This window comes from Rhizobium lentis (assembly GCF_017352135.1).
GTDB lineage: Bacteria > Pseudomonadota > Alphaproteobacteria > Rhizobiales > Rhizobiaceae > Rhizobium > Rhizobium lentis.
The window spans coordinates 4,143,508-4,199,208 of sequence record NZ_CP071454.1 but is presented as its reverse complement, the minus strand read 5'-3'; the positions used below and the strand labels follow the sequence as shown (position 1 = coordinate 4,199,208).

Here is a 55,701-nt window from a genome sequence, read left to right as displayed (position 1 = left end):
TCGAGGATTTGCGCGAATGGGTGGCGGAGCGCTCGCTGCGCGCCATTGCCGCCGGGCTTGAGCCGCATTCGGTGCACACGACCCGCATGGTGCCCAAACGCATGGAGGAGCTACTTGACGGCGGCTCGCTTTACTGGGTGATCAAGGGGCAGGTGCAGGCGCGACAGAGGCTGCTCGACATCGAGACCTTCACCGACGATGAAGGGATTTCGCGCTGCCGCCTGATGCTCGGCCCCGAGGTGATCGAAACCGCGGTCCAGCCGAAGCGGCCCTTCCAGGGCTGGCGCTATTATACGCAGGATGACGTGCCGCCCGATCTGACGAGCCTGGGCGCCGGGATTGCCGAAATGCCCGCGGACCTGCGCCGCGAGCTTACAGAGCTCGGCCTGCTCTAATTTCAATCGCCCAAAACACCAGTTCCGGATGACGGCATCCGGAATTCAGCGCAGACGCAGTTGCACCGGCGCGCTGCCGTCCGGCGACGTTACATGCAGATGAATGCGGGCTTCCGGCTGGGAATAGCGCCAGGCGCGGGCGCCATGGCAGAGCAGCAGATTGATGAGATCCCGGGTCTTGGCGGACTTGGCTCGCGGCCGTTGCAGGCCGAGCTCGGCAAGCCGCAGAGCCGCTTCGTGCAGTGGATGCAAGGGTGAACGTCCCTTGGCCCCGATGCGGCGCTCGCCTGGCATTCCCGGAACATTCTCATTGATCGCCATTGTTTTCACCGTACGCATTACTGATCGAGTTCAAGAATGGTGGCCGGAAACGCAAACACCGATTCCAGCCGTTACGAATGCCGCCAGCAAAGTCGCAAGCAGCATCGAATACCTCATTGTGCGGCCGCCCAGCACTTGATCCCGGCCTTCTTCAAGGCCTTGCAGGCGTTGACCGCATCGCGCTGATCGTCGAAGCCACCGAAGCGAGCGCGATAGACTTGTTCATTGCCCGTGCCATAGGCGACGGCGAAGGGCTTTGCCGAGGCGAGCGCCTTGCCGCCCTTGGTCTTGGCACCCTCCAGGAGATCCATGGCCATCTGCCGGCTCGGCGAGACGCCGACCTGTACGACCCAGCCCGCAGGCGCGGCACTTGCCGAAGTGGCACTGGTCGAAGCGGTCGTGACGTGATCGACGGCGGCGCCATCCTGTTCTGCAGGTGCGGCGACGGGAGCCTGCTGCTTGAAGCTCGTGGTCTTGACCTTGGTCGGCGCCGGCATGGTTTGGGCAACCAGCGGGTTGTCGGACTTCGGCGCCGATGTTTCCGTATAGGCGACTTCGGCCTCGGCCACCTGATAGCGCGCGTCCGGCAAAGGCCCCTTATGCGGCAGGCTCAGATCGGCGGCAGCGGCGGAAACCGGAGGCTGCGCCGCGGTGATCATCTTTGCAACCTTTTGCTGGGCGACCTGCTGCGGAGCCATCTGCTGTGTCGCGATCTGCTGCCGGGCCTTCTGAGGCAGAACAGGGGCAGGTGTTTCGATGATCGCCGGGGCCGGGGCGGCCTGGGCCATCAGCGCTGACGATCCGCCGCGGCTCGATGCCTTCGGCAGATAAGTAGCGATCAGATTGCGCATCTGGGCATCGCGCGCCGACCCGGAAGTGCCGCCGAGCACGACGCTGACGATCGACTTGCCGTCGACTTGCACCGAACTCACGAGATTGAAGCCGGCGGCGCGCGTATAACCGGTCTTGATGCCGTCGACGCCGCGCACAGAGCCGACCAGCCGGTTATGGCTGCGGATGGTGCGGTTGCCGAACTTGAAGGCGCGGGTTGAGAAATAACCGTAATATTGCGGGAAATGCTGGCGAAGAGCGATGCCGAGGCGGGCCTGGTCGCGGGCCGTCGTCATCTGCGCGGTGTTCGGCAGGCCGTTGGCGTTGCGATAGGTGGTGCGCGTCATGCCGAGAGCATGCGCCTTGGCAGTCATCAGCTGGGCGAAACGATCCTCGCTGCCGGCCAGCAGTTCGCCAAGGGCGGTCGAGGCGTCGTTGGCCGACAGGGTGACGAGACCGAGAATGCCCTGTTCGACCGTAATCGTGCCGCCGGCGCGCACGCCAAGTTTCGTCGGTGCCTGCGCCGCTGCATGAGCGGAGAAGGGAACCGGCGTGTCGAGACGGATGCGACCCTTCTCCAATGCTTCGAAGACCATGTAGAGGGTCATCATCTTGGTAAGCGAGGCGGGATATTGCAGCCGATCGGCATTCTCGCTGTAGAGAACGTTGCCGGTCTTGGCGTCGACGACGATGCCTGCATATTTTGGATTGGCCGCCTCCGCGTCGGCATTGACCGAATCAACCAGGACGACCGTGAGAGCCACCGAAAGGATCGCCAGGAGCTTTGCGAAAAAGCTGCCGGACCGGGACGATGATACGGAGGAGACTGACCTTGACACTATTCCACTCTTCGCTTGCATTTCAGATATTGGGCAGGAACCGCACACCCCCTGCCGCACAGCTCGTCTTTTGAAATTACCGATTCAGCGTTACCAATCCGTTTATGATGAATCGTTTCACTCGTTGTTCTGAGGCATTTTAAGGACGTGTCGCAGAACGGTTCACGAGGCGCGCCTCCACAAAGGTGCGTATCGCGGCATCAATATGTTCCCAATCGTCGAGGTGGCTGCTGGAGAAGCGATAGAGGACGCTGAGATCCTTGCCGACCTTGATGTCACGCTGGCAATCTCCGCTTGCGGCCTTGTCCGGGGCTGACGGCAAGATGCAGCGCACGACGTAGTCAGGCCCGCCCCCGACAGGCGCCGTCAGCAGCACTTCGTCACCGTAACCGGCGTCGGCGCGGAGTCGATGCAGCGTCAATCCGTCCCGGAAGGGCTCGGCTGCTCCTTCGATCAGATGCGAATAAATCGGCTCCAGCCGACCGGACATATCGCGGGACATGGTGCTCTGGGCGATCTGCAGGAAGATCAGGCCGGAGGATCGGGCGATATCGTCGAATTGCAGATGGGTGTCCTTGCTGTAACCCTGCATGGCAGGCCAGGCGAGGTAGAGATCGATGCGCTCGGCGGCCCCGTCATGCCTCTGGCTCGGGAAGCGGATGGCATTTTCGGGAAATTTCACGGTGTCGCGGCCGATGGTCAGGGTGATTTCGGCCGTGCTGTCTGTGTTGCCGGCAAGGGAGATGTGGCGGCCGAACCAACGGCCGCCAATGCTGATGGCGACGGTCAGGACCGCCAGGACTGATATCACCACCATCGTGCGGAGGAGAAAACCCATGGAAAGAAGCGGCTGCTCGTCGGATGCGCTTTGCGCGGCGTGGCTCATGGCGGTTCTTCGCGTTTCGGTCCGCCGCAGGAAGAACATGAGCCGCCGGTGCCGATGATGAATCTCATCGTGATGATCAGACCGGCAGGGTTAATAATTCGCTAAGATTTCCCGCTCGCAAGCCGTCGCCTCTGTCCCAGAATAAAGCGAGCCGTTCCCGGGACAGCGGGAACGGCTCTTGGGCACCGGTCGGGGACGGGATGCGGGGACTGACCGGGCCGAAGCCTGCGCCGGCTTGGCCGGCGGCCATGCTTACTTGACGCTGCCGACTGCGACAGCGCGGCCGTCCTGAAGCTTCGACCAGCGGGCCGGATCGTTGGCGGACTGGCGTTTCAGATAGGTGTATTCGGTGTCCGACCACAGCAGCACCTTGTTGCGCATGTTGTCGAGAATGAAGTCGCCGTGATCGGTGCGGACCGTCAGCACGGCATGGCCTTCGCCGTTCGGCTGCAGCACGACCGTGATCAGCGTGTCCGAGGGCGAGAAACCGTCCTCGATCAGCATCTTGCGCTTCAGCAGGGCATAATCCTCGCAGTCGCCGACGGTCGTCGGATAGGCCCAGCGCTCCTCGACGCCGTAGATCTGTTCATCGGTCTCCGGCTGGATCGTCGAATTGACAGTATAATTGACCTTGAGAATTTCCTTCCAGCGGTCCTCGGTGAGAATGGCCGGGCCGGCGTCGCCGCCGACTTCGACACATTCGGTCGGGTTCGCCTTGCAGAATTCATAATGCCCGATCGGCGGGCTGGCATTGCCTGCCAGTGCCATGCTGGCGGGTGTCGCCTGTGCCGAGCCTGCCATCGCCATCATGATGGCACCGGCCAGAAGGCCGCCCTTCAGGATATTCGCAGTCGTCATTGCCGTCTCCCCTAAGTTGAGGCGACAATGACACAGACGTTTTTATCTCACGCAAAATTACGCAATAGAATTAAAGGCTTAGTTGAATCAAATGCTGATAAAACTTGGCTAAAAACAGATTCGAATGCGCATAAAATTCGAGACGTATTTGTCTTGAAGTCGATTAAAATTGTAATTTCCGCAGCAAGGCTTTGGCGCTCGAACAGGTTGTGTTGCCGTCCGGCAGTTAAGGATTTTCGCTGATCCGAAGAAACGCCTGTCGGGCGTCGGCGCCGGGCGATGGCGTGTGGTGCGCGGGGTAGGAGAGGCGGAAAGGTACGAATCGCCCGGTCCGCGACTGGAGAATCGCAGGCCTCATCGACTTCACCGGCAAAATTATTTTTGAGGAAATTCGCGAAATTGGTCGGTAGCGGCGACGATCGCCGCGCTCATGTCGGGATGTCCGGTGGAATAGGCGGCGCGCGGTAGTATCCTGAGTTCACTTTGCGGCCAGGCGGACCTTATCCATCATATCCATAGCGAAGGGAAGACGGACGACCGGCGGGAACTTGCGGGCGAAGGATCGTCACCCAATTCTGCGCGACCTGCTTCCGTGTCGCAGGTTGTTCCACTCATAAGAGTGCGTATCTACTGGTTGGAACCACTTGCGACAGGATTTCGCGCCAGCTTTCCAAAGCCGGATTCATTGCCGCTTGCGGATTGCTTGCCGTGGGGACAGGGATTTCAACACGACCTGACCCGGTGCGCGTAGCCTGCGCAAACGCTTTCGAAGCGGTCGATACGAATTGACGCGCACGATGGTTGCGGCAAAGGCAGCGCGATATTTCAGGCTGTCAGAGGAATTCCCGCAGCGTTTCGCGCGACTGGATCGACAGGAATTCGATCGCCACACCTTCGACGAAGTGACGCACGACTCGGCCGCGCATGTTTCCGAGGCGCACTGCCGTGCCGATCGAGGGACGCATCTCGACGTCGATCGCGGCACCCGACAGCGAAAGATCCATGATGCGGCAGGTATACCGTGTGCCGTCCTCCAGCGTGAGCTCGGTCTTCACGTCACGCGGCGTCAGGCGGTCGTGGCGACGATCTTCCGGCAGGCCGAGCTCGTGCTTATTGGCAAGCCAGGTGAGCTGGGCGGCGAGTTTCTCGCGTTTGCGCTCGGTGGCATTGATCGACATGGTGAAGCCGCGGCCGTCGAGCGTCTGGACATAACCTTCGACGCGCCCGAGGTGGTCGATGTAGGCGACAACGCGTTCATTGGCACGCGGCCGGCCGGAGCAGGTGACGTACATATCGCCGGGCGACATGTCGATCACCATGCATTCGAATTCCTCGTAATTCGCAAGCATCAGCCGGCCCTGCATATTGATCGGCACGCGCTGGAAAACGCCTTGTTCAGGGCGCGGCGCAGGTCGTTGCGTCTGAGCTGGCTGGAACGAGTGCATCAAAAGGCTTCTTCATGAAAATCGGAGAGACCAATCTTTACCCCCAATCCATTAACAGAAGGTTGTTTCGCCCGAATGCAACATAGCCGAAAACGAGTATGCGCCTTGGCCTGAAACGGGACGCTCAGCGCGCCTCGGCACTCAGCAGCTGTGACACCATGCGGCGCATGACCTGGCCGAAGCCGATGGTTTTTCCCGCAACGATCTCGTTGATCGGGCGCTGATCAGCCGGCGCGGCCTTGCCGAATTTTTCCGGCAGCAGACGGCTGCGGTCGAGCGCCAGGAATTCCAGCGGCACGATCTCCAGCCAGCTCGCAGCCGCCGTCGGGGCGATCGCGCCGAGCAGCCGGTCGCAGGCGCCGTCGGACGAGCGCAGCGGCATCATGATGATCTCGAAGGTGGCCTGATGACCGACGGTGCTGTAGCCGGTGGCGTTGAACAGGGCCGGCAAGGCATGGTCCATCACGCCCATCGCCGTGCGTTCGATATCCGCGTGCTGGCCATGCGCCCAGAGGGATGAAAAACGTTCACCGCGCAGGTCACGCCCAAAGAAATCGCAGATGCGGGTGCCGGCGAGCCGGAAGCCGATGTCTCCAACCCCGCGGGCCTCCAGGATGAAGAGACTTTGCAGAAGATGGGGAACGGCAGAAGGTTCGACCTGTGATTTCAGCGGCGCGTCGGCAGCGCCGCGGATACGGTTCCAATAGTCAAAAATTTCGATGGTCGTTTGCACACGCATTTCACACCAGCCTGTCCCATTCCGGATCATTTTCGGGCAGTCATTGCCCGTACAGTTCCTACCCTGCGGATTTCATGCCAAATCCGGGCCGTTAAGGTTAAGAAAGGGTTTCGGTTGAGGCGCGGCGTCTGCCGTGACACTGTCTCGCCATCGCTTCGACTTTCGGAGTTCTGCACAACCTGCCCGTCCGGGGTCTTTCCGGGAATACGGGCTACGCCGTCCGGCACTACGGGCGGCTTTTTTTTTGACAGGCGCTCCTGTATGGCTGAGGCCTCAACGAGGCGATAGAGATGAACGAGCAGACTGCCGAGCCAGACAAGGCGCCCGAACCTTCCGAGGTCCAGCCGCCGGCACGGCCGCCGCGCGTACCGGTCTTCAACCTTCCACCGGCACTGTTCTTCAGCCTTTGTCTGCTCATCGTCATCTACGCTGTGCAGGCCCTCGTGCTCACCGACGATGCGGTGAGCTGGCTGCTGTTCACCTTTGGTTTTGTCCCCGCCCGCTACGTGATTCCGCTGTCGCAGCAGGGGCTGGAGCTGTTCTGGACGCCCGTCACCTATTCGCTGCTGCACGGCAGCGTCCAGCATATCGTCTTCAACGCCTTCTGGCTGATGGCCTTCGGCGCACCAGTCGTGCGCCGCATCGGGACGTTGCTGTTCCTGTTCTTCTGGATCTTCTCTGCAGCCGCCTCCGCCGCCCTGCACGCGATCCTCAACTGGGGAGATGTGTCGCTGCTGATCGGCGCGTCCGGCGTCATTTCCGGGCTAATGGGGGCAGCGTGCCGATTCGCCTTTCCGGCCGAGCGGCGACCGATGGCGGTGGCGCATCTCAACGCACGGCTTTCGATCATCGACGCGCTGAAGAGCCGGACCGTCGTCATCTTCATGCTGCTCTGGCTGGTCGGCAACGCGCTGATCGCCGTCGGCATCCCGCTTGTCGGCGACAGCGATCAAGAGATCGCCTGGGATGCGCATATCGGCGGCTTCGTCTTCGGCTTCTTTTTGTTTTCGCTGTTCGACCAGGCGCCGCGGCCACCTGCGGAACCGACCGTAACCGAGAAGGATATGTTGCAATCCTGAGCCGGGCAGTGCACCATCGAACGATCCGTGATTGGGGGGAAACCGCCGCGGGTGCCTGTGACACGTGTCGCAGTTTCGATATAGGAGGTTCGAATGACCAGTTCAGTCAAAGCAATCCTCGACCTGAAGGGCAGGGACGTCGTTACCGCCGGGCCGAACACCACCGTTGCCGAGGCAGCCGTTATCCTCAGCAAGAAGAAGATCGGCGCCATTGTCGTCGTCGGTATGGAGAATCGGATTTCCGGCATGTTCACCGAGCGCGATCTCGTGCATGCCATCGCCAAACACGGCAAGGAAGGCCTCGACCAGTCGCTCGCCCAGGTCATGACCGCCAAGGTCTACCGCTGCCATGAGGAGACGACCGTCAACGAGCTGATGGAACTGATGACCAGCCGCCGCTTCCGCCACGTTCCGGTGGAAAGCAACGGCAAGCTTGCCGGCATCATCTCGATCGGCGACGTGGTGAAATCGCGGATCGCCGAAGTCGAGCGCGAGGCCGAGGACATCAAGGCCTATATCGCCGGCTGAGATATCGCCTGTTTGTTCAAACGACGCCGTCGTCGCCCCAGAGCTTGTTGCGGGACGGCGCTCACGCAGGGCTGGCGTAGACTTCCTGCATGCGCTTGATCTCGGGGAGCCGGGCTCTCGCCTCCTCGTAGCCGCGCTCGATCGCCTCACCGGCCCGATGAAATTCAGAAAGACCGATATAGCTGAGGCGCGGCTGCAGCGAAATGTCAGGCGGATCGCCGGCAAGGCGGGCGCGGGCGATCCTGTCCTGGATGATGTTGAAGGCTTGCACCATGACGCCGGTCATGCCGAGGCGAGCATAGGGGGCCTCTTCCTGTTTCTGCACTTCCTGCGGCGAGAGGCTGGCATTGTGCCGGACGACGGCCGAGCGGCCATAGAGGTCGTAATTGAGATTGACGGCGACGACCAGCGGCTGCTCATAGGCGCGGCAGACGGAAACGGGAACCGGATTGACCAGCGCGCCGTCGACCAGCGTGCGGTGATTGCTGCGGACCGGCTCGAAGATGCCGGGCAGGGCATAAGAAGCGCGCAGCGCCGTGATCAACGAACCATTGGCGATCCAGACTTCGTGACCGGTATTGACCTCGGCCGCAACCGCGACGAACGGCCGGTCCAGATCCTCGACATTCAGGCCTTCGAGATGCTCCTGCATGCGCTTGGTCAGCCGCATGCCGCCGAACAGGCCGCTGCCGCCGATGGTCAGATCGAGCAGGCTCGCGATGCGGCGCATGGTCAGCGAGCGCGCGAAGCTTTCGAGTTCATCGAGTTTGCCGGCGAGATAGCAGCCGCCGACCAGCGCGCCGATCGATGTGCCGGCAATCATGCCGATCTCGATCCCGGCCTCGTCAAGGGCGCGCAATACGCCGATATGGGCCCAGCCGCGGGCCGCTCCGCCGCCAAGTGCGAGCGCGATCTTGATTCTCTTGACAGGCGCGGGCGAAGGGATTGTCTCGAGTATGGTCGACATGCCGGAACCGGAACCTTCGCCTTCAGCGCTTTGACGGTGCAGACTCCAGTTCAGCATTGCGCTCTCCCCTCCCAGCAGAACACGTATGTCACGATAGTGTGTGATCAGTTGTCAAATGGTATATAGAACCGGTTTCTGGCACAATAAGGGGCAAAAGCCGGGACGTTCGGTCTATTTTCCGTAGACGTCCTGCGGATCGAAATGCCGCTCGTCGTCGACGATATCGAGCATTGGCTTTCCGTCGCGCAGCGTGACCGTCCGGTAGAAGCAGGAACGGCGGCCGGTGTGACAGGTGGCGTCATGGCCGGCGACTTCGACCTTCAGCCAGATGGCGTCCTGATCGCAATCCGTGCGAATTTCCTTCACCGTCTGAAGGTTGCCCGAGGTTTCGCCCTTCTTCCAGATCTTGCCACGCGACCGGCTGAAATAATGGGCCGTGCCCGTCTGGATGGTCAGCGCCAAGGCCTGGGCATTCATATGCGCCACCATCAGCAGTTCGTCATCGCGGGCGTCGGTGACGATCGCCGTGATCAGGCCGCGGTCGTCGAAACGCGGCGTGAAATCGCCGGCGTCTTCCAACGCCGACTTGTCCTCGGATGGTTGATTGAAGATCAGTTGGTTCATCGCGGCCCTCCTGAGGGAGCCGGTATCAGCGGCTCCGCACCATGCTCATGAAACGGGCCTGATCGGCCGGTTCGGTCTTGAACGTTCCCGTAAACGTGGTCGTCAACGTGGTCGAACCCTGCTTCTGAACGCCACGCATCGCCATGCACATATGTTCGGCCTCGATCATCACGGCGACGCCTCGCGGATTGAGCGTATCGTCGATGGCCCGGGCGATCTGCGCGGTCATCGTTTCCTGCGTCTGCAGCCGGCGGCCGTAGATCTCGACGACGCGGGCAATCTTCGACAGGCCGAGCACGCGACCATCAGGCATGTAAGCGACATGCGCCTTGCCGATGATCGGCACCATATGGTGTTCGCAATGCGAGTAGAACGGAATGTCCTTGACGAGGACCATGTCATCGTAGCCGGCGACTTCTTCGAAGGTGCGGCCAAGCACGTCTTCCGGCGCCATGTCGTAGCCGGCAAAAAGCTCGCGGTAAGCCTTGGCGACACGGGCCGGCGTTTCGATAAGGCCTTCGCGCGTCGGATCGTCACCGGCCCAGCGCAGCAGAACGCGAACGGCTTCCTCCGCCTCCTGCTGGGAGGGGCGGTCCGAGTCACGGTTCGGCTGCGGAAAGTTCTTTACGATGGCGTCCATGATCAATGGTCTCCTGGCCCGCATCGCGGGCCCATCTGTCGGAATTGCCACTGGTCAGTCCCATGCGGGAATTCATGCACCTTTGGCAGGCTCCGGGGCTTTCAGGGCAAATTCAAACGCCCGTCCGGCACGGTTTCCCAATCAAACTTACATAAGGCCATTGCATTTTCATGGCCTTCGAACGACATACATATAGGAAGACGGCCATTGTATGTAAGTATCCTCGGGCGACACGGTGTGTTTTTTGTTTCAATAACAATAACAGCCCTTAGGGAGGCCGATCCGCAGCGATTTTGGAGCGGAAATCCAGCATGGACGACATCTACAACAGCAAAATCCTCGAATTCGCCGGCAATATTCCGTTGACGGGCACGCTTGATGATGCCGATGCTACCGCCCAGGCGCATTCCAAGCTTTGCGGCTCCAAGGTTCGGATCTGGCTGAAGATGGATGGCGATATCGTCACGGCTTTTTCCCATGACGTGAAGGCCTGTGCACTCGGTCAGGCCTCGTCCTCGATCATGGCCCGCCATGTCATTGGCGCCACGTCGGGTGAATTGCGGCAGGCGCGCCTCGACATGCTCGCCATGCTGAAGGCGGACGGGGCCGGGCCCACCGGACGGTTCGAGGACATGCGTTACCTGTTGCCCGTGCGGGATTACAAGGCCCGTCACGCTTCGACGATGCTGACCTTCGACGCGGTCGTCGATGCGCTCGGGCAGATCGAGGCGAAACGGGCGGAAGTTGTCGAGGCGTAACTGACATGTGCGAGTTCTGCGTCCGGCAGGCTGACGATGAGGATGACGGCGGCGCGGCCGCATCCAGCCCGCGGCGCGAAAAGACCGCATCCTACTCCCGCAACTATTCCGGGCCGTTCCGCAAGACCCCTGACCGCCTGTTCGGCATGGGGCTAATCCGCCTCTATCAGTTGACGTTGTCCGGCTTTGTCGGCAATTCCTGCCGCCATATCCCGACCTGCTCCGAATATGGTTACGAGTCGATCGCCCGCCACGGTCTCTGGGCCGGCGGCTGGATGACGCTGTTTCGCGTCGGTCGCTGCGGCCCGGGCGGAACCAGCGGCCTCGACCCGGTTCCGGAAATGCTCGGCGACGGCTTCCGCTGGTGGGCACCGTGGCGCTATGTATCCCTCGGACGCAAGAGAGCGTAAGTGCGATGACGATATCAAGCGATGGAGGAGAGGACTTCTGGCGGCCATGAGCACCTTTATTGCCCTCCTGCACAGCATCGTCCTCACGCCCGACCGCCGGGTGATCATGGAAGACTTGCGCGCGCTTGCGACAGAGCTCGGCTATCGCGAACCGCGCACGCTGGTTTCAACAGGCAATCTCGTTTTCGAAGCTGACGAACTGCGCCCGCATGAACTCGAGGTCGCGCTGGAAGAGGGCTTCGAACAGAAGTTCGGCAAACATGTCGATATCATCGTGCGCAGCGACTGCACCTGGATGGCGCTTTGCAGCACCAATCCCTTCAGGGACGGCAGCGGTGATCAGGTAATCGTCCGGGTGATGCGCCTGCCGGTCGACCCGCAGAAGGTGGAGGCATTGAAGCCGCTGATGACGGAAGGGCAACGCATCGCCATCGTCGGCGGCGATCTCTGGATCGATTTCGCCGGCAAACCGAGCCAGTCGAAACTGCTTTCGGCGCTGACGACCAAGCGGATAGGCATCGGTACGATGCGCAACTGGAACACGGTCTGCGGCCTCGCTCAGATGATCATGTAGGCCGGCTCCTTCTTTACTCTCGGGCGAAATCTGGGTATCAGGCGGCCAGCGTATCCAGGCAATGGAGGCGCTGTCGTTGCAACCACCCGCATTCGTTGGCGGGACTGGACAAGGAGAATTTCGATGTCCCAATCTGTTTCCCTGACATTTCCTGATGGTTCCGTGCGCAGCTTCCCGGCCGGCGCAACGGGCAAGGATGTCGCCGAATCCATTTCCAAGTCGCTCGCCAAGAGCGCCGTCGCCATTGCGCTTGACGGCGCCGTGCAGGACCTGTCCGATGCCGTCACCGACGGCAAGATCGAGATTGTGACGCGCAAGGACCCGCGCGCGCTGGAGCTCATCCGGCATGACGCTGCGCATGTGATGGCCGAGGCCGTGCAGGAACTCTGGCCCGGCACTCAGGTGACGATCGGGCCGGTAATCGAAAACGGCTTTTACTACGACTTCGCCAAGAACGAGCCCTTCACGCCCGACGATCTGCCGAAGATCGAAAAGAAGATGCGGGAAATCATTGCCCGCAACGCGCCCTTCACCAAGCAGGTCTGGTCGCGCGAGAAGGCCAGGGAAGTCTTTGCCGCCAAGGGCGAGCAGTACAAGGTCGAGCTCGTCGACGCGATCCCGGCAGGGCAGGACCTGAAGATCTATCATCAGGGCGACTGGTTCGACCTCTGCCGCGGCCCGCATATGGCCTCCACCGGTCAGGTCGGCACCGCCTTCAAGCTGATGAAAGTCGCCGGCGCCTATTGGCGCGGCGACAGCAACAATGCCATGCTGTCGCGCATCTATGGCACGGCATGGGCTGACCAGGCCGATCTCGACAATTACCTGCACGTGCTGGCGGAAGCCGAAAAGCGCGATCATCGCAAGCTCGGCCGCGAAATGGACCTGTTCCATTTCCAGGAAGAAGGCCCGGGCGTCGTCTTCTGGCACGGCAAGGGCTGGCGCATCTTCCAGACGCTCGTCGCCTATATGCGCCGCCGTCTTGCCGCCGACTATCAGGAAGTCAACGCACCGCAGGTGCTCGACACTGCGCTCTGGGAGACCTCGGGGCACTGGGGCTGGTATCAGGAAAACATGTTCGCCGTGAAATCGGCGCATGCGATGACGCATCCCGACGACAAGGAAGCGGATAATCGCGTCTTCGCGCTGAAGCCGATGAACTGCCCCGGCCATGTGCAGATCTTCAAGCACGGCCTGAAGTCCTATCGCGAGCTGCCGATCCGCCTGGCCGAATTCGGCCTGGTGCATCGCTACGAGCCTTCGGGTGCGCTGCACGGCTTGATGCGCGTGCGCGGTTTCACGCAGGACGACGCGCATATCTTCTGCACCGACGAGCAGATGGCCGCCGAATGCCTGAAGATCAACGATCTGATCCTCTCGGTCTACGAAGACTTCGGCTTCAAGGAAATCGTCGTCAAGCTTTCCACCCGCCCGGAAAAACGCGTCGGTTCCGACGCGCTCTGGGATCGTGCCGAAGCCGTCATGACCGACGTGCTGAAGACGATCGAGGCGCAGTCCGAGGGCCGCATCAAGACCGGCATCCTGCCGGGCGAGGGCGCTTTCTACGGTCCGAAGTTCGAATATACGCTGAAGGATGCGATCGGCCGCGAATGGCAGTGCGGCACGACGCAGGTCGACTTCAACCTGCCGGAACGCTTCGGCGCCTTCTATATCGACAGCAACTCCGAAAAGACGCAGCCGGTGATGATTCACCGCGCCATCTGCGGCTCGATGGAGCGCTTCCTCGGCATCCTGATCGAGAACTTCGCCGGCCATATGCCGCTCTGGGTATCGCCGCTGCAGGTGGTGGTCGCAACGATCACGTCGGAAGCCGATGCCTACGGGCTTGAAGTGGCCGAGGCGCTACGCGAGGCCGGTCTCAACGTCGAGACCGACTTCCGCAACGAGAAGATCAACTACAAGATCCGCGAACATTCGGTCACCAAGGTGCCCGTGATCATCGTCTGCGGCAGGAAGGAGGCCGAGGAACGCACGGTCAACATCCGCCGCCTCGGCAGCCAGGACCAGGTGTCGATGGGACTCGACGCTGCGGTCGAGAGCCTGGCCCTCGAGGCGACACCGCCGGACGTGCGTCGCAAGGCCGAAGCAAAGAAAGCCAGGGCGGCCTGAAATCCGCCTGGATCCGACAGCGCCGAACCTGGCGCTGTCGGAAATCTGATATGAAGCCGCAATATTCTCGTCGCAAACGGGGAGCGGGGTTCATCCCGATGCCGGATTGCGCTTCAAAGAATTATCCTATGCCAATGACGCAGACCCGCGCCTGAAGCGCTGGCTGATCCGCTCGATCGAGGGACTTTCGGGCCGTGACCACTATGTCAGGCTCTACGACATCTGGCGCAGCGACATCATCGGCAAGAGCGATCGCGTGTTCGGCAGGCTGCTAGAACTCATCGATGTCGAACTCGACGTCAGGGGTAACTGGCCGCTCCAGCTCGTTCCCGCCGAGCCGATCGTCGTCGTCGCCAACCACCCGTTCGGCATCGGTGACGGCGTGGCGGTGCTGGCGCTTGCCGAACAGCTCGGGCGGCCCTTCAAGGTGCTGATCCACAACGACCTCCTGAAAGTACCGGAGATGGAAGCCTATTCGCTGCCGATCTCCTTCGAGGAAAGCAGACAAGCGGCGGCGATGAACATGAGGAGCCGGAACGAGGCGGTGCGGCTGCTCCGGGAAGGCACCACCATCATTGTCTTTCCGGCCGGCGGCGTGGCGACGGCCAGGAGAGGCTTCGGCCGCGCCGAGGACCTGCCTTGGAAGATGTTTCCGGCAAAACTCATCCAGGCGACGCGGGCAAGCGTGCTGCCGGTCTATTTCGAGGGCCAGAACGGCCGGCTGTTCCATTTGGCGAGCCGTGTGTCGATGACCCTGCGGCTGGCGCTCCTGATCCGCGAATTCCGCCGGCTGTCCGGCAGTACGATGACGGCGCATGTCGGCCAGGTGCTGAGCTGGGAGTCGCTGAGCGATGGCGGTGATCGCAGGGATCTTCTGGCGCGTCTCCATGAGGCAGTCTTTTCGATGGCGCTGCCGCCGACGGACGCGGCCGGGACGTTCCGGATGGGTCGGAACCGCTGGCGGTGATCAGTCGAGGCTGGCGCCGTCGCCGCCCTGCGGCACGAGCTGTTCGTAGGAGGGCAGCGGCTCTGCCGGGGCCGACTGCTCGCCCGGTGGTGGCGGCGTGCCGGCCGGCACTTGTTGTACCGTGCGGGCTGCGCTTACCGGCTGCTGCGGCTGCTGATCCTTCATCAGAACCTCGACATCGGTATTCCTGCCGGCGACAACGGTGAAATCACGCTGATAGATCTTATCCTTGTTGCGGGCGACGGCGGAATATTCGCCTTCGGCAAGGACCATGGTCGGAAAGGCGCTGACGCTTTCGCCGACGCTGTCGCCGGCGGCCGTCAGGATCGACCAGGCCGTATCGGCGATCGCCTCGCCGCCGGTTTCCGAGACCAGCTTGAAGGTGATCTGGGCGGCGCGGTGCTGGATCGTCGCTTCCGTCAGCTTGCCGGCCTCGACCTGGATATCGGCGCGGATGACGGCGTTGACGCTGCCATATTCGGAAACGATGTGATAGGTGCCGGCATTAAGGCGCACGACGGTGTTCGGCGAGACATCGGCCACGACCAGGCCGCGTTCGCCATCCTCGCGCACTTCAGAGGAATAGATCGAGAAGCTCAGCTGGTCGGGGCGGATACGGGCATCGGCGCCGGAGACGGCATTGAGCAGCAGGCCGCCGGCGTCGAGCACCATCACCTGCCTGTCGACATCACCGTCGGCAGGCACGGTCAGCTTCTTGGTGACGCCGGCGCGGCCGAAAGAGACATTGACGAAATAATCGCCCGGAGCCAGCTGGAAGGCGGCCGGGCCGCCCTTGGCGCTGGCGATCAGCGGCAGCTTGCCGTCGGCTCCGGCGATCGGACTGAAGACATACCAGGACAGGCCGTCCTCGACCGGCGTGCCATCGGCCGTCAACTTGGCTTCCATCGTAACATCGCGCAGCTTGGTGCCTTCGGGCACGGTCCCGGGCGCGATGAAGGCATTGAGTTTCGGCATCTTCGACGTCGAGTCGAGCTGCTTGAAATCCTTGAAGGCATCCTGCGCGCCGGCGCCAAGCGGCGTCACCACCATCAGGGCGACGGCAAGGCCGATGCGTGCAAAAGGCGAAATGCCAAACATCTGTTTCGTGAACCGATTGACTTCTGAAATCGCAAAGGCCACTTCAAGACCAACGCGATGGCAAATTCAAGACCCACGCTTTGCAGCAGCATAAAAATGAAAGCTTCCCCGCATGAAATCCGATATCAAACTGATCGACTACCTCGCTGTGCGCCGTTCCATCCCCGCCTTTCAGATGTGTGAACCCGGCCCCGAGAAGGCGGAAATCGAGGAGATCCTGCGTCTTGCCTCGCGTGTTCCCGATCACGGCAAGATCGCGCCCTGGCGCTTCATCGTCTATCGCGGCCAGCAGCGCGCCCGACTCGGCGAAGAACTTCTCAAGCTCGCGCTGGAAAAGAACCCCGAGCTCTCCGAAGAGATGATCCAGGTCGAGCGCACCCGTTTCACCCGCGCGCCCGTGGTCGTCGCCGTGGTCAGCAAGGCGGGACCGCATATCAAGATCCCGGAATGGGAGCAGCTGATGTCGGCCGGCGCGCTCTGCCTTAACGTCATGCTCGCCGCCAATGCCCACGGTTACGTCGCCAACTGGCTGACGGAATGGTTCGCCTATGACGAACGCGCCTATCCGCTGCTCGGTATCGAACGCGGCGAGAAAGTGGCGGGCTTTATCCATATCGGATCCACCACATTCCCGGTGATCGAGCGGCCGCGGCCGGAGCTTGCTGAGACGGTAACGTGGGTCGGGGGAGAGGATTGATGTTCTACACCACCGACAGCAACCGGCACGGGCTTGCGCATGATCCCTTCAAGGCGATCGTCTCGCCGCGGCCGATCGGCTGGATCGGCAGCAAGGGCAGGGACGGTTCGATCAATCTTGCGCCCTATTCCTTTTTCAACGCCGTCGCCGACCGGCCGAAGCTGGTGATGTTTTCTTCCGCCGGGCGCAAACACAGCCAGCGCAATGCAGCGGAGACCGGCGTCTTCACCTGCAATTTCGTCAGCCGTGATCTCGCCGAGAAGATGAACCTCTCCTCGGCAACGCTGGCCTATGGAGACAGCGAATTCGACTTCGCCGGCCTGACGCCGAAGCAGGCGGAACTGATCGACGCGCCTTATGTCGGTGAGGCTTTCGCCGTTCTCGAATGCCAGGTGACCGAAATCATCGAGCCGAAGACGCTGTCGGGCGCGCCGTCTGAAAACGTCCTTGTCTTCGGCGAAGTGGTCGGCATCCGCATCGACGAGGCGATCGTCAGGGACGGCCGGCTCGACATGTCGATTGCCCGGCCTGTCGCGCGCATGGGCTACATGGATTACAGCGAAGGCAGCGATGTTTTCGAGATGTTCCGGCCGCAGGTACCGAAGGCGGAGGTCTGAGCGCAAGGCATACAAAGGCTTAAGAAATATGGTGAACCAATCTTAAACCTTTTGCCGTTACGGTCTCATCATTGAATGGAACGCGAAGGAATCGCGTTCAGGTGCTGAGGCGTCGCGTGATCGTAGAAGCTTTCCTTCGTTGGATCGAAACTGCCAAGACCGGCGACCGGGCTCGGGCCGCGAATGCGCTCGGGCGAGCCTATCTGCAGTCCGAGATGTCCGAAGACGAGCGGAAGGCAGCCGAGATGGCGATGACCTTCCTTCTCGACGACCCATCGCCGCGCGTGCGTCTCGCGCTTGCCGAGGCAATCGCCTGGTCGCCCGATGCGCCGCGCAGCTTGATCCTTTCGCTCGCTGAGGACCAGCCCGAAGTCGCCTGCCACGCCGTTACCTGTTCACCGCTTTTGAGCGATACCGATCTCGTCGATCTTGCCGCGCGCGGCAATGGCGCCACCCGCATGCTGATCGCAGCGAGAGCCCATGTCACGCGCCCGGTCTCTGCTGCCCTTGCGGAAGTCGGCGACGAGGAAGAAGTGCTCTGCCTGCTCGAAAACGACGGCGCGGCAATCTCGACGCAATCGCTGAAACGCATCGCTGAGAGGCTCGGCGACAGCTGCGACATCCGCAACCTGCTGCTAGATCGCAGCGATCTTCCAGCCGATGCCCGTCAGCTGCTCACCCAGCATGTCAGCAATGCGCTCGTCGGCCTGCCGCTGGCGCAGGCGGCGATCGGCCTGCAGCGGCTCCAGCGCATCAGCCGCGAAGCAACCGAGGCAGCCATTGTTTCGATCGCCGGCGACATCGCGCCTCGTGAAATACCCGACCTCGTCGAACACCTGCGTCTCAACGGCCGGCTGACACCGTGCTTCCTCATGCATGCGCTCTGTGCCGGCAAGGTGGATTTCTTCGCTGCCGCGATCGTTGATTTGACGGGCTGCGGCGAGCGCCGGGTGCGTTCGATTCTGGCGACCGGACGCATGCACGCGGTGCGCGCCCTTTATGAATCCGCCGGCCTGCCGAGGGATATCAGCGTCATCTTCGTCGAAGCGACCCTGCTCTGGCGGGATTGCGCCAGAAGAGCCCCAGGCAGCGTGCTCGGCAATATCTGCGGCCGCCTTCTCGAAAAATTCCGCCGCCACGACTCCCACGGTGCGGTCGGTGAATTGCTTGATATGGTGGAAAAGCTTGGGGTCGCCGAACAGCGTCAATCGGCCCGCGTCTATGCAGCGCTTGCGGCTGCTTAATCGTTCAGCCGCGTCACCACCCAGGAATAGCTGTCGGATACGAAATGCACGGGTTTGGAAAGCGTCTCCTTGACGTCTTTGCCCGATGGGAGATGGGCACGGACCTGGCTGGCTATGTTTTCAGCGAAGCCGGCAAGCCTTCCGAGCGGTTCTTCTGCGCGAGCGACAGGAGCGGTCTCAGCTGTAGCGGCAGGCAGAGGGGCCGGTTTCGGCGGTTCTGCTGCGAGTGCTTTCGGCGCCTCGCAGACCGCGATCACTGAGGGATAGCTCACATTGGCATAGGCTTTGAGCCGGCGTTCGGCGTCGGCATCGCAAGCGGCAACGGTTTCCCAGCGTTTGTCGACCGTCGCGACATATCTGCACTGGTTGACGGAATCGTCGCAACCGAGAATGGTCATCGCGATGAGCACCGCTTGCATATTCTGCTTCCTTGGTTATTGAACCTGATATCGCCTTAGACGGTGCAATTCCAACCGAAACAAGGCAAGGGTATTAACTCTTCGTCATGTCAGGCAAAAATTGCGTCACGCAAGATCCGGAGCCAAGATGTCCGTCACCATCGCGCGGGAGTCGCCACGTCAGGAGGGCGTCATGCGCCTCCTCGATCTCTCCGATGCCTATGCAGGGTCGCTCTATCCCGCGGAGAGTAACCATCTTGTCGACCTCGCCTCGCTGGAAAAGCCTTCGGTGAGCTTCCTCGTCGCGCGCAATGATGGGGCAATCGTCGGGTGCTGCGCGCTGCTCGAGGCCGGCGACGGCACGGCGGAGATCAAACGCATGTTCGTCGACCCGCAGGCGAGGGGACTGAGGATCGCCAGCGGTCTGATGAATGCGCTGGAGGCAATCGCAAGGGAAAAGCGGCTGACGGCGATCCGGCTCGAGACCGGCATCTATCAACCCGAGGCGATCGCTCTCTATCGCAAATACGGATATCGGGAGATCGAGCCCTTTGGCAGCTATCTGCCGGATCCGCTCAGCCTGTTCATGGAAAAGCAACTGGGATAACAGCCAGCGAAGCCTTTCAGCCCTCGGCGACGCGGGGGATTGGTTTGGATGGCGGAGCCTGTTCGTCGATGACGATTTGCGGCACCCCGTCGCTGGTCTCGGCGCTGCGGGCCTCATGGATCCATTCGCGCCAGATGGCGACGATCAGCGCCATCAGCACCGGACCGATGAAGAGGCCGAGGAAACCCATCGTCTTGACGCCGCCGACGAGGCCGAAAAAGGTCGGCAGGAAGGGCAGCTTGATCGGACCGCCGACAAGTTTCGGCCGCAGCGTCTTGTCGACGATGAAGAGTTCGACCGTGCCCCAGACGAAAAGACCGACGCCGGCGACGTGCGAGCCGCTCGCCAGGAGATAGATCGAGACCAGCGTGAACGAGAGCGGCGCACCGCCCGGTATCAGCGCCATCACGCCGGTGAGCACGCCGAGGGTGACCGGTGACGGCACGCCGGCGATCCAGTAAGCCACTCCGAGCACGATGCCTTCGCCGATCGCGATCAGCGTCATGCCCATGACGGTGGAACTGATCGTCGCCGGGACGACCCGGGAAATGCGCTCCCAGCGGTTCGGCAGGATGCGCTCGCCCAGCATGTCGATCTGCTTGGAAAAAGAGAAGCCGTCGCGATACACGAAGAACAGCGCGATCAGCATGAAGAGCAACGTCAAGAGGAGGTGGAAAGCGCCACCGCCGGCTGCAAGCACGGCGCGATAGATGTTGCCGATATGGGCGCCGCTGACCGCCTGGATAAGCTCTCCCAGAGCGCCGGGACTGCCGATATATTTCGTCCAGAGATCATCGAGATAGGGGCCCGCAAAGGGCAGCGCCACGATCCAGTTGGGTGTCGGTGCGCCGGCGCGGTTGGCATGGATCGCCCAGGTGACCCAGGTGCGCACTTCACCCGTCGTATAGGTGACCGCAAGCACGATCGGAATAACCAGAAAGGTGACGATCATGACAATCGCGATGGTCGCAGCGATCGTCGTATTGCCCCCGACGCGGGCAAGAAGCTTGCGATAGAGCGGCCAGCTGGCGAAGCCGATGACAAGGGCTGCCAGCACCGGCACGAGGAAGCCGTAGAAGAAATAGACGCCGGCCGCGACGATCAGCACCAGCAGCCAGCGCGCCGCCGAAATGGAGGGGATCAGCGGCGTGCGTGTCGGCGCCGACGGCCCCAGCCATCGCGGCTCATGATTGCTTTTCTGACGATCGAACACACCCACGCGCGCCTCTTCTTATTCTTGTACTCTGGTTATGGGCCATCAACCCGGCGGTTTCAAGGTCCGCGCCGTGAAAGCGTATACAAAGCGTGGCCATTCGACCAACACACATGGCGTCTTACTGCTGCGGGCGGCTGAGAAGCTTGAAGGCGTAGAATTGCGTCTTCTGGCTGGCCGAGAAATTATTGTCGGAGCCGAGGATGAGGACGTCGGCGCCGTCCTTGGCCTTGCCGAGCGACATGGCCTCGATATTGTCGGGGGCGAGGCCGATGGCTAGGAGATCGAGAACCTGGCTCTTGCGGGCAGGGACGACGCGCTGGTCGTTTTTGGCGAGCGACGCGATGGCGGATATATCGGTGGCGTCGGCGAGATCGATCATCATGATCTTGATGTTGTTGCCGAAGCCTTCGGCGTAGCTGCGCTCGACGGCGAGCAGGCGGTGATGGTCGAGGGCGAGAATTTCCGACATGCCGTTGTCATTGCCGCCGTCGGGTTTGGTGGCCGCCTGCGGGATCGGCGACACCGGATAGACGTACTGTGCCTTCGGCTCACCGATTGCGCCGTCGCAGCGGATGATACGCGACAGGCTGCCTGTCGTCAGCGACGGCTTCGGGCCGTCCTGGTAGAGGGCGGCTTCGACGCCGACGAAAACGTCGCCCGAGGGCGCAGCGGCGAGATCCTCGAAGGCGCGATTGTCGCGGATGCCGGTCGACTTGTCGGGAGTCGGCGCAAAGCCCTCCGGCTGGGAGAGCGAAATGCCGGCGGCGCAATCGCCGAAAGGGCAGGCGGTCTCGAAGGTGGCGCCGATCTCGGTGGCGCTGACCAAAACTGTGCTGGACAGAAGAAAAGCGGCAGTCGCGAGAAAACGCTTGGTCATGACTAAATCCGGCAAAAGGTTGAAAAAGCGGGACGAACCGGCGCAGCCGCTCTTCCCAGGGAAGGCCGCACACCGACCGCTTCATGCGCCGGTTGTTTGACGGAGTTGTTACGGTTCTTCGTCAGTTCCGTGAAATCGCAAATGCTAAAATGCGGCGCGCCGGACCGTGGCCGGCTGGCGCGCAGCGTAGCATCTGTTAAATATCGAGGTTCTCGGCGAAGGCCGCGCGCTCCTGGATGAAGCGGAAGCGGGCTTCCGGCTTGGTGCCCATCAGATCATCGACGGCGCTGCGGGTGCCTTCGAAATCGACCTCGTCGATCAGCACCCGGAGCAGCGTGCGCTTGGACGGATCCATCGTGGTTTCCTTGAGCTGGGCCGGCATCATCTCGCCGAGACCTTTGAAGCGGCTGACCTCGACCTTCGCCTTGCCCTTGAATTCCGTCTGCATCAGCTCGGCGCGATGATTGTCGTCGCGGGCGTAGGCGGATTTCGCCCCTTGCGTGATCTTGTAGAGCGGCGGCACGGCGAGGAAGAGATGGCCGCCGCGCACCAGTTCGGGCATTTCCTGATAGAAGAAGGTGATCAGCAACGAGGCGATGTGGGCACCGTCGACGTCGGCATCGGTCATGACGATGATGCGCTCGTAGCGCAGGTCTTCCTGGCGGTATTTCGAGCGCGTGCCGCAGCCGAGCGCCTGGATGAGATCGGCGAGCTGCTGGTTGGCACCGAACTTCTCGCGGCCGGCGCTGGCGACGTTCAGGATCTTGCCGCGCAGCGGAAGGATTGCCTGGTTGGCGCGGTTGCGCGCCTGCTTGGCCGAACCGCCTGCCGAATCGCCCTCGACGATGAAAAGTTCGGCGCCCTCGGCGGTGTTCTGCGAGCAGTCGGCGAGCTTGCCCGGCAGGCGCAGCTTGCGCACTGCCGTCTTGCGGTTGACTTCCTTTTCCTTGCGGCGACGCAGGCGCTCCTCGGCGCGCTCGATCACCCAGTCGAGCAGCTTGGCCGCTTCGTTCGGATTATCGGCGAGATAATGGTCGAACGGATCACGCAGCGCATTCTCGACGATGCGCTGGGCCTCGACGGTCGCCAGCTTGTCCTTGGTCTGGCCGACGAATTCCGGCTCGCGGATGAAGACCGACAGCATGCCGACGGCCGAGATCATCACGTCATCCGTGGTGATCTGCGCGGCGCGCTTGTTCTGCGTCAGCTCGGCATAGGCCTTGAGACCCTTGGTCAGCGCGATGCGCAAACCGGCCTCATGCGTGCCGCCTTCAGGGGTCGGAATGGTGTTGCAATAGGAATGCACTTGCGGATCGCCACCGTACCAGGTGATCGCCCATTCCATCGAGCCGTGGCCGCTGGCCTTCTCCGTCTTGCCGGCGAAGATTTCGCGGGTGACGGTGAATTCCTTGCCCATCGTCGCCTGGAGATAATCCTTGAGGCCGCCGGGGAAATGGAAGGTGGCCCTGTCAGGCACCTCCGACCCTTCGGGCAGTACGCCGGGCTCGCAGCTCCAGCGTATTTCGACGCCGCCGAAGAGGTAGGCCTTGGAGCGCGCCATGCGAAAGACGCGGGCGGCGTCGAACTTCATATGCTCCCCGAAGATCTGGGCGTCCGGATGGAAGCGCACGCGGGTGCCGCGGCGATTATGGACGTCGCCCAATTCTTCGAGGCCGCCCTGCGGCAGGCCGCGGGAGAAGCGCTGGCGGTAAAGCTTGCGGTTTCGCGCCACCTCGACTTCGAGGAAATCGGAAAGCGCGTTGACGACCGAAACGCCGACGCCGTGCAGGCCGCCCGACGTCTCGTAGGCCTTGCCGTCGAATTTGCCGCCGGCATGCAGCTTGGTCATGATGACTTCGAGCGTGGATTTGCCCGGAACTTGCGGATGGTTCTCGACGGGAATGCCGCGCCCGTTGTCGGAGACGGTGAGATAGCCCTGCAGATCGAGATGCACTTCGATGAAATTGGCGTGCCCGGCGACCGCTTCGTCCATCGCATTGTCGATGACTTCGGCGAAGAGGTGATGCAGCGCCTTTTCGTCGGTGCCGCCGATATACATACCCGGGCGCATGCGCACCGGCTCAAGACCTTCGAGGACACGGATCGACGAAGCACCATAATCATCCGGGTTCGAGGCGACGGGCGCCGGGCGCGCAGCAGCCGAAGGTTGGGTAGCGGTCACCGGAGCGGCCGCCGGCGGCCGTTCACTCGACGCGGCGGGCTTCTGCGCCTCCTCGCGTTTTTCGGAGAGGGGCAGGCCGGAAAAAAGGTCGTTGCTATCGTCCATGGAGCCGTTCAGATCTTCGTCCTGTCTTGGGTGGGCATGCGCCGCCGACCCAAAATCACCGCATTTCATGTCACGTTTGCGAATCAGGCAGATTTTGCCAGAAAGCACCTCTATACGCGACACCGCCTGATTTGGCGGCTTTGCCCAAATGATTTGCGTTGCCGGGCGCGGAATGGCAAGCGGCGGCAGGCTTCAGGAAACCATCTGCATGCAAATGTCCACAAGTCATTGCACCGTTATATCAGCAATTGCGGCCTTTTTCCTGTCCGCGGTCCTGATTGCCGCCGCGCCGGCGCGGGCGGCCGAGACGCTGGCGCCCTTCAAGGACGACTTGTTCTCGAAGCAGACGGTGCTGCAGACGGGCGACAGCGGCGCCTTCGAGGTCATCGACTACGACGAGATGCGCGATATCAACGGCCGCGACCAGATCCCGCAAAAACGCGTCCAGCAGAAATATGTGGCGCTCGGCATCCGCAAGGCGCAGGCGGAAGAAACGCTCTCCCTCGACGGCATCAAGCTCGATGTCACCAGGGTGGGACCGGCGCAGAATGCCGCCTTTACCGTCATCTTCATCCACGGCCGTGACGGCGACCGCCGGCTCGGGGCCAACGACTACAGCTTCGGTGGCAATTTCAACCGGCTGAAAAACCTCGTCGCCGGCAATGGCGGCGTCTATTATTCGCCGACGGTGAGGAGTTTCGACGGTAACGGCGTCGCCGCGATCGCCGGCCTGATCCGCTATGCCAGCGCCCAATCGCCCGGCCGGCCGATCATCCTTTCCTGCGCTTCGATGGGGAGCCAGGTCTGCTGGGGCATTGCGCGCGACGGAGACAGCGTCAAACGGCTGAAGGGCATGGTTGTTATGAGCGGGGTCACCGACCCCGACTTCACCAAAAGTGCCTTCTACAAGGCGAAGCTGCGGCTCTGGTTCGCTCATGGCAGCCGCGATCCGGTCTATGCCGCTGCCAACCAGCAGGCGCTGTTCGAAAGCTTGCTCAAGGCCAGATATCCGACGCGCTTCACGCTGTTTCAGACGGGAAATCACGGAACGCCGATCCGGATGATTGACTGGCGCCGCGTGTTGAACTGGATTTTCGCGGGCTGAAGTGTGCCGCCTGCGCCGTTCTGAGAGAAAATATGCGCGGCAGCGCCGAGATTCCCCCTTCGTCAAGGGCATGATGCTTTTCTTTGCCGCAAGCTTTTGATATTGCCGCCGGGGATATGAAGTTTGTGGAAGGCCGGCATGACACCTGACGTGCGCCCGCTCGTGGCGGGAAATTGGAAAATGAACGGCACGCGTGCCTCTTTGGATCAGATCAAGGCGATTGCCGAGGGCGTTCGCCCGCCGCTCGCCGCCAAGGTCGAGGCGCTGATCTGCCCGCCGACGACGCTGCTCTACGTGGCGACTGCCCTTTGCACCGACAGTCCGCTTTCGATCGGCGCACAGGATTGCCACCAGAAGGCTTCCGGCGCGCATACCGGCGATATCTCGGCCGAGATGATCGCCGATAGTTTCGGCACCTATGTGATCGTCGGCCATTCCGAACGGCGCACCGACCATGCCGAGACAGATCATCTGGTCCGCGCCAAGGCTGAAGCGGCGTTCGCCGCCGAATTGACGGCGATCATCTGCGTTGGCGAGACGGCCGACGAACGCCGCGCCGGACAGGAACTCGACGTCATCAAGCGCCAGCTCTCCGCCTCCGTTCCCGATAGCGCGACCGCCAAAAACACCGTTATCGCCTACGAGCCGATCTGGGCGATCGGCACCGGTGTAACGCCGACTTCAGGCGATGTCGAAAAGGCGCATGCCTTCATGCGCGCCGAGCTCGTGGCCCGCTTCGGCGATGAAGGCCGCAAGATGCGTCTTCTCTATGGCGGTTCGGTCAAGCCCGCCAACGCAGGAGAACTGCTTGGTATCGCCAATGTCGACGGTGCGCTGATCGGCGGGGCAAGCTTGAAAGCCGCCGACTTCCTCGCCATCTACCGCGCCTATGAGGCGTTGCTCGCCTGAGGCATTGTTCATAGCTCGGTTTATTCGGCTGTTTATTCCGGGCCGAAGGGCTTGGAATAGGCGAGAGCCTCATGTAAAGAGCCGCCAGAATTCTTACTTATGTCCGTCTCCAAGCGGGCAGGACTGGACCCATGCAGACAGTATTGATTGTCATCCATCTCATGATCGTGCTCGCCCTCGTCGGCGTTGTGCTCATCCAGCGCTCGGAAGGCGGCGGCCTTGGCATCGGCGGCGGTTCGGGCTTCATGTCGGCCCGCGGCACGGCCAATGCGCTGACGCGCACGACCGCGATCCTCGCGACCTTGTTCTTCCTGACCTCGCTCGGCCTCGGTATCCTGACGCGCTACGAGCGCCGTCCAGCCGACATTCTGGACCGTATTCCGGCAACGAGCGGTCAGGGCAACGGCATTCTCGATTCGCTCGGCGGCGGTGCGCAGGCTCCGGCAAACCCGCCGACCGGCAACGGCGTTCCAAGCAGCGGAGCCGCACCGCAGGCCCCGGCGGCTCCCGCTCCGGCTGCTCAGGCTCCTGCAGCCGAGGCCCCGGCCGCCACCGCCCCGGCAACGACGGCTCCGGCAACGCCCGCAGCTCCGGCCACGCCGGCGCCGGCTCAGCCCTCCGGCGTCCCGACGGGACAGTAAACCGGGCTTAGACATAAACCGCCGGCAGGCCTTCGGGTCTGCCGGTTTTCTTTTGTTCAGATTCCCGCGCCACTCTCCGAAAATTCCGGAAAAGAATTTTTGGGGCTGGCGGAATCGTTTTTGAAAAGGTATCCGGTGAAGCCCATGGCGCGATACGTATTCATCACTGGCGGCGTGGTTTCCTCCCTCGGAAAAGGAATTGCGGCCGCGGCTCTCGGAGCGTTGCTGCAGGCCCGTGGATATCGGGTGAGGCTTCGCAAGCTCGACCCCTATCTGAACGTGGACCCGGGCACTATGAGCCCGACCCAGCACGGCGAGGTCTTCGTCACCGACGACGGCGCGGAAACCGATCTCGATCTCGGCCACTACGAACGCTTCACGGGGCGTTCGGCGACCAAGACCGACAACATCACCACCGGCCGCATCTACAAGAACATCATCGACAAGGAACGGCGCGGCGACTATCTCGGCGCGACGGTGCAGGTCATCCCGCACGTCACCAACGAGATCAAGGATTTCGTCACCGAGGGCAATGGCGACTACGACTTCGTCATCTGCGAGATCGGCGGCACGGTCGGCGACATCGAGGCGATGCCGTTCATGGAGGCGATCCGCCAGCTCGGCAACGACCTGCCGCGCGGCACGGCCGTCTATGTCCATCTGACGCTGATGCCTTATATTCCGGCCGCCGGCGAGCTGAAGACCAAGCCGACGCAACATTCCGTCAAGGAGCTGCAGGCGCTCGGCATTCATCCCGATATCCTGCTGGTGCGCGCCGACCGGGAAATTCCGGAAGCGGAGCGGCGCAAGCTCTCGCTGTTCTGCAACGTGCGCCCGTCGGCCGTCATCCAGGCGCTCGACGTCGCCAACATTTACGACGTGCCGATGGCCTACCACAAGGAAGGCCTCGACGACGAAGTTCTTGCCGCCTTCGGCATCGAACCGGCGCCGAAGCCGCGCCTCGACCAGTGGGAAGAGGTCTGCAATCGCATCCGCACGCCCGAGGGCGAGGTGACGATCGCGATCGTAGGCAAATATACCGGCCTGAAGGATGCCTATAAGTCGCTGATCGAGGCGCTGCATCACGGCGGCATCGCCAATCGCGTCAAGGTCAAGCTGGAATGGATCGAGTCCGAGATCTTCGAGAAGGAAGATCCCGCACCCTACCTCGAAAAGGTGCACGGCATTCTCGTGCCCGGCGGCTTCGGCGAACGGGGCTCCGAGGGCAAGATCCACGCGGCGCGCTTCGCCCGCGAGCGCAAGGTGCCGTATTTCGGCATCTGCTTCGGCATGCAGATGGCCGTCATCGAGGCGGCCCGCAATCTGGCCGATGTGCCGGACGCTTCGTCGACCGAGTTCGGTCCTGCCAAGGAGCCGGTGGTCGGCCTGATGACCGAATGGGTCAAGGGCAACGAGTTGCAGAAGCGCACGGCGGCCGGCGATCTCGGCGGCACGATGCGTCTCGGTGCCTACAAGGCGGCGCTGAAAAAGGGCACGAAGATCTCCGAGATCTATGGCTCGACGGATATTTCCGAGCGCCACCGCCACCGTTACGAGGTCAATATCGATTACAAGGACCGGCTGGAAGGCTGCGGCCTCGTCTTCTCCGGCATGTCGCCGGACGGCGTGCTGCCGGAGACGATCGAATATCCGGATCATCCCTGGTTCATCGGCGTCCAGTACCATCCGGAACTGAAGAGCCGGCCGCTCGATCCGCACCCGCTGTTTGCAAGCTTCATCGAAGCGGCGACTGAACAGAGCCGCCTCGTGTAACAATTGCCGGATCGCGCTTTTCAGGCGTGATCCGGTCCGGTCTCAGGCAGCCGTCGGCAAAGGGCCGATATAGACCGAGCGCGGGCGGATCAGCCGGCCTTCGAGCGCCTGTTCGCGTGCGTGCGCCAGCCATCCGACGGTGCGGCCGATCGCAAAGACGCCGGTAAAAGCCTCGCGGGGAAAACCGAGCGCTTCGAGCAGCAGCGCGGTATAGAATTCGACATTGACGTCGAGCGGCCGGTCGGGCTTGCGGGTCGTCAGGGCCGCCAATGCAGCGGTTTCGACGGCCTCCGCCAGCGCCCCGCGGGCGCCGTTGACCTGACCCGACGCGATCAGCGGGGCGAGGGCACCTTTCAGGGCGTCGGCGCGCGGATCACGGACACGGTAGATGCGGTGGCCGAAGCCCATCAGCCTTTCGCCGCGATCAAGTGCATCTCTGATCCAACCATCGGCATTCTCGGGCGTTCCCACCGCATCCAGCATGTCGAGCACAGGGCCGGGCGCGCCGCCATGCAGCGGTCCCTTCAGGGCACTCAGCGCCGCCAGCACCGAAGATGTAAGTCCGGCCTTCGTCGACGCGATGACCCGCGATGCGAAGGTAGAAGCGTTGAGGCCATGGTCTGATATCGTCACAAGATAGGTGTCGAGTGCGGCCACCTGCTCGAGAGTCGGCTTTTCTCCGGTCAGCATGCGCAGGATATCGGCAGCGTGCGACAGGGAGGGGTCGGGGGCGATCGGGTCCTCGCCACGCCGCAGACGCAGAACTGCCGGCAGAAAAACTGCGGGCGCGGCCAGAAGGCTGAGCGCAGTATCGAAATCGTCGCCATCCGGCAGCCGGGCGATCAGCGCCCGCATCACGTCGACCGGGGGCAGCGCCAGCAGGGCGGCATCGGCGGCTGCTGCATGATTGAAAACCCTGATTCGCGCGCTCGCCAACCATTCGCGCAAGAGTGCTTCGTCGAAGCTTCTTTCCACCAAGCCGTCGAGCAGCAGCGCGGCCACAGCTTCATAACTGCTGTCCCTCACCAGGTGATCCAAGGACACGCCGCGGATGATCAGGCGTCCCGCTTCGCCATCGACATCGGAAAGCTGGGTTTCGGCGGCAATGACGTCTTCCAAGCCGTTTTTCATCTTGTTTCTCCTTTACGACAGGGATGATCAGACCTAGTCTCATTGACGTCAATCTTGATGCAATTGATCAATATGAGGCTTTCGATGTCGTGGCTGACTGCCGAGGAGGCGCTGCGCGCGCTGAAGACCAAGCCGCAAACGCTCTACGCCAATGTCAGCCGCGGACGCATTCGCGCCAAGCCCGATCCGGCCGACCCGCGCCGCAGCCTCTACCAGACTGCCGACGTGCAGCGGCTTGCCGAACGCCACGCCGGCCGCCGCAAGGCCGAAACGGTTGCCGCCGAGGCGATCAGATGGGGGGATCCGGTTCTCTCCTCAGCCATCTCCACCATCACAGGCGGGCGCCTGTCCTATCGCGGCAGGGACGCTGCCGATCTCGCCGAGGAGGCGACGCTGGAGCAGACCGCGGCATTGCTTTGGAACAGCGTGGAGACGCTTTGTTCCGGCAGCGGATCCGGCAAAGATCCTCCCTCACTTCAGGCTGCGTTCCTGGCGCTTGCCGGGCGGGTGACATCAGATCTGCCATCGCTCGGCCGATCGCAGGCGGCCCTTCGGCGCGAGGCGCATGGGGTTCTCTCCAGCCTCGCCGCCGCGCTGGCCGCCGGGCCGTCGGATGAGCTGCTGCATCTCAGGCTTGCGGCGAGTTGGGGGCGGCCGGATGCTGCCAATTGCCTGCGCCGGGCGCTGGTGCTGCTTGCCGATCATGAACTCAACGCCTCGACCTTTGCGGCACGGGTCACGGCCTCGGCGGGCGCCTCGCTTTCAGCTGCCGTGCTGTCGGGGCTGGCGACGCTGACGGGGCCGTTGCACGGCGCCGCCTGGCAGGGCGTTGAAGCCTTGACCGAGGCGGCTTCAGCACTTGGAGCGGAGCAGGCGATCCGCCGCACACTGGCCCAGGGCAATCATCTCGCGGCCTTCGGTCACCCGCTCTATCCGGATGGCGACATCAGGGCGCAGGCTCTGCTTTCGCAGTTTTCGCTGCCGTCGCCTTTTGCCGAGGTCCGCGCGGTCGGCGAGGACATGGTCGGCGAGAAGGTCAATGTCGACTTCGCGCTCGCCGCGATGGCCGCTGCCTTCGATCTGCCCAAGGAGGCGCCGATCATCGTCTTTTCGCTCTCCCGCTGTACCGGCTGGCTTGCCCATGCGATGGAGCAGATCGAAAGCGGCGAATTGATCCGGCCGCGGGCACGCTATGCCGGACCGGCGCCGGCGCCGATACCGAAGATCGGCGCCTAGAGCATCCGCGATCGCACGGTGCCCAATCGCCTTTGCCCTGACGAAAACCTGCTCCGGCAGAATGCTTCAATCTGACCAGGAAAAGCTCTATGGAAATAACCGAATTCGGCTATCATGACGGACATCGAACAAGATGGTTGGGAAGAAGACGGTGGGCGGGCGCTTTCGCAAAGCCGGGCCGCACGGTCACGGGGGCTTTCCATGAAGATGACGTTTTGCAACCTGTTTGTTGCCGCACTTGCTGGCGGCCTCATTCCGCATGGAGCGGCGCTCGCGCAATCAGCCGGTTGCGCGATGTCGCGCGATGCCGGCGGCCGGCAAGTTTTCAATTGTCCCGGCGGCGTCAAAGTGACGGCGGAGGCCGGCGCTTCTTTCCGCCTCGCGGATCGCAACGGCGACGGCAGCCCCGATTCGGCATCGCTCAGCCGCAAGGCCATTCTCGTCGATGTGGACGCTAGCCAGCATGCGGGTGGTTTCCAGGTGGTGACACCGCAAGCGATTGCTGCCGTGCGCGGCACCCAATGGGCTGTCGACGTCGCGGCTGGCAAAACTTCGGTGCTGGTCGTCAGGGGCAGCGTGGCTGTGCGCAGGCCGGCCGGTGAACCGGTGGTGCTGTCGCCGGGCGAGGGCGTTGACGTCGGGCGCGGAACCGAACCGCTCGTCGTCCGTCGCTGGCCGGCGGCACGCGTCTCGGCCCTTCTTGCCCGCCTCGGCCAATAGCCGCCATGAATCACCGCCAGCAGACCGTGATCGCGCTGCTGCTCGCCGGTCTTTGGGGCGCGACGCTCGGCTATCTCAATCTTAGCGGCGGAATCGGCCTTCTCGACCGGATGGAGGCCTCGCTCGCCGATATCCGCAGCGTCATAGTCGGGGCAAGAACGCCGCCACCTGTCGTTTCGATCGTGGCGATCGACGACCGCACCGCGGCGACCCACGGCTATCCGCTCGGCCGGGCGACACTTGCGCGTCTCGTCGATGCGATCACCGGCCTGAAGCCGAAGGCCCTGGCGCTCGACATTCTGCTCGTCGATCCGGGACCGGGGGAGGGCGATGCGGCGCTGACCTCGGCCCTTGGACGCGGGCCGAGCGTGATTGCGGCGGCGGCCACCTTTGCGCAGAGCCGGCAGCGGGTCGCCGACAGGGCTGACGATCCGCTTGCGGCGATCCCCGAAGCAGACCAACTGCTCATGCCGCTTCCCCGCTTTGCCGAGGCGGCAGCTGTCGGTATCGTCAACGTCGTCACCGATCAGACCGGCACCCCTCGTTTCATTCCGCTGATCTCGCGCGCCTCGAACCGGCTGGATCCGGCTTTTCCGCTGCGCGTCGCCTCCGTGGCGCTCGGTGTCGATCCCAGCATCGAACGCGATGCCGTTGTCCTCGGGGCGCTGCGCATTCCGACGGATCTCGGCCAGCGCCTGCCCGTGACTTTCTACGGCCGACACGGCAGCATCGCCACCTTCAGCGCCGTCGATGCGTTGGATGGCAGGCTTCAGGCCGATGCTGTCGCCGGCCGCATCGTCGTCATCGGCTCGACCGTCACCGGCGGCGGCGACGTCTTCCCGACGCCTTTCGATCCCGTCATGCCGGGCGTCGAGGTGATGTCGACCGCAATTACCCATCTCGTCACCGGCGACGGCATGGTGCGCGACTACAGGATAAGGCTGATCGATGCCGGCACCGCCGTGGTCCTGCCGCTCATCCTCGTCTCACTGATCGCCTGGCGGCGGAGTGCGGCGGGCTATCTCATCATCGTACTGACGCTGGTCGTCTGGGCAATTTTCAATCTCTCGGCCTTTGTGCATGGCTATTGGCTGAGTGCGGCGCTGCCGATTGCCGCGGCGCTGCCACCGGCGTTGATCTTCGGTGCGGCCGAGCTCTGGCGCGACCGCGGCCGCGCCAGCCATTTCGCCGAGCAGAGCGCGCTGCTGCAGCGCATCGAGGCACCAGGTCTGGGAGAATGGCTGGCGCGCGATCCGAATTTCCTCGCCGAACCGGTGCGCCAGAACGCCGCCGTCGTCTTCATCGATCTCTCAGGCTTTACCGGCCTCAGCGAAAAACTCGGACCGGCCAAGGTGAGCGAGGTGCTGAGCGGCTTCTTCGAATTGATCGACGAGGAGGCGCGCGCCCATCACGGTGCCATTACCAGCTTCATGGGCGACGGGGCGATGGTCCTCTTCGGACTGCCGCAGCCTGCTGACGACGACGCCACCCGGGCCGTTGCCTGCGCTGTCAGGCTCTGCGAGCGCACAAGGTCCTGGCTTCGAACGCAAGCGGGCTTTGCCGACAAGATCGGCTTCAAGGTCGGCGCTCATTGCGGACCGATCGTCGCCTCGCGGCTTGGCAGCGGCGAAAGGCAGCAGATCACAGCGGCAGGCGATACGGTCAATGTCGGGAGCCGCCTGATGGAGGTCGCTGCCAGTCACGGTGTCGAGCTGGCCCTCAGCGCTGAAATCGTCCGCGCCGCCGGGCCAGACAGCGTGCTCCTCAAGTCCGGCCGGATCGAGGGTCCGATGGAAACGGCGCTGCGCGGCCGGGCAAGCCATATCGACGCCTGGCTGTGGCGCAGCCGCACGCTTTGACAATCGCTGCGGGAGCGGCTAGGAACGGCGCAAATATCCCGCCGGCTGGCTCCGGCCATGGCGCATTTTGCGCCTGATAGCTCCGAAAGATCGAACTCATGACAGAATTCAACGGCGTCGTTCCGGCGATCGCCAAGGCGTTGCAGAAGCGCGGTTACGCCGAACTTACCCCGGTGCAGCAGGCGATGCTCGACCCGGCGCTCGCTGCTTCCGACGCGCTGGTCTCGGCCCAGACCGGCTCCGGCAAGACCGTCGCCTTCGGACTGGCGCTGGCGCCGACGCTGCTCGACGGCCGCGATCGTTTCGGTGCTGCCGGCGCTCCGCTGGCGCTCGTCATCGCCCCGACGCGCGAGCTTGCCCTGCAGGTGAAGCGCGAGCTCGAATGGCTCTATGAAATGACCGGCGCGGTGGTATCAAGCTGCGTCGGCGGCATGGACATCCGCAGCGAGCGCCGGTCGCTCGAACGCGGCGCCCATATCGTCGTCGGCACGCCCGGCCGTCTCTGCGACCATATCCGCCGCCATGCGCTCGACATGTCGGAGCTGAAGGCAACCGTGCTCGACGAGGCCGACGAGATGCTCGATCTCGGTTTCCGCGAGGACCTGGAATTCATTCTCGAATCGGCGCCGGACGAGCGCCGGACGCTGATGTTTTCGGCCACCGTGCCGGCGGCAATCGCCAAGCTCGCCAAAAGCTATCAGCGTGACGCGGTACGCATCAGCACCGCGGCCGAGGAGAAGCAGCATGTCGATATCGAATATCGCGCGCTCGTCGTTGCTCCGAGCGACCGCGAGAACGCGATTATCAACGTGCTGCGTTATTATGAGGCGACCAACGCCATCGTCTTCTGTTCGACGCGCGCCGCCGTCAATCACCTGACCGCGCGCTTCAACAACCGCAATTTCTCCGTGGTGGCGCTGTCCGGCGAGCTGACGCAGAACGAACGCAGCCATGCGCTGCAGGCGATGCGCGACGGGCGCGCCCGCGTCTGCATCGCGACCGACGTTGCCGCCCGCGGCATAGATCTGCCGGGTCTCGATCTCGTCATCCATGCCGACCTGCCGACCAATCCGGAAACGCTGCTGCACCGCAGCGGCCGCACCGGCAGAGCGGGCCGCAAAGGCATCAGTGCCCTGATCGTGCCGCTGAGCGCGCGGCGCAAAGCCGAACGGCTGCTGGAGAATGCCGGGATTTCGGCTGCCTGGGCGCGGCCGCCGTCGGCCGAGGAGGTGAACGAACGCGACGACGAGCGGCTGCTTGCCGATCCGATCTTCCACGAAGCACCGCAGGAGGAAGAACAGGGACTGGTCCAGCAGCTGCTCGAAAGCCATGGCGCCGAGAAGCTTGCCGCCGCCTTTCTGCGCCTTTACCGCACCAACCATGCGGCGCCGGAAGACCTGATCGAGGTTTCGGTCTACGAAGACCGCAGCCGCAAACGCCGCGACAACGCCGCGCCTTACGAGCCGGCGCAAAAGGGACCGCGCGAGGATTTCGGCCCCAGCGTCTGGTTTTCCGTTTCGGTCGGACGCAAGCAGAACGCCGAGCCGCGCTGGCTGATCCCCATGCTCTGCCGCAACGGCAATGTCACGAAACGCGAGATCGGCGCGATCAAGATGCAACCCGAGGAAACCTATGTGGAGATCGCGGCCGCGAGCGCCGACAGCTTCCTCAATGCGATCGGACCGAACAAGGCGCTCGAACGCGGGATCCGCGTGACGCGGCTTTCCGGCACGCCCGACTTCAGCCGGGCACCGGCGCCGAAGGCCTATACCGGCAAGGCATCCCGTGACGAACGGCCGGGCGATGCGTTCCGCGACGAGCGGCCGAAGAAGAAGTTCGGCAAGGGTTCGAGTGGCGGTTATGCGGCAGCCGAGAATGGTGGCGGGGAAAGACGCGATGCCAAGCCCTGGAGCAAGAAATCCGACAAGCCCAGATATGACAAGCCGAAATTCGAGGGCGGCAAATATGAGGGCAAGGGCGGCGCTGGACCGAAAGGCAAGTTCTCCAAGAAGAAGCCCAGCTGATTTCGTTTCAGCATGACTTGATGATCGGCAGGGTCAGATGACGATGAAACGCTCCGGCATGCCAGATCTTGATCCGGTGACTTTCATCGAGGCCAATCTGCCGATCTCACCGGTCCCCTCCATCCCGGAGATCCTGTTGCACACCGCAGGGCCGGCGAGCGGGCTCTGGCGGCTGGCCGGCCGGGAAGAAGTCGATCCGCCGCCTTACTGGGCCTATCCCTGGGCCGGCGGCGCCGTGCTTGCCCGCCATCTGCTCGACCGGCCGGAAACGGTTTCCGGCCGTCGCGTTGTCGATCTCGGTGCCGGATCCGGTCTGGTTGCCATCGCAGCGGCGAGAGCCGGAGCACGCGCGGTCACCGCGGTCGATATTGATGCCAATGCCATTGCCGCGATCGGCCTGAATGCGGCGATCAATGGGGTCACTATTGCGGTCATCGCCGCCGATATCATCGAGGCATCCCCGCCGGAGACGGATGTTCTCGTGGTCGGCGACCTGTTCTACGATCCCGCCCTTGCCGTGCGCGTGATAGCCTTCCTGCGACGTTGCCAGGCGGCCGGCGTCGAAGTGCTGATCGGCGATCCAATGAGGGTCGATCTGCCCCAAACGGAACTCAGGCGAATCGCGACCCATGCGGTGGCCGATTTCGGCGGGCGCGCGGGTGGGAGAGCGGTGCAGGCAGGTGTCTTCTTGCTCTCGAGCGACGGTTGAAAGACTCTACGCCAGAAGATCCGGCCGCAGCAGCATGACCGGGCAGGTGGCTCCGGCCGGCAGCTCCGGCGCGTGCGGGGGGCGGATGATAAGGCAATCCGAATGGGCGAAGGTCTTCATCATCGACGAGTCCTGCTTGTCGAAGGGCTCGACAAGCCATTCTCCCGTGGCGGATTTCAAAAGTTTTGCCCTGATATAATCCTGCCGATGGTCGTTGGCGCGCAGTGTGACAGCGGCTTCCGCCGTGGCCTCGCGCCGCGCTGGCGGCAGGGAAGCGATCTTGCGGATCAGCGGCTCCAGGAATAGCAACGAACAAACGAGACTCGAAACCGGATTGCCGGGCAGGCCGAGCACATGCGTCTCGCCGAAGCTGCCGACCATCAGCGGCTTGCCGGGACGCATGGCGATGCGCCAGAAATCGAGCTGCATGCCGGCCTCAACAAGCGTCGCCTGCACCAGATCGTGGTCGCCGACCGATGCGCCGCCGAGGGTGACGATGACATCCACCTTGGCATTCCGTGCCTTGTCGATGGCGGCTGTGATCTTGGTCTTATCGTCAGGAACGATGCCGAGGTCGATGACATCGGCGCCGGCTTTGCGGGCAAGGGCCGCGATACCGAAGGTGTTGGAGGCGATGATCTGGGACGGGCCGGGCGTGCTTCCGGGCGGCAGCAATTCATCGCCGGTTGCGAGAATGGCGATCAGCGGGCGGCGCAGAACTTCGACATCGGGCCGGTTCATGCCGGCAGCCACCGTCAGCCGCGAGAAATCGAGCACGGTGCCGGCAGAGAGCACCACTTCGCCTTCGGCAAAATCCTGGCCGCGGGGGCGGATATGCTGGCCCTGCCGCACGGGGAAATTCGTTCTGATGCCGCCATCGATCTTCTCGGCATCCTCCTGCAGCAGGACGCTGTCTGCGCCAAGTGGAACAGGCGCACCGGTGAAGATGCGGACCGCCTCTCCCTTGCCCACGCTTCCCTCGAAGCCGCGGCCGGCGGAGGATGTGCCGATGACCTTCAGCTCGGCGCCCGGCTCCGGCGCGTCGTCGCGGCGCAGCGCATAACCATCCATGGCCGAAGCATTGAAGGGCGGCTGGGTCAGGCGCGCCGTCAGATCGGCCGCCAGGACGCGGCCTTCGGCTTCGGCGAGCGGCAGCGTCTCTGACGCAGCGACGGGCTTTGCATGGGAGAGCAAGCGATCCAAGGCCTCGGCGACAGGCAAGAGGTTCATCTTGCCTCCGGATGACGGAAATCGCCCGATTTGCCGCCGGACTTTTCGAGCAGCCGGATGCTGCCGATCTCCATGGCCTTGTCGGCGGCCTTGGCCATGTCGTAGATCGTCAGACAGGCGACTGAAACGGCCGTCAGCGCCTCCATCTCCACACCGGTCTTGCCGGTCAGCTTGGCGGTTGCCGTGACGCGCAGGCCGGGCAGGGCAGCATCTTCTTCGATCTCGACCGCGACCTTCGTCAACATCAGCGGATGGCAGAGCGGGATGAGATCGGCGGTGCGTTTTGCCGCCATGATGCCGGCAAGGCGCGCCGTGCCGATCACATCGCCCTTCTTGGCGTTGCCCTGGCGGATGAGCGCAAGGGTTTCCGGCGCCATCTTCACGCGGCCCTCGGCAGTGGCGATGCGCACCGTCTCGGTCTTATCGGAAACGTCGACCATGTGCGCTTCGCCGGAGGCGTCGATATGGGTGAGGCCGGGCTTCTCGCCGCTCATGTCATTCGGCCGCGAGGGCGGCTTCGCCAAAGAGCAGCGCGCGGGTGGCAGCCGCCACGTCGTCCTTGCGCATCAGGCTCTCGCCGACCAGGAAGGTATTGATGTCGACGGCCTGCAGGCGCTTGCAATCGGCATGGGTGAAGATTCCGCTTTCGCCGACCAGCAGTCGGTCGGCGGGAACCATGGCGGCCAGCGTCTCGCTGACTGTCAGGCTGACCTCGAAGGTCCGCAGATTGCGGTTGTTGATGCCGACGAGCGGCGAGGAAAGCTTCAGCGCCCGTTCCATTTCCGGTGCGTCGTGAACCTCGACCAGCACGTCCATGCCGAGCGAGAAAGCTTCGTCCTGCAGTCGCTCTGCATCGTCATCCGTCAGCGACGCCATGATCAGCAGAATGCAATCGGCACCCCAGGCGCGCGCCTCATGGACCTGGTAGGTCTCGAACATGAAATCCTTGCGCAGGGCAGGCAGGGCACAGGCGGCCCGCGCCGTCGTCAGGTATTCCGGGGCGCCCTGAAAACTCGGCGTGTCGGTCAGCACGGAAAGGCAGGCAGCGCCGCCGGCCTCATAGGCCCTCGCCAGCGCCGGCGGGTCGAAATCCGGGCGGATCAGCCCCTTGGACGGGCTCGCCTTCTTGATCTCGGCGATCAGACCGAAATGGCCGGCGTCACGCTTGGCAAGCAGCGCCCTATGGAAGCCGCGAGGCGCGGATTGGCCGGCCTGCATCGCCTTCAGGTCGGCGAGCGGTACGGCAGCCTTGGCCGCGGCGATTTCCTCGCGCTTGTAGAGTTCGATCTTCTTCAGGATATCGGTCATCGGCCAATCCTAGTCGATATCGTTGGAAACGGCGATGAGTTTGTCGAGAGCAAGTGCCGTGGCGCCGCTGTCCAGCGAATGCGCGGCAAGCGCCATGCCGTCACGGATCGTCTCGGCCTTGCCGGCGATCACCAGCGAGGCGGCGGCGTTGGCAAGCGAGACATCGCGATAGGCGTTCCTGGCGCCGCCGAGCACTTCGCGCAGCGCTGCGGCGTTGGCGACACCGTCACCGCCCTTGATGTCGGCGAGCATGCAGGGGCTGACGCCGAAATCGGCGGGCGACAGTTCGAAGCTGCGGATCCTGCCGTCTTCGAGCGCGGCGACTTTTGTGACGCCGGTCGTGGTGATTTCGTCCAGGCCGTCGCCATGAACCACCCAGACGCATTCGGAGCCGAGATCGCGCATGACTTCGGCAAGTGGAACCAGCCATTGCGGCGAGAAGACGCCGAGCAGTTGGCGACGGACGCCGGCCGGATTGGAGAGCGGCCCGAGAAGATTGAAGATGGTCCGCGTGGCCAGCTCCACCCGGGAGGGGCCGACATGACGCATGGCAGAGTGATGAAGCTGGGCGAACATGAAGCCGACGCCGGCTTCGGTGATGCAGCGGGAGATCGTCTCAGGGCCGGCATCGATATTGACGCCGAGAGCCGCCAGATTGTCTGCTGCGCCCGATTTCGAGCTCAGTGCCCGGTTGCCGTGCTTGGCGACGGGCACACCGGCGCCGGCCACGATCAGGGCAGCCAGTGTCGAAATATTGTAGGTGCCGCTGGCATCGCCGCCGGTGCCGACGATGTCGATGGCATCCGCCGGCGCGTCGACGGTCAGCATCTTCGACCGCATGGTGGTGACGGCGCCGACGATCTCGTCGACGGTTTCGCCACGCACTCGCAGCGCCATCAGGAAGCCGCCAATCTGCGAGGGCGTCGCCTGGCCCGACATCAGGATGTCGAAGGCGGCACGGGCCTCGTCACGCGTCAGCGGCTCGCGGCTTGCGACTTTGGCCAGGAACGGCTTCAGATCGGTCATAGGCCAAGTCTCCTAGCGGGCCGCCGTCTGTTCGGCGAGCGTCTGGTTGATCGAAGCCCCATACTGCGTCTGCAGCAGATTGACCATCTGGTCGAGAATATCATCGCCGGCGGCATTGGCCATGGCGGTGATCTGCGCATCGCGGTTGTTCAGCACGTCGCCTGTCGGCTGGCTGTTGACCTCGGTGACCTTCATCAGGATCTGCGTCGAGGGATCGGCGCCGACGGCGCTCGCGACCGTATCGACCGGGCCGGAGAACGCGGCCTTGACGGCGGCGCGGCCGAGAACCGGGTCGTCGGTGGAGCGGGTGATGCCGCTCTTGCTTTCGACGGCGATGCCGAGCGGCGTCGCAATATCGGCAAGCGCCGTGCCCTTCTGCGCCTGTGCCTTCAATTCGTCGGCCTTCTTGGCGAGTTCCGCCTTCTGCTGCTCCGCCGTCCAGTCCTCGACTGCTTTCTCGCGCACTTCGGCGATCGGGCGGTCTCGCTCGGGCGTGATTTCGCGGACGTTGAACCAGACATAACCGTCATTGCCGATCGGAAGCGGCGGTGCATCGACGCCGACCTCCGTCTTGAAGGCTTCCCCAATGAGCTGCTGCTTGACGGGAATATCCTTGACCTCTTTGCCATCCTTGTCGGCGCCGGTCATATCGACGGCGTCGACGGTTACGGCCTTGAGCTTCAGCTGTCCGGCGATATCTTCGAGCGTCGAGCCGCCGGCGCGCAGATCCTCGATGCGGTCATGGACGTTGATCACTTCCTGAGAAGCGTTGGAAAGCGCCAGCTGCTTGCGGATATCCTCCTTCACCTCGTCGAAGTTCTTCACCGTTTCCGGCTTGATATTGGTGATGCGCAGGATGACCGGCCCGAAGGAGCCGTCGACGACCGGCGTCGTGGCGCCATCTTTGGAAACTGCAAAAGCGGCATCAGCGACGGCCTGGTCGGGAACCTTGTCCTTGGTGAACTCGCCAAGCAGCACGTCGCTTGCCGTCTTGCCCTGGTCGGAGACCAGCTGATCGAAGCTGGTGCCGCTCTTCAGCGCGGTTTCGGCGGCGGTTGCAAGATCCTTGCTGGTGAAGGTCAGCTGCTCGATCGTGCGCCTTTCCGGCGTGCGATAGCTATCCTTGCCCTTGTCGAACGCCTCGCGAATCTGGTCGTCGGTAACGGTTGCGGCATCGGCAATATCGGCCGGCTGCAGCTTGAGATAGGCGATCTTGCGATATTCCGGCGCACGGTAACGCTGCTTGACGCCCTCGAACCACGTCGCCAGCACCTCGTCGGCCGGCGCCTTGATCGGCTCGATATTGGCGTTGGTCAGCAAGAGGTAGTCGATGCTACGGCTTTCATCGCCATAGAGCTTGATTGCGTCGACCAGCGTCTTCGGCGCGGTAAAGCCATTGGAAATGGCATCGACAATCTGGCTGCGGACGGCGACCTTGCTGCGCTCCTTGATGTAATCGTCCTGGCGGATGCCGGCATTGCTCAGGCGCGAGACGAATAGATCGCGATCGAACTGGCCGTTGACAGCCTTGAAAGCCGGATCCTCGCCGATCAGTTGGGCGAGACGATCCTCGGACAGGCCGAGTTTCATATCTTCGGCGAGCTGGTCGAGCGAAGCGCCGGCAACAAGCTGGGAGAGCACCTGCTGCTCGACGCCAAAGGCGCGGGCCTGCTCGGGGGTGAGGCGCATGCCGAATTGCTGGCCGAGGCTCGCCACCTGGCGCTGATAGGCGAGGTGGAATTCGTTGACGCCCACTTGCTGATCGCCGACGGTCACGACCGTCGTGCTGTTGCCGCCCGAAAACAGCTGATGCGACACGCCCCAGACGCCGAAGGAGGCGACCAAGAGAAGCAGGAGCAGCTTGGCAACCCAGGTCTGAGCAGCTCTTCTCAGAAAATGGAACATGGAAACGCAAACCTCGCAATATTCATTGACCCGCGCGCGGGCAGACATTCGACGTTCCTTAAAACAAAGCCGACAGGAAATGAAGGGTTGTCACGCGAAAAGCTGCGCAGCCGTGCGGTAGCGAGACAAGGGGTTGATGGTGAACAAAAGATCGGCTCCGGCGGAACCTTTCGGGTCGCCATTTCGTTGAAGCGGCATCCCATCAAACAGGAGCAGACCATGGCAGAATTGAAAACCGCTTCCGCCGAATCCACCGCTGCGCGCGTCAAGGCGGATATCGCAGCAGACGATCTGTCGGCGCAGGTCACGGCACTCCGTGACGATCTCTCCAGACTGACGGACAGTGTGCGGGCGCTGGGCCAAGGGGCAAAGTCGGTGGTTACGGACGAAGCTTCGCTGCTGACGGAACGGCTGCGCGACAAGGTTCGCGAAGAACCGATCATGGCGCTCGCGGTGACGGCGGGCATTGCCTATATGTTCGGCCTTCTGAGCCGCCGCTGAAATGGCATTTCGGACAGACAAAAGCCGGACGCGAAAAACGCCCGGCTTGGCTTCATGTCCTCACTAAAGCGGCCAGTTTACCGGCGGATGGCGCGCCCGATCGCGATCAGAATGCAGGCACCGACGAACCCGGTGATCAGATAGCCCAGCCATCCCGCCAACGGCTGGATGTTCAGCAGACCCAGGATCCAGTTGGCGACGATGGCGCCGACGATGCCAAGCAATATGTTCATGAGCACGCCCATGCTGCTGCTCATGACTTTCTCCGCCAGCCATCCGGCGATCCCGCCAATAATGATGGCTGCAATCCAACCCACGCCTGCACTCTCCATGGTCATCTTCCTCCTGGTGAACCGACTCGCAAGAATGCATGATATGAAGAAAACTTCCACTCCTGGAAGAACTTATGCGCTCAGTGGGGCAGCACGGTGACCGGTGTCTCCAGTGCGTAAACGGCAAGTTGGAAGGCAAGGCCGGCAATGGCGAGCATGGCGAAACCAAACGGCATGATCAGGCTTTTGCTAAACATCTTCTTCTCCATTTTAGTAAAGGATAAGCCGAAGCAGACGCTGCGCAAGATTATTATTAATAGTTAGTTAAGTATCCATTTTGAGTAAAACTTATAGTATCGTAATGTTGCGATAATTTCTTCTCCTAGGAGAATAACTAATACTCGGACCGCGAGTGGGGGTCCGCGTGTGAGTAACTTGTGACAGTTCCATGAGCATAAGAGGATGCCATCGCATACGCGATGCAAGGATGCCGCCTTGCAAAATACAGTTCGATATTTGACGGAAATTTCCGCGGGATCGACTGACCGCCGCCATTTCATCCGTTGGAGTGGGCGGTATCGATTCCGTTGCCTGCGGATTTGCCAGGGTGCAACTGAATCTATTCGGCAGCGGGGCCGAACTCACTGAAAATTCACCGTCATTGCCGACCGCCGGCGGATTGATTTCGGCGCGAAGCGCATCATTTTATTCCGAAGCCACACAATTCGGGGAACAATTGATGCCAAAAGCTTCGATCGCCATTGCCTGCATCTGCCTGCTGACACTTTCGGGCTGCGGCAATACTGCTTACGGACTGAAGAAGGATGGACAGCAGGCGAGCCATGCGATGGATGATGCGACGCATCGGGTGCTGTCGGCCGGCGCCAAGAAGTGATTCAGGCGACGGGCCATCGAGAAAAAGCCCGCCTGGGGTAAGGCGGGCCTCAACTAACAGAGAGAATGGACGGATGGAGACCGTCTTGACTGATACAGCATTATCTTAAGCGCTGGATGTTGCTTCGTTGGACGCAACTGCGACCGAAATCATGACTGCATCGGTCGCCAGATTGAGATCAGAAGTTGCCCCAATTCTGAGCGCGGGCACGGGCGCGAATAATCCGGTATTCGCGACCGCCATAGAGCGAGCCGATCGTCAGCAGCAGCGTAAGAACGTCCCAGATGATATGCATGGTATCCTCCTTGGGTTGAACGGCTCTGCCGCGGATCGATGCAGGTACAATAGCAAGCTTTTGAATCTGCTTATATGACAAGAAATTAGGATGAGAGCGGAAGCGGGCAGGGCGCTTCCGCAAGCAAGAGGCGGCCCCGCCGCCCTGGAGCAGCAAGGTGAACAGATCATCCGGCGGCCACCAATGACGATCTTCTCCGTCCGCCACATCACGTCCTATCGTTACCTCCGGGAGGTCCATTTCGGTGAGCATCGGCTCATGTTCCGGCCGCGCGACAGTTTCGATCAGCGGCTGATCGAAGCGTCTCTGACGACCTATCCGGAGGAAAGTCATGTGCGCTGGATTCACGATGTTTTCGGCAATTGCGTGGCGCTCATCAATATTTCGAGGCCGGCGTCCGAGCTTCGTTTCGAAACCTGGATCACTCTCGATCATACGCCTCAGGTTGCCCTCGATCTCCGGGTCGACGACGCAGCCCTGACCTATCCGTTCTCCTACGACAAGGAGGAGATTACCGACCTCGCGCCGGCAATGAAACGCCATTATCCCGACTCGAACGACGAGGTCGGGCGCTGGGCAAGCCGGTTCGTGCGCCAGGGGCGGGCGACGGAGACCGGACACCTGTTGATGACGCTCTGTTATGCCATTCGCGAGAGCTTCGCCTATGCGAGGCGGCTGGAACACGGAACGCAGACCCCGGGACAGACCTTGCGGCTTCGCTCCGGCACCTGCCGCGATTTCGCGCTGCTGATGATGGAGGCCGCACGCGCGCTTGGCCTCGCCGCCCGTTTCGTCACGGGTTATGTCTACGTTCCCGACCGAGATGGCTCCACCGTGCTCGGGGGCGGCTCCACGCATGCATGGTGCCAGGTCTACCTTCCGGGGGCCGGCTGGGTGGAGTTCGACCCCACCAACGGAATTGTCGGCAATCGCGATCTCATCCGTGTGGCCGTTGCCCGCGATCCGCATCAGGCGATCCCGCTGAGCGGCAGCTATGATGGAGATGGGAATGATTTCGACGGCATGACCGTGCAGGTCAACGTGACCACCCGGCCGCCAATGACCAGCAGCCCGGCCGAGGCGCGACGGGCGCGGTGACAGTCTTCGGCCCTGCGGGAACCGGCGAAGGCGATCGACGTTCCATAGTCACCTCCGCCGATGCGGAGCCGCGACGAGGAAGACATCATGAGAATACGCGCCGGGTTTCATCTGGGTTATGAATGCATACAGCCGACGCCGATGCTGCTGGTCCTCAACATCCACCCCTCCCGCCGCGCCGATCTTCTGAGCGAGCAGGTCCTGACGTTCGACCGGCCGATCGAAGCCTGGGAATATACCGACAGCTTCGGCAATGCCTGCAGCCGGATCGTCGCGCCGCCGGGGCTGACGACGATTTCCACCGAGTTCGAGATCTATGACACCGGGCAAGCCGACATCGTGCCCGTCGAGGCGGTGCAGCACGCGATCAAGGACCTGCCCGACGAGGTGCTCGTCTTCCTGCTCGGCAGCCGTTACTGCGACACAGACAGGCTTTCGGATTTCGCCTGGGCAAGCTTCTCATCGACACCGCCCGGTTGGGCGCGCGTGCAGGCGATCTGCGATTTCGTGCACAACCACATCACCTTCGACTACCAGAAAGCCGACGTTCTCAGAACCGCGCATGGCGGCTTCATCGACAAGAGCGGCGTCTGCCGCGACTTCGCCCATCTCGCCATCGCGCTTTGTCGATGCATGAATATCCCTGCGAGATATTGCACGGGCTATCTCGGCGATATCGGCGTTCCGGCCGATCCCAATCCGATGGATTTTAGCGCCTGGTTGGAGGTCTTTCTCGGCGGTCACTGGCATACGGTCGATGCCCGCCACAACACCCCGCGTATCGGCAGAATTCTGATGGCGACAGGCAGAGATGCCACCGACGTCGCGATGTCGACGGCTTTCGGCCCGGCGACGCTTTCCCGCTTCGAGGTGATCACTGAGGAACTGCCGTAAGTTGCTGCCACGGACCCATGGGCTGCCGCATGCAGATCCTACGCCTTCTTCAGGAATTCCGTTTTGAGAACAAGGCCCTTGACCTGCTTGGTGTTGCACTCGATTTCGCCGGGATTGTCGGTCAGACGAATTCCTTTGACCAACGTTCCGCGTTTCAGCGTCTCCGACGTGCCCTTGACCTTGAGGTCTTTGATCAAGGTCACGGAATCGCCGTCGTGAAGCTGGGTTCCGTTGCTGTCCTTCACAATAATTTCGTCGGCCATGATGCCCTCGCTTGATGATGCGAGAGGGGAAAATCACGGCGACGAGGGAGTGTCAATCACCAGCCTCGTCCCGTCGCGTCCGATTCTCGCTGTCCTGCCCCGATCCGCGGCTGAACAGACCTCACGAACACAGCCGCGCAGCCAGCGATGCGCGGGATCGGCATCCATCCTCGGGTGCCAAAGCAATGAGACCGTAAGCTCCGGCGTCGGAACGGGAAGGGAAAAACTGTGCATTCCCGCCCGCAAGCCTGCCGTATGCCGTTCAGGAACGCTGGCGACGAGGTCGGATGCGCGGGCAAGGGCGACCGCTGTGGAAAAACCGCCGACGATGGTAGCGACCTGCCGTTCCAGCCCGAGCGCATTCAGAGCGTCATCGATAGCGCCTCTGTCGAGTCCGCGGCGCGAGACGGCGATGTGGCCGCCGGCGGCGTAACGTAGAGGCGTGATCTCATCGCGGCAAAGAGGATGTCCCATGCGCACGACGCCGATGAACCGGTCGCGGAACAGGGCCTGCGCCCGCACCTCCGGTCCCGTCGCCTCGCCGACGACACCGGTTTCCAGATCAACGCTTCCGTCTCGCAACGGGGTACTGTCCTTGTCCGGCTTTTGGACGAAGCGCAGCCGCACGCAGGGGGCCTGCTCCCTGAGACGAGCAATGAGATCGGGGCCAAAGCTCTCGGCAAAACCTTCGCTGGCGCGCAGCGTGAACGTCCGAACCAGCCGGCCGAGATCAAGGGCTTCGGCAGGACGCAGAACCGCCCGACCATCCTCGACGATGCGGCCGACTCGCTCGCGCAGTTCGAGCGCCCGGGGTGTCGGAACCAGGCCGCGGCCGGCGCGCACCAGCAGCGGATCGCCCGTTGCCTCGCGCAAACGCGCCAGCGCCCGGCTCATCGCCGATGGGCTGAGCCGCAGCCTCTCAGCCGCACGGGCAACGCTGCCTTCGGCAAGCAGGACATCAAGGGTGACAAGCAGGTTAAGATCAGGGGTCGACATGCAGGCGCTATAACACGGTTTCCCCGTGATGTGGCGTCAAACGCATGAATGAAGTGCAAATGCTGCGTGTTCCGCCATGCCGGCGGCAGGGCTAGGCTTCGATGGCTCCGTTTCAGGGGCGTGAACATGGAGGTCCTGTTGAAGCCGATCATTGCAGAACAAGGCGAAACAGTCGCCGAACGCCGCTATTCCGTCCGCTGGGCGCTCGCCAGCCTTTGCCTCTCCGTGCTGCTGCCATCGCTCGGCACGAGCATCGCCAATGTCGGCCTGCCGGCCATTGCACAGGCATTCGACGGCTCTTTCCAGGACGCGCAATGGATCATGCTGGCCTATCTCCTGGCCATCACCACCCTGGTCGTCAGCGTCGGGCGGCTCGGCGACATGACCGGCCGCAGACGGCTCCTGCTTCTCGGCATCCTGCTATTCACGCTAGCCTCCGTCCTCTGCGGGCTTGCGCCGGCGCTCTGGCTGATGACCGCCGCGCGTGCGGTGCAAGGTCTCGGCGCGGCCATGATGATGGCCCTTGCCATGGCTTTTGTCGGCGAGACGGTACCGAAGGCGAGGACCGGCAGCGTCATGGGGCTGCTCGGAACCATGTCGGCGATTGGTACCGCTCTCGGCCCGTCGCTCGGCGGCGCCCTGATCGCCGGGCTCGGCTGGCCGGCAATCTTCCTTATCAACGTGCCGCTCGGCGTCGTCAGCTTCACTCTCGCCTATCGCTTTCTGCCTGCCGATATCAGCAAGGGCAAAACCGAGCGGGCCGGTTTTGACATGGCCGGCACCGTGCTGCTTGCCCTGACGCTTTCGGCCTATGCACTGGCGATGACGATCGGGCGGGGCAGCTTCGGCTTGCTGAACCTCTCCCTGCTGACGGCTGCCGCTTTCGGGACCGGTCTCTTCGTCTTCTCCGAGTCGAAAGCGGCGTCGCCGCTGATCCGATTGGCGGTGTTGCGCGATCCCATGCTGAGCGCCAGCCTGGCTATGAACGCGCTCGTCTCGACGGTGATGATGGCGACGCTGGTGGTCGCGCCGTTCTATCTCTCCGGCGCGCTCGGGCTCAGCGAGGCGGCCGTTGGCGCCGTCATGTCGGTTGGCCCCGTCATCTCCATCCTCAGCGGCGTTCCGGCCGGCCGCCTGGTCGATCGTCTGGAGGCGCCATTCGTAATCACCGCAGGCCTTGTCGCCATGACGACCGGCGCCATCGCACTTGCCGTGCTTCCGGGAACGGCCGGCTACATCGCCGCCATCGCCATCCTGACGCCCGGTTACCAGCTGTTCCAGGCGGCCAACAACACCGCCGTCATGGCAGATGTCGGCCCCGGCCAGCGCGGTGTCATCTCGGGCACGCTCAATCTGTCGCGCAATCTCGGGCTGATTACCGGCGCATCCGTCATGGGCGCGGTATTCGCGCAGGCGTCGGGGACATCGGATGTCGCGATGGCACGTCCCGAGGCCATTCATTCGGGGATGCAGATCACCTTTGCCATCGCCGCCATATTGATCGCTGCGGCACTGGCTATCGCGGCCGCGATTTACCGCCGAGGCCGCGCGCCCGCGCGGCACTGAGGCCGACCGATTTCAGAAGCAGGCCGGCAAGCCGCCGAGCGAGACTAGACCAAGGTCCGATCCGACCCAGACTTCGTGCCCATACCAAACCCCTATTCGCTGCAATAGGTTTTCGCCGCGGGACGGATTTACGGAGTTCTAGTGGTGACCAAGATATTCTTTGCGGGGATGATACTGACGCCGGTTCTCTTCTGGGGATCCATCGGCATGCTGATATATTCGATGTTGTCGTGAACGGATACTGCCGTCCGTTAACGCTATTCAAGCGTCACGGCATGTGGACGATTGAACGACGCGTCCGGCGTTCTTGCATGTCCCGGTGCACCTTCACCACATCGCCAAGCTTGTATCTCGCGAGGTTGGGGCGTGAAAGAACCTCTGGTCAGCGTCGCGACCGAGCATGCTGATCAGCCGGCGCGCTAAGCCCCCTGTTCATTGTGTCGGAACAAGCCCGTCAAGCAGGAAGTCCAGGCCCTTCCTGAAGGTGCCGTCCCAATCATTATCCAACAGCAGACGGGTACGCTCGATCGTCGGGTATTGTTCGCTGAGATGCGCAAGGCGCTGCTGCGCGGCGACCATGTCTTCATCGGAATGATCGAAGTTCGCACGCGTGATGGTGGCGCCCATCACATAGTTCCAAAGCGACCATATCGCGCCGTTCAAGTCTTTCTCCGCCACGCCGGCTCCGGACAGGATCCTGCCCAGCAGTTCCAGGCGGCCGAGGATGTTCGGGCCGAGCGCCCGACGCGGCAGCAGCGATGCCGACCAGGGATGGCGCAGCATGCTGGCGCGCCAGTCTTCGAGCATATGAAAGACCGCGCCTCGCCAGTTCGGAGATTCGATCAGATGCGACGGTCTGCGATATGCAAGCACCGAGTCGAGCGCGAGATCAAAGACTTTCTCCTTGTTGTCGACGTGCCAATAGAGGCTCATGGCGCCCGCACCGAGGCGGTCGGCCAACCGACGCATCTTCAGTCCGTCGACGCCTTCGGCATCAAGCAGTTCCACCGCTGTCGCTATGATCCGTTCAAGCGAAAGAGGCTGTTCGCTGCGGGGTTTTTCCGTGGAGGAGGCCGGTGCAGCTTTCCGTTGATGTTTGTCCTGAGCGCCGCCGCGTTTGGCTGCCATGCGTCTTTCCCAAATGACCAGGACACCGTTTTAAGCCGACAAAGTGACGGATGTCGATCCTCGCCGATTGACTCGTACCTTGTACGATGAGAGGTATCATACATTGTACGAGTCGAGTTCAATCCAGCAAGCCGCGGAGACCATGCTCGTAGTCCTCACGGCCAAGAGAACATCATGTCACACGCCATCAAACATCTGCTTATTGGAGGGCTGATCATCATGACTATCGGAGTTCCCACGACAACGACGGCGAATGAGGCAGACCTCAAGCTCAACATCGTCAATCCAAAGACCCTCTACGACCCCACGCCGAATGGCTATAGCACGGCGGTGATCGTGCCCGGCGGCGCCCGGTTGGCCTATATTTCCGGACAGGGCGGCCAGGACAGCACCGGAGCCTTGTCCCCGGACTTCGCCGTCCAGGTTAAGCAGGCCTATGCAAATTTACGCAGCGCCCTCGACGCACTCGGCGCAAGGCCGGATCAGGTCGCCAAGCTGACGGTCTTCGTCGTCGATCACGACATGTCCAAGCTCGAGGTGCTGACCAGGAATGTCAAAGACATGTTCGGCGAGGCCCTGCCGGCGCAGACCCTTGTTCCCGTTCCCAAACTTGCAATCGATCCGATGCTCTTCGAAGTCGAAGCCGTCGTCATTCTGGAATAGTGGCGGCGACCGATGCAGCGACGAAAAGGCTGCCTGCCTCGTCGACCTCAGACCGTTGCTGCAGAAAACGGCGGAGCCGCCGTTTTCATCCGCCTTCGGCATTCGGTCGTTGAACGCCACGCCTCACGGCTATCTCGCTGCTGAATGCAGTCGACTGGTCTGGCGGACTAAATTGAAAATGGCGGAAGAGGTGGGATTCGAACCCACGGTACGGTTTCCCGCACGCCGGTTTTCAAGACCGGTTCCTTAAACCACTCGGACACTCTTCCAAGTAAGTGAGAAGCCTGAAGAAAGTCCGTTTCGGTCTTTCCGGTGCATCGGTGGTTTGCGCCGATTTGCTGCCCATTCACTCACAGGCCGGCTTTTTAGCAGCTTTGATGGCAGCGTCAACTTGTTCTGCGGAGAAGCGGCTTCGACAGCCGCTTCTCGGCAGTCGTCAGACAAGGACGGTGAAGTTGTCAAATGCGAGCTGCGGAAAACCCGTCGGCTCGACGTCGGGCTGGATATCGAAGCGGATAAAATCGACCGCGCCCAGGGCTGCCAGAGAGATATGCTGGCCATCGGCAATGGTGTCACCATAGACCGTCACCGACATCTCGCTGACCTTGTTGCCATCGATGTAGCCCTCGAAGGTGACAAGGGCATCGACACCCGCATAGGCCGGATCGAAATTGGTCGCGACGTCGACGCCCTCAATCGTGAAGAGCTTGCCGTCGACGCGATCGAAAAACGGATTGTAGGGATTGGTGACAACATACTCGTTGCCCCCAGATTCAGCGACCGTCCACAGGTTGCCATCGAGTTTGTCGCCAAACTTGAAGCCGCCATAGCCCGAGGCGATATCCGGCATCCCAGGATATTGCGTGGGAGCGTTCTCGAAATCGATGGAATACTGCCCTTGCGGAGGAGCATGGACGCCGATGTTAAGATTGGCGACATCGGTGCCGCCCTTTCCGTCGGAGACCTTGAACGAGAAATTCTCGCCGAAGATTCCGCCGGCCTGAAGACTGGCCGGGTCACTGACCGTGTAGCTATAACTGCCGTCGCTCCAAATCGTCAGCGTTCCGTGCTTTCCCTCGATGGTGAGACGTCCAGGTTCGCCCGCCTTGCTGGGAATTCTTATTCCGTTGACGAACTGAACCTGAACCAGGTCGCCGTCGGAATCCGAGGCGCTGTCGAGAAGGTTTCCTTCAATGGCTTCCCCCGGTGCATAATCGTGGACCGACACGTCAGGCACCGTTGGTTTGTGATTTGCCATGGCCCGCCTCCCTAAAGATGAGCGTGGAAAGGACGCCGGGCCGCGACCCGAACGCTGCAAATAAACTTTCTACCCTCCTTTGAGTCAAGCAACAAACTACACGTCCTAAGGGAGCAGCGGCCGACCTGATGCCGTCAAGGAAAACGTATAGGAGAGAACGGGAGCAAGTAGCTACCCTGGGGTGAAACCTGCGCGTCGGTATATGCCTCGTATTGGCACGGCGTTTTCAGGCATCATGCAGCGGCGGAGGGGCAGGGCGGAGGGATGTCGTGTTAGGGATTTATAAACCATGATGATTAGAATTGTCGCTATCGCCCCGAAAACGTTCGTAAAATTGCCACGAAGTCAGGAAGATTAAAGTCTCGTTAGGTGGGGTGGGATAAGGCGTTACTGCCCGAGATGGGCAGGGTTCCTTAACCATAACGATCTTTTTGCGGCGTGGGACATATGAGATTGGAAAACGGGGCGGCGTCTTTCGCAACGACAGCGCGGTGGCTGGCGATATCGGCGATGTGCGCGACGGTTGCAGCGTGCGGTACGACACAGGCCGTGCCGAAGAAAAGAGCCCACGGCAAGGAATACTTCTCTGAATCCGAGTATGGCGTGAAGGCTAGCCCCCGGGTCGCCACCGGCAACAATATCCCGAAGGGCGGCGGCCGCTACGTGGTCGGCAACCCTTACGAGGTGAAAGGCAAGTGGTATTATCCGAAGGAAGACTTTGCCTATAACAAGGTCGGTGTCGCCTCCTGGTATGGCTCTGCCTTTCACGGGCGCCTGACGGCGAATGGCGAAGTCTACGACCAGATGCACCTTTCCGCCGCGCACCCAACGTTCCCGCTGCCGAGTTACGCGCGTGTCACCAATCTTGAAAACGGCTCCTCCGTCGTCGTGCGTGTCAACGATCGCGGCCCCTATCACGAAGGCCGCATCATCGACCTTTCCAACAAGACGGCCGACATGCTGGATCTGCAGCACAGCGGCACCGGCAAGGTGCGTGTGCAATATGTCGGCCGCGCCCGCATGGACGGCCGCGACATGCCCTATCTGATGGCCTCCTACGTGCCGAAGGGCAGCCGCATTCCCGGCGTCAATCCAGAAGGGCAGATCGCAACCGGCGTGATGGTCGCCTCCAATAGCCGCAAGATCACCCGCGATCAGTTGCAGAGTGCGGAAGATTACGAAACGCCGGCCAACGTGCCGGTGCCGATGTCGGCGACCTCCTATGCCGGCTCGACGCCGAGCGCGCGCTACAATGCGGCGCCGGCCCTTGCGCCGTCCGCCCATGTTCTGGTGGCGCCATCGGCTCCTTCGTCAAAGGCCGCGCCCGCCGTCGATCAGATGGTGGTGCTGCCGGACATCGGTCCCATGCCCTATGAGCGTCCCTATGGCTCGCAGCGCTCCCTGGCGCTCGGTTATCAAAACGAGGCGGTGAAGACGGTGACGGTCGATCTCGCCTTCGACGCGGTGATGGTGCGCAATGACGGGCTGACGCAGGCCTCGATCCTTGCCTCGGCCAAGCGCCAGCAGGCAAAATCCGCGGCACGCTGAGCATGGCGATTGCATCGGATTTCGCCGCGCTCTAACCTTCTCGAATACGCTGTTGACCGATGGGAATTGCGATGCTGAGGCCTGTGCTTCGCCTGCTTGCATGCCTGATGCCGCTCGCCGCCGGCGCCCACGCCGCCGACGGAGGCGCAGCCGGTTTCGCCACCAAGGCGGCGCAGGCCTATATGATCGAAGCCTCCACCGGCACGGTGCTGCTCGCCAAGAACGAGGATCAGAGCTTTTCGCCGGCTTCGCTCGCCAAGCTGATGACGATGGATCTCGTCTTCGAGGCAGTGACCAAGGGTCAGATCACGCTCGATACCGAATATCCCGTTTCCGAATATGCCTGGCGCACCGGCGGCGCACCGTCGAGGACGGCAACGATGTTTGCCGCTCTGAAATCGCGTGTGCGCGTCGAGGATCTGATCAAGGGCGTCGCGATCCAGGGCGCCAATGACAGCTGCATCATCCTGGCCGAGGGGATGGCTGGAAGCGAGCAGCAATTCGCCCAATCGATGACGCGCCGCGCCCACGAACTCGGCATGGAGAACGCGGTGTTCGGCAATTCCACCGGCCTTCCGGACGGCAAGAGCAGGGTGACGGCGCGCGAGATGGTGACGCTTGCCGCCACTCTCCAGCAATCCTATCCCACTCTCTATCCCTATTTCGCGCAACTGGATTTCGAATGGAACAAGATCTTCCAGCGCAACCGCAACCCGCTGCTCGGGCTCGATCTCGGCGCCGACGGGCTCGCGACCGGCTTTGCCGAGGGCGAGGGGTACTCGATCGTCGCATCGGTCCAGCGCGACGGCCGGCGGCTGTTTCTGGCGCTTGCCGGCATCGCTTCCGACAAGGAGCGGACGGAGGAGGCCAAGCGCGTGCTCGAATGGGGGCTGACCGCCTTCGAGAGCCGGCAGATTTTCGCTGAGCATGAAGTTATCGGCGCAGCCAGCGTCTATGGCGGCACGGCGCGCACCGTCGATCTCGTCGCCAAGGCGCCGGTCAGCGTCTATATTCCTATCAGCAACCCTGACCGGCTGTCGGCGCGCATCGTCTATCGTTGGCCGCTGACAGCGCCGGTGAAGCCGGACTATCAGGCCGGCACCCTCAGGATTTTTGCCGGCAGCCGGCTGCTCAGGGAAGTGCCGCTCTATACAGCGGAAGCGGTCGGCGAGGGCTCGCTCAGCAGCCGGGCGGTCGACGCCATACTGGAACTCGGCGAATCGCTGTTCTTCTCCTGGCTCTGGGACAAGTCCGCTCCCGGCTGAAGGCCTGATACGCGCCAAGCCTTCGGATCAGCCGCTTGCGCAGCTCTACTTCCCGCAGATCGCGGCTGGACAGATTTAGGCTTGAACGCCCGGCCGTCTGATACAATTTGCCGGGGAAGGTGATTATGTCGCCGCGGCGAACGGTTTTCCTTCCCGATGTCTTCGGATAGATAGAAGAGGCGGGGCGCGCGTGCGTGCGGCGTCCGGAATGCGGGAAGCTATCATTGTCATCCGGTACGGGACTGTTCGTTACATTTGAAGGCGGGGAAGGCGCGGGAAAATCCACGCAGATCCGCCGCCTTGCCGAGGCGCTGAAGGGCGAAGGTCACGAGGTGCTGGTGACGCGGGAGCCGGGCGGCTCGCCGGGCGCAGAGGCCGTGCGCCACGTGCTCTTGTCGGGCGCTGCCGAGGCCTTCGGCACGCGGATGGAGGCGATCCTCTTTGCGGCAGCGCGCAACGACCATGTCGAAGAGGTGATCCGGCCAGCCCTTGCCGCCGGCAAGATCGTGCTCTGCGACCGCTTCATGGATTCCTCGCGTGTCTACCAGGGCATCACAGGCAATCTCGAACCCGATTTCATCGAGACGCTGCAGCGGGTCGCGATCAACGGCGTCATGCCGGATTGCACCCTGATCCTGGATATTCCCGCGAAGGTCGGCCTGGAGCGGGCGCAGAAGCGCAGCGCTTCGGACGCTCCCGATCGCTTCGAGAAGGAGCGACTCGAAACGCATGAAAAGCGGCGCGAGGCCTTTCTCGATATCGCCGCCCGTGAGCCGGAGCGCTGCCACGTGGTTGACGCCATGCAGACGGAAGAGGCGATCGCTGCCGAGATCCTGGCGATCGTCAAGCGGCTCCAGTCGCCCGCAGACCGGGCTCGAATGCCGGAAGCCGCCCATCATGAGTGAAGATAGGCCGGGACTGCTGGACGGCGCCATCTGGCCCGCGGAAAATACCAGGCTGTTCGGTCATGGGGAGGCGGAGGCCTTTCTCGCCCAATCCTACCGATCCGGCAAAGGCCATCATGCCATCCTGATCGAAGGGCCGGAGGGCATCGGCAAGGCGACGCTGGCTTTCCGCTTCGCCAATTATGTACTGTCGCATCCCGATCCCGCCACGGCGCCGGAGACGATCGGCGATCCGGATCCCGCCTCTGCCGTCAGCCGGCAGATCGCCTCCGGCGCCTCGCACAATCTCCTGCATCTCGCCCGGCCGGCGGACGAAAAGTCCGGCAAGGTGAAATCGGCGATTACCGTCGATGAGGTGCGCCGCGCCGGCAAGTTCTTCTCGCAGACCTCGGGCACCGGCAACTGGCGAATCGTCATCATCGACCCGGCTGACGACATGAACCGCAACGCGGCCAATGCCATCCTCAAAATCCTGGAGGAGCCGCCGAAGCGGGCGCTGTTCCTGGTGCTGTCGCATGCGCCGGGCCGACTGCTGCCGACGATCCG

At 62.5% G+C, this 55,701-nt stretch carries 56 protein-coding genes, 1 tRNA gene and 1 pseudogene (2 of these 58 cut by a window edge); 31 read left to right on the top strand and 27 right to left on the bottom strand.

The genetic code is table 11. The annotated features are described in order from the left end of the window. On the top strand, positions 1 to 395 hold the 3' portion of the coding sequence (locus J0663_RS20515) for a DUF1489 family protein (RefSeq protein ID WP_207242193.1). It extends 43 nt beyond the left edge of the window; the window shows 395 of its 438 coding nt (coding positions 44-438); the start codon falls outside the window, past its left edge; the stop codon is at positions 393 to 395. A gap of 45 nt (positions 396 to 440) precedes the next feature. Here the strand turns inward: J0663_RS20515 and J0663_RS20510 are convergent, their stop codons facing one another. The 7 genes and pseudogenes from J0663_RS20510 to J0663_RS20485 form a co-directional block, all read right to left on the bottom strand. Beyond that, positions 441 to 716, bottom strand: a complete 276-nt coding sequence (locus J0663_RS20510; RefSeq protein ID WP_207242192.1) for a hypothetical protein — start codon at positions 714 to 716, stop codon at positions 441 to 443. A gap of 113 nt (positions 717 to 829) precedes the next feature. Continuing rightward, the gene (locus tag J0663_RS20505) at positions 830 to 2,407 is read right to left on the bottom strand and encodes a D-alanyl-D-alanine carboxypeptidase (RefSeq protein WP_207242191.1); all 1,578 of its coding nucleotides are present in this window, start codon (positions 2,405 to 2,407) and stop codon (positions 830 to 832) included. A 118-nt stretch (positions 2,408 to 2,525) separates the two neighbouring features. Next, positions 2,526 to 3,311 (bottom strand): hypothetical protein, encoded by a 786-nt coding sequence (locus J0663_RS20500; RefSeq protein ID WP_207242190.1) that lies wholly within the window; start codon positions 3,309 to 3,311, stop codon positions 2,526 to 2,528. A 213-nt stretch (positions 3,312 to 3,524) separates the two neighbouring features. Beyond that, positions 3,525 to 4,130: a transglutaminase-like cysteine peptidase gene (locus J0663_RS20495; protein ID WP_207242189.1), complete on the bottom strand. Its 606-nt coding sequence runs from the start codon at positions 4,128 to 4,130 to the stop codon at positions 3,525 to 3,527. A 375-nt stretch (positions 4,131 to 4,505) separates the two neighbouring features. Further along, positions 4,506 to 4,625 (bottom strand): annotated as a pseudogene (locus J0663_RS31325) (prolyl aminopeptidase); the annotation flags it as partial. 338 nt (positions 4,626 to 4,963) lie between these two features. Next, positions 4,964 to 5,575, bottom strand: a complete 612-nt coding sequence (locus J0663_RS20490; protein ID WP_207242188.1) for a PilZ domain-containing protein — start codon at positions 5,573 to 5,575, stop codon at positions 4,964 to 4,966. 124 nt (positions 5,576 to 5,699) lie between these two features. Beyond that, complete coding sequence (locus tag J0663_RS20485; protein ID WP_207242187.1) at positions 5,700 to 6,344, bottom strand: PAS domain-containing protein; 645 nt, start codon at positions 6,342 to 6,344, stop codon at positions 5,700 to 5,702. A gap of 260 nt (positions 6,345 to 6,604) precedes the next feature. Here J0663_RS20485 and J0663_RS20480 point away from each other — a divergent pair, with 260 nt between their 5' ends. Beyond that, positions 6,605 to 7,393, top strand: coding sequence for a rhomboid family intramembrane serine protease (locus J0663_RS20480; protein WP_207242186.1), 789 nt, complete (start codon positions 6,605 to 6,607; stop codon positions 7,391 to 7,393). 93 nt (positions 7,394 to 7,486) lie between these two features. Beyond that, positions 7,487 to 7,921, top strand: coding sequence for a CBS domain-containing protein (locus J0663_RS20475; RefSeq protein ID WP_207242185.1), 435 nt, complete (start codon positions 7,487 to 7,489; stop codon positions 7,919 to 7,921). 61 nt (positions 7,922 to 7,982) lie between these two features. On the opposite strand, the gene J0663_RS20470 is transcribed toward J0663_RS20475, so the two are convergent. The 3 genes from J0663_RS20470 to folE form a co-directional block, all read right to left on the bottom strand. After that, complete coding sequence (locus tag J0663_RS20470; protein WP_207242184.1) at positions 7,983 to 8,945, bottom strand: patatin-like phospholipase family protein; 963 nt, start codon at positions 8,943 to 8,945, stop codon at positions 7,983 to 7,985. Between the two features lie 114 nt (positions 8,946 to 9,059). After that, positions 9,060 to 9,512: a phosphoribosyl-AMP cyclohydrolase gene (gene hisI, locus J0663_RS20465; protein ID WP_207242183.1), complete on the bottom strand. Its 453-nt coding sequence runs from the start codon at positions 9,510 to 9,512 to the stop codon at positions 9,060 to 9,062. Positions 9,513 to 9,537: 25 nt separating this feature from the next. Next, the gene (gene folE, locus J0663_RS20460; protein ID WP_011425463.1) at positions 9,538 to 10,152 is read right to left on the bottom strand and encodes a GTP cyclohydrolase I FolE; all 615 of its coding nucleotides are present in this window, start codon (positions 10,150 to 10,152) and stop codon (positions 9,538 to 9,540) included. A gap of 311 nt (positions 10,153 to 10,463) precedes the next feature. Here folE and J0663_RS20455 point away from each other — a divergent pair, with 311 nt between their 5' ends. The 5 genes from J0663_RS20455 to J0663_RS20435 all read left to right on the top strand — a co-directional run bounded on the left by J0663_RS20455 (position 10,464) and on the right by J0663_RS20435 (position 14,991). After that, the gene (locus J0663_RS20455; RefSeq protein WP_207242182.1) at positions 10,464 to 10,910 is read left to right on the top strand and encodes an iron-sulfur cluster assembly scaffold protein; all 447 of its coding nucleotides are present in this window, start codon (positions 10,464 to 10,466) and stop codon (positions 10,908 to 10,910) included. Between the two features lie 5 nt (positions 10,911 to 10,915). Beyond that, a complete protein-coding gene (yidD, locus tag J0663_RS20450; RefSeq protein ID WP_207242181.1) occupies positions 10,916 to 11,320 on the top strand; it encodes a membrane protein insertion efficiency factor YidD in 405 nt (134 codons plus the stop codon). A gap of 46 nt (positions 11,321 to 11,366) precedes the next feature. Then, positions 11,367 to 11,894, top strand: coding sequence for a DUF1697 domain-containing protein (locus tag J0663_RS20445; RefSeq protein ID WP_207242180.1), 528 nt, complete (start codon positions 11,367 to 11,369; stop codon positions 11,892 to 11,894). A gap of 123 nt (positions 11,895 to 12,017) precedes the next feature. Next, positions 12,018 to 14,024, top strand: coding sequence for a threonine--tRNA ligase (gene thrS / locus J0663_RS20440; RefSeq protein WP_207242179.1), 2,007 nt, complete (start codon positions 12,018 to 12,020; stop codon positions 14,022 to 14,024). A 106-nt stretch (positions 14,025 to 14,130) separates the two neighbouring features. Next, positions 14,131 to 14,991 (top strand): lysophospholipid acyltransferase family protein, encoded by an 861-nt coding sequence (locus tag J0663_RS20435; RefSeq protein WP_207242178.1) that lies wholly within the window; start codon positions 14,131 to 14,133, stop codon positions 14,989 to 14,991. On the opposite strand, the gene J0663_RS20430 is transcribed toward J0663_RS20435, so the two are convergent. Beyond that, positions 14,992 to 16,089, bottom strand: coding sequence for a hypothetical protein (locus tag J0663_RS20430; protein ID WP_207242177.1), 1,098 nt, complete (start codon positions 16,087 to 16,089; stop codon positions 14,992 to 14,994). 112 nt (positions 16,090 to 16,201) lie between these two features. Between J0663_RS20430 and J0663_RS20425 the strand changes: the two genes are divergently transcribed. From J0663_RS20425 to J0663_RS20415, 3 genes are all read left to right on the top strand, one after another. Next, a complete protein-coding gene (locus J0663_RS20425; RefSeq protein WP_207242176.1) occupies positions 16,202 to 16,786 on the top strand; it encodes a nitroreductase family protein in 585 nt (194 codons plus the stop codon). Next, positions 16,786 to 17,403 (top strand): flavin reductase family protein, encoded by a 618-nt coding sequence (locus J0663_RS20420; RefSeq protein WP_207242175.1) that lies wholly within the window; start codon positions 16,786 to 16,788, stop codon positions 17,401 to 17,403. The genes J0663_RS20425 and J0663_RS20420 overlap by 1 nt, the downstream gene beginning before the upstream one ends. Positions 17,404 to 17,504: 101 nt before the next feature. After that, on the top strand, positions 17,505 to 18,647 hold the full coding sequence (locus J0663_RS20415) for a DUF2336 domain-containing protein (RefSeq protein ID WP_207242174.1): 1,143 nt from the start codon (positions 17,505 to 17,507) through the stop codon (positions 18,645 to 18,647). Here J0663_RS20415 and J0663_RS20410 read toward each other — a convergent pair. Next, the gene (locus tag J0663_RS20410; protein WP_207242173.1) at positions 18,644 to 19,066 is read right to left on the bottom strand and encodes a hypothetical protein; all 423 of its coding nucleotides are present in this window, start codon (positions 19,064 to 19,066) and stop codon (positions 18,644 to 18,646) included. The genes J0663_RS20415 and J0663_RS20410 overlap by 4 nt on opposite strands. 127 nt (positions 19,067 to 19,193) lie before the next feature. Here J0663_RS20410 and J0663_RS20405 point away from each other — a divergent pair, with 127 nt between their 5' ends. Beyond that, entirely contained in the window at positions 19,194 to 19,652 is a 459-nt protein-coding gene (locus J0663_RS20405; RefSeq protein WP_207242172.1) for a GNAT family N-acetyltransferase, read from the top strand. A 16-nt stretch (positions 19,653 to 19,668) separates the two neighbouring features. Here J0663_RS20405 and J0663_RS20400 read toward each other — a convergent pair whose 3' ends face one another. The 3 genes from J0663_RS20400 to parE form a co-directional block, all read right to left on the bottom strand. Next, entirely contained in the window at positions 19,669 to 20,871 is a 1,203-nt protein-coding gene (locus J0663_RS20400) for an AI-2E family transporter (RefSeq protein ID WP_207242171.1), read from the bottom strand. 115 nt (positions 20,872 to 20,986) lie between these two features. Beyond that, on the bottom strand, positions 20,987 to 21,745 hold the full coding sequence (locus J0663_RS20395; RefSeq protein WP_207242170.1) for an esterase-like activity of phytase family protein: 759 nt from the start codon (positions 21,743 to 21,745) through the stop codon (positions 20,987 to 20,989). 196 nt (positions 21,746 to 21,941) lie between these two features. Continuing rightward, a complete protein-coding gene (gene parE / locus J0663_RS20390; protein WP_207242169.1) occupies positions 21,942 to 24,032 on the bottom strand; it encodes a DNA topoisomerase IV subunit B in 2,091 nt (696 codons plus the stop codon). Positions 24,033 to 24,240: 208 nt separating this feature from the next. Here parE and J0663_RS20385 point away from each other — a divergent pair, with 208 nt between their 5' ends. The 4 genes from J0663_RS20385 (at position 24,241) to pyrG (ending at position 28,460) form a co-directional block, all read left to right on the top strand. Beyond that, entirely contained in the window at positions 24,241 to 25,137 is an 897-nt protein-coding gene (locus J0663_RS20385) for an alpha/beta hydrolase (protein ID WP_207242168.1), read from the top strand. Positions 25,138 to 25,275: 138 nt separating this feature from the next. Further along, a complete protein-coding gene (tpiA, locus tag J0663_RS20380; RefSeq protein WP_207242167.1) occupies positions 25,276 to 26,046 on the top strand; it encodes a triose-phosphate isomerase in 771 nt (256 codons plus the stop codon). Positions 26,047 to 26,177: 131 nt separating this feature from the next. After that, the gene (secG, locus tag J0663_RS20375) at positions 26,178 to 26,687 is read left to right on the top strand and encodes a preprotein translocase subunit SecG (protein ID WP_207242166.1); all 510 of its coding nucleotides are present in this window, start codon (positions 26,178 to 26,180) and stop codon (positions 26,685 to 26,687) included. 144 nt (positions 26,688 to 26,831) lie between these two features. Next, a complete protein-coding gene (gene pyrG, locus J0663_RS20370) occupies positions 26,832 to 28,460 on the top strand; it encodes a CTP synthase (protein ID WP_207242165.1) in 1,629 nt (542 codons plus the stop codon). Positions 28,461 to 28,502: 42 nt separating this feature from the next. Here pyrG and J0663_RS20365 read toward each other — a convergent pair whose 3' ends face one another. Continuing rightward, complete coding sequence (locus tag J0663_RS20365) at positions 28,503 to 29,591, bottom strand: citrate synthase/methylcitrate synthase (protein WP_207242164.1); 1,089 nt, start codon at positions 29,589 to 29,591, stop codon at positions 28,503 to 28,505. An 84-nt stretch (positions 29,592 to 29,675) separates the two neighbouring features. Between J0663_RS20365 and J0663_RS20360 the strand changes: the two genes are divergently transcribed. The 5 genes from J0663_RS20360 to J0663_RS20340 all read left to right on the top strand — a co-directional run bounded on the left by J0663_RS20360 (position 29,676) and on the right by J0663_RS20340 (position 36,139). Beyond that, positions 29,676 to 30,827, top strand: a complete 1,152-nt coding sequence (locus J0663_RS20360) for a citrate synthase (RefSeq protein WP_207242163.1) — start codon at positions 29,676 to 29,678, stop codon at positions 30,825 to 30,827. A gap of 201 nt (positions 30,828 to 31,028) precedes the next feature. Beyond that, positions 31,029 to 31,547, top strand: a complete 519-nt coding sequence (locus J0663_RS20355; RefSeq protein ID WP_207242162.1) for a FecR domain-containing protein — start codon at positions 31,029 to 31,031, stop codon at positions 31,545 to 31,547. A 5-nt stretch (positions 31,548 to 31,552) separates the two neighbouring features. After that, positions 31,553 to 33,406: a CHASE2 domain-containing protein gene (locus tag J0663_RS20350; protein ID WP_207242161.1), complete on the top strand. Its 1,854-nt coding sequence runs from the start codon at positions 31,553 to 31,555 to the stop codon at positions 33,404 to 33,406. A gap of 98 nt (positions 33,407 to 33,504) precedes the next feature. Then, positions 33,505 to 35,430 carry a DEAD/DEAH box helicase gene (locus J0663_RS20345; protein WP_207242160.1) on the top strand — a complete coding sequence of 642 codons (1,926 nt, stop codon included), beginning with the start codon at positions 33,505 to 33,507 and terminating at the stop codon, positions 35,428 to 35,430. A 43-nt stretch (positions 35,431 to 35,473) separates the two neighbouring features. Then, a complete protein-coding gene (locus J0663_RS20340; RefSeq protein WP_207244554.1) occupies positions 35,474 to 36,139 on the top strand; it encodes a class I SAM-dependent methyltransferase in 666 nt (221 codons plus the stop codon). 6 nt (positions 36,140 to 36,145) lie between these two features. On the opposite strand, the gene J0663_RS20335 is transcribed toward J0663_RS20340, so the two are convergent. From J0663_RS20335 to J0663_RS20315, 5 genes are read right to left on the bottom strand one after another with little or no spacing between them, the layout of a single operon-like run. Beyond that, the gene (locus tag J0663_RS20335) at positions 36,146 to 37,369 is read right to left on the bottom strand and encodes a molybdopterin molybdotransferase MoeA (protein ID WP_207242159.1); all 1,224 of its coding nucleotides are present in this window, start codon (positions 37,367 to 37,369) and stop codon (positions 36,146 to 36,148) included. Next, positions 37,366 to 37,863, bottom strand: a complete 498-nt coding sequence (gene moaC / locus J0663_RS20330; RefSeq protein ID WP_207242158.1) for a cyclic pyranopterin monophosphate synthase MoaC — start codon at positions 37,861 to 37,863, stop codon at positions 37,366 to 37,368. The genes J0663_RS20335 and moaC overlap by 4 nt, the downstream gene beginning before the upstream one ends. A gap of 1 nt (position 37,864) precedes the next feature. After that, complete coding sequence (gene trpC, locus J0663_RS20325) at positions 37,865 to 38,677, bottom strand: indole-3-glycerol phosphate synthase TrpC (protein ID WP_207242157.1); 813 nt, start codon at positions 38,675 to 38,677, stop codon at positions 37,865 to 37,867. A gap of 9 nt (positions 38,678 to 38,686) precedes the next feature. Then, entirely contained in the window at positions 38,687 to 39,703 is a 1,017-nt protein-coding gene (gene trpD, locus J0663_RS20320; protein ID WP_207242156.1) for an anthranilate phosphoribosyltransferase, read from the bottom strand. Positions 39,704 to 39,715: 12 nt separating this feature from the next. Beyond that, on the bottom strand, positions 39,716 to 41,608 hold the full coding sequence (locus J0663_RS20315) for a SurA N-terminal domain-containing protein (protein ID WP_207244553.1): 1,893 nt from the start codon (positions 41,606 to 41,608) through the stop codon (positions 39,716 to 39,718). 219 nt (positions 41,609 to 41,827) lie between these two features. Here J0663_RS20315 and J0663_RS20310 point away from each other — a divergent pair, with 219 nt between their 5' ends. Then, positions 41,828 to 42,109: a hypothetical protein gene (locus tag J0663_RS20310; RefSeq protein ID WP_207242155.1), complete on the top strand. Its 282-nt coding sequence runs from the start codon at positions 41,828 to 41,830 to the stop codon at positions 42,107 to 42,109. Positions 42,110 to 42,186: 77 nt separating this feature from the next. On the opposite strand, the gene J0663_RS20305 is transcribed toward J0663_RS20310, so the two are convergent. After that, complete coding sequence (locus J0663_RS20305) at positions 42,187 to 42,441, bottom strand: GlsB/YeaQ/YmgE family stress response membrane protein (RefSeq protein ID WP_207244552.1); 255 nt, start codon at positions 42,439 to 42,441, stop codon at positions 42,187 to 42,189. Between the two features lie 679 nt (positions 42,442 to 43,120). On the opposite strand from J0663_RS20305, the gene J0663_RS20300 reads away from it, so the two are divergent. From J0663_RS20300 to J0663_RS20290, 3 genes are all read left to right on the top strand, one after another. Continuing rightward, positions 43,121 to 43,276: an entericidin gene (locus J0663_RS20300; RefSeq protein ID WP_207242154.1), complete on the top strand. Its 156-nt coding sequence runs from the start codon at positions 43,121 to 43,123 to the stop codon at positions 43,274 to 43,276. 478 nt (positions 43,277 to 43,754) lie between these two features. Next, entirely contained in the window at positions 43,755 to 44,669 is a 915-nt protein-coding gene (locus J0663_RS20295) for a transglutaminase family protein (RefSeq protein WP_207244551.1), read from the top strand. A gap of 87 nt (positions 44,670 to 44,756) precedes the next feature. Next, a complete protein-coding gene (locus tag J0663_RS20290; RefSeq protein ID WP_207242153.1) occupies positions 44,757 to 45,563 on the top strand; it encodes a transglutaminase-like domain-containing protein in 807 nt (268 codons plus the stop codon). A gap of 38 nt (positions 45,564 to 45,601) precedes the next feature. On the opposite strand, the gene J0663_RS20285 is transcribed toward J0663_RS20290, so the two are convergent. Both J0663_RS20285 and J0663_RS20280 read right to left on the bottom strand, forming a co-directional pair. Beyond that, a complete protein-coding gene (locus tag J0663_RS20285) occupies positions 45,602 to 45,826 on the bottom strand; it encodes an alkylphosphonate utilization protein (protein WP_207242152.1) in 225 nt (74 codons plus the stop codon). Positions 45,827 to 45,859: 33 nt separating this feature from the next. Beyond that, positions 45,860 to 46,822 carry a LysR family transcriptional regulator gene (locus J0663_RS20280; protein WP_207242151.1) on the bottom strand — a complete coding sequence of 321 codons (963 nt, stop codon included), beginning with the start codon at positions 46,820 to 46,822 and terminating at the stop codon, positions 45,860 to 45,862. 138 nt (positions 46,823 to 46,960) lie between these two features. Between J0663_RS20280 and J0663_RS20275 the strand changes: the two genes are divergently transcribed. Beyond that, on the top strand, positions 46,961 to 48,388 hold the full coding sequence (locus J0663_RS20275) for an MFS transporter (protein ID WP_207242150.1): 1,428 nt from the start codon (positions 46,961 to 46,963) through the stop codon (positions 48,386 to 48,388). 432 nt (positions 48,389 to 48,820) lie between these two features. Here J0663_RS20275 and J0663_RS20270 read toward each other — a convergent pair whose 3' ends face one another. After that, positions 48,821 to 49,516 carry a TetR/AcrR family transcriptional regulator gene (locus J0663_RS20270; protein ID WP_207242149.1) on the bottom strand — a complete coding sequence of 232 codons (696 nt, stop codon included), beginning with the start codon at positions 49,514 to 49,516 and terminating at the stop codon, positions 48,821 to 48,823. Positions 49,517 to 49,690: 174 nt separating this feature from the next. Between J0663_RS20270 and J0663_RS20265 the strand changes: the two genes are divergently transcribed. Beyond that, positions 49,691 to 50,179: a RidA family protein gene (locus tag J0663_RS20265; RefSeq protein ID WP_207242148.1), complete on the top strand. Its 489-nt coding sequence runs from the start codon at positions 49,691 to 49,693 to the stop codon at positions 50,177 to 50,179. 179 nt (positions 50,180 to 50,358) lie between these two features. Here the strand turns inward: J0663_RS20265 and J0663_RS20260 are convergent. Together J0663_RS20260 and J0663_RS20255 are read right to left on the bottom strand one after the other, a co-directional pair. Then, positions 50,359 to 50,448 (bottom strand) — tRNA-Ser (locus tag J0663_RS20260). 167 nt (positions 50,449 to 50,615) lie between these two features. Continuing rightward, positions 50,616 to 51,437, bottom strand: coding sequence for an Ig-like domain-containing protein (locus J0663_RS20255; RefSeq protein WP_207242147.1), 822 nt, complete (start codon positions 51,435 to 51,437; stop codon positions 50,616 to 50,618). A 447-nt stretch (positions 51,438 to 51,884) separates the two neighbouring features. Here J0663_RS20255 and J0663_RS20250 point away from each other — a divergent pair, with 447 nt between their 5' ends. The 4 genes from J0663_RS20250 to J0663_RS20235 form a co-directional block, all read left to right on the top strand. Continuing rightward, positions 51,885 to 52,985, top strand: a complete 1,101-nt coding sequence (locus tag J0663_RS20250) for a septal ring lytic transglycosylase RlpA family protein (protein WP_207242146.1) — start codon at positions 51,885 to 51,887, stop codon at positions 52,983 to 52,985. Between the two features lie 71 nt (positions 52,986 to 53,056). Beyond that, complete coding sequence (locus tag J0663_RS20245) at positions 53,057 to 54,250, top strand: D-alanyl-D-alanine carboxypeptidase family protein (RefSeq protein ID WP_207242145.1); 1,194 nt, start codon at positions 53,057 to 53,059, stop codon at positions 54,248 to 54,250. Between the two features lie 224 nt (positions 54,251 to 54,474). Continuing rightward, positions 54,475 to 55,155: a dTMP kinase gene (tmk, locus tag J0663_RS20240; protein ID WP_207242144.1), complete on the top strand. Its 681-nt coding sequence runs from the start codon at positions 54,475 to 54,477 to the stop codon at positions 55,153 to 55,155. Further along, positions 55,148 to 55,701: the 5' portion of a DNA polymerase III subunit delta' gene (locus J0663_RS20235; protein ID WP_207242143.1), read on the top strand. It continues 469 nt past the right edge of the window; 554 of the gene's 1,023 nt are visible here — the first part of the coding sequence; its start codon is at positions 55,148 to 55,150; the stop codon falls past the right edge of the window. Before tmk ends, J0663_RS20235 begins: the two co-directional genes overlap by 8 nt.

Bases quoted from the DNA above. Each gene is read 5' to 3' on its own strand.
- J0663_RS20510 (WP_207242192.1), bottom strand. From the start codon at position 716: ATGGCGATCAATGAGAATGTTCCGGGAATGCCAGGCGAGCGCCGCATC.
- J0663_RS20505 (WP_207242191.1), bottom strand. From the start codon at position 2,407: ATGCAAGCGAAGAGTGGAATAGTGTCAAGGTCAGTCTCCTCCGTATCA.
- J0663_RS20500 (WP_207242190.1), bottom strand. From the start codon at position 3,311: ATGTTCTTCCTGCGGCGGACCGAAACGCGAAGAACCGCCATGAGCCAC.
- J0663_RS20495 (WP_207242189.1), bottom strand. From the start codon at position 4,130: ATGACGACTGCGAATATCCTGAAGGGCGGCCTTCTGGCCGGTGCCATC.
- J0663_RS20490 (WP_207242188.1), bottom strand. From the start codon at position 5,575: ATGCACTCGTTCCAGCCAGCTCAGACGCAACGACCTGCGCCGCGCCCT.
- J0663_RS20485 (WP_207242187.1), bottom strand. From the start codon at position 6,344: ATGATCCGGAATGGGACAGGCTGGTGTGAAATGCGTGTGCAAACGACC.
- J0663_RS20480 (WP_207242186.1), top strand. From the start codon at position 6,605: ATGAACGAGCAGACTGCCGAGCCAGACAAGGCGCCCGAACCTTCCGAG.
- J0663_RS20475 (WP_207242185.1), top strand. From the start codon at position 7,487: ATGACCAGTTCAGTCAAAGCAATCCTCGACCTGAAGGGCAGGGACGTC.
- J0663_RS20470 (WP_207242184.1), bottom strand. From the start codon at position 8,945: ATGCTGAACTGGAGTCTGCACCGTCAAAGCGCTGAAGGCGAAGGTTCC.
- hisI (WP_207242183.1), bottom strand. From the start codon at position 9,512: ATGAACCAACTGATCTTCAATCAACCATCCGAGGACAAGTCGGCGTTG.
- folE (WP_011425463.1), bottom strand. From the start codon at position 10,152: ATGGACGCCATCGTAAAGAACTTTCCGCAGCCGAACCGTGACTCGGAC.
- J0663_RS20455 (WP_207242182.1), top strand. From the start codon at position 10,464: ATGGACGACATCTACAACAGCAAAATCCTCGAATTCGCCGGCAATATT.
- yidD (WP_207242181.1), top strand. From the start codon at position 10,916: ATGTGCGAGTTCTGCGTCCGGCAGGCTGACGATGAGGATGACGGCGGC.
- J0663_RS20445 (WP_207242180.1), top strand. From the start codon at position 11,367: ATGAGCACCTTTATTGCCCTCCTGCACAGCATCGTCCTCACGCCCGAC.
- thrS (WP_207242179.1), top strand. From the start codon at position 12,018: ATGTCCCAATCTGTTTCCCTGACATTTCCTGATGGTTCCGTGCGCAGC.
- J0663_RS20430 (WP_207242177.1), bottom strand. From the start codon at position 16,089: ATGTTTGGCATTTCGCCTTTTGCACGCATCGGCCTTGCCGTCGCCCTG.
- J0663_RS20425 (WP_207242176.1), top strand. From the start codon at position 16,202: ATGAAATCCGATATCAAACTGATCGACTACCTCGCTGTGCGCCGTTCC.
- J0663_RS20420 (WP_207242175.1), top strand. From the start codon at position 16,786: ATGTTCTACACCACCGACAGCAACCGGCACGGGCTTGCGCATGATCCC.
- J0663_RS20410 (WP_207242173.1), bottom strand. From the start codon at position 19,066: ATGCAAGCGGTGCTCATCGCGATGACCATTCTCGGTTGCGACGATTCC.
- J0663_RS20405 (WP_207242172.1), top strand. From the start codon at position 19,194: ATGTCCGTCACCATCGCGCGGGAGTCGCCACGTCAGGAGGGCGTCATG.
- J0663_RS20395 (WP_207242170.1), bottom strand. From the start codon at position 21,745: ATGACCAAGCGTTTTCTCGCGACTGCCGCTTTTCTTCTGTCCAGCACA.
- parE (WP_207242169.1), bottom strand. From the start codon at position 24,032: ATGGACGATAGCAACGACCTTTTTTCCGGCCTGCCCCTCTCCGAAAAA.
- J0663_RS20385 (WP_207242168.1), top strand. From the start codon at position 24,241: ATGCAAATGTCCACAAGTCATTGCACCGTTATATCAGCAATTGCGGCC.
- tpiA (WP_207242167.1), top strand. From the start codon at position 25,276: ATGACACCTGACGTGCGCCCGCTCGTGGCGGGAAATTGGAAAATGAAC.
- secG (WP_207242166.1), top strand. From the start codon at position 26,178: ATGCAGACAGTATTGATTGTCATCCATCTCATGATCGTGCTCGCCCTC.
- pyrG (WP_207242165.1), top strand. From the start codon at position 26,832: ATGGCGCGATACGTATTCATCACTGGCGGCGTGGTTTCCTCCCTCGGA.
- J0663_RS20365 (WP_207242164.1), bottom strand. From the start codon at position 29,591: ATGAAAAACGGCTTGGAAGACGTCATTGCCGCCGAAACCCAGCTTTCC.
- J0663_RS20360 (WP_207242163.1), top strand. From the start codon at position 29,676: ATGTCGTGGCTGACTGCCGAGGAGGCGCTGCGCGCGCTGAAGACCAAG.
- J0663_RS20355 (WP_207242162.1), top strand. From the start codon at position 31,029: ATGAAGATGACGTTTTGCAACCTGTTTGTTGCCGCACTTGCTGGCGGC.
- J0663_RS20350 (WP_207242161.1), top strand. From the start codon at position 31,553: ATGAATCACCGCCAGCAGACCGTGATCGCGCTGCTGCTCGCCGGTCTT.
- J0663_RS20345 (WP_207242160.1), top strand. From the start codon at position 33,505: ATGACAGAATTCAACGGCGTCGTTCCGGCGATCGCCAAGGCGTTGCAG.
- J0663_RS20340 (WP_207244554.1), top strand. From the start codon at position 35,474: ATGAAACGCTCCGGCATGCCAGATCTTGATCCGGTGACTTTCATCGAG.
- J0663_RS20335 (WP_207242159.1), bottom strand. From the start codon at position 37,369: ATGAACCTCTTGCCTGTCGCCGAGGCCTTGGATCGCTTGCTCTCCCAT.
- moaC (WP_207242158.1), bottom strand. From the start codon at position 37,863: ATGAGCGGCGAGAAGCCCGGCCTCACCCATATCGACGCCTCCGGCGAA.
- trpC (WP_207242157.1), bottom strand. From the start codon at position 38,677: ATGACCGATATCCTGAAGAAGATCGAACTCTACAAGCGCGAGGAAATC.
- trpD (WP_207242156.1), bottom strand. From the start codon at position 39,703: ATGACCGATCTGAAGCCGTTCCTGGCCAAAGTCGCAAGCCGCGAGCCG.
- J0663_RS20315 (WP_207244553.1), bottom strand. From the start codon at position 41,608: ATGTTCCATTTTCTGAGAAGAGCTGCTCAGACCTGGGTTGCCAAGCTG.
- J0663_RS20310 (WP_207242155.1), top strand. From the start codon at position 41,828: ATGGCAGAATTGAAAACCGCTTCCGCCGAATCCACCGCTGCGCGCGTC.
- J0663_RS20305 (WP_207244552.1), bottom strand. From the start codon at position 42,441: ATGGAGAGTGCAGGCGTGGGTTGGATTGCAGCCATCATTATTGGCGGG.
- J0663_RS20300 (WP_207242154.1), top strand. From the start codon at position 43,121: ATGCCAAAAGCTTCGATCGCCATTGCCTGCATCTGCCTGCTGACACTT.
- J0663_RS20295 (WP_207244551.1), top strand. From the start codon at position 43,755: ATGACGATCTTCTCCGTCCGCCACATCACGTCCTATCGTTACCTCCGG.
- J0663_RS20290 (WP_207242153.1), top strand. From the start codon at position 44,757: ATGAGAATACGCGCCGGGTTTCATCTGGGTTATGAATGCATACAGCCG.
- J0663_RS20285 (WP_207242152.1), bottom strand. From the start codon at position 45,826: ATGGCCGACGAAATTATTGTGAAGGACAGCAACGGAACCCAGCTTCAC.
- J0663_RS20280 (WP_207242151.1), bottom strand. From the start codon at position 46,822: ATGTCGACCCCTGATCTTAACCTGCTTGTCACCCTTGATGTCCTGCTT.
- J0663_RS20270 (WP_207242149.1), bottom strand. From the start codon at position 49,516: ATGGCAGCCAAACGCGGCGGCGCTCAGGACAAACATCAACGGAAAGCT.
- J0663_RS20265 (WP_207242148.1), top strand. From the start codon at position 49,691: ATGTCACACGCCATCAAACATCTGCTTATTGGAGGGCTGATCATCATG.
- J0663_RS20255 (WP_207242147.1), bottom strand. From the start codon at position 51,437: ATGGCAAATCACAAACCAACGGTGCCTGACGTGTCGGTCCACGATTAT.
- J0663_RS20250 (WP_207242146.1), top strand. From the start codon at position 51,885: ATGAGATTGGAAAACGGGGCGGCGTCTTTCGCAACGACAGCGCGGTGG.
- J0663_RS20245 (WP_207242145.1), top strand. From the start codon at position 53,057: ATGCTGAGGCCTGTGCTTCGCCTGCTTGCATGCCTGATGCCGCTCGCC.